55 protein-coding genes (1 of these 55 cut by a window edge) are annotated in these 55,867 nt (G+C 71.2%); 26 read left to right on the forward strand and 29 right to left on the reverse strand.

Annotated elements, in window-relative coordinates:
* The first annotated feature begins 104 nt into the window (after positions 1-104).
* Complete coding sequence (locus tag ABZX22_RS25860) at positions 105-404, forward strand: hypothetical protein (protein WP_354913502.1); 300 nt, start codon at positions 105-107, stop codon at positions 402-404.
* Here ABZX22_RS25860 and ABZX22_RS25865 read toward each other — a convergent pair whose 3' ends face one another.
* A complete protein-coding gene (locus ABZX22_RS25865) occupies positions 405-1,034 on the reverse strand; it encodes a hypothetical protein (protein WP_354913829.1) in 630 nt (209 codons plus the stop codon).
* Between the two features lie 20 nt (positions 1,035-1,054).
* Between ABZX22_RS25865 and ABZX22_RS25870 the strand changes: the two genes are divergently transcribed.
* Entirely contained in the window at positions 1,055-1,219 is a 165-nt protein-coding gene (locus ABZX22_RS25870; RefSeq protein ID WP_354913835.1) for a hypothetical protein, read from the forward strand.
* Positions 1,220-1,221: 2 nt separating this feature from the next.
* Here ABZX22_RS25870 and ABZX22_RS25875 read toward each other — a convergent pair whose 3' ends face one another.
* Positions 1,222-2,790, reverse strand: a complete 1,569-nt coding sequence (locus ABZX22_RS25875; RefSeq protein ID WP_354913504.1) for an ABC transporter substrate-binding protein — start codon at positions 2,788-2,790, stop codon at positions 1,222-1,224.
* Positions 2,791-2,953: 163 nt separating this feature from the next.
* Between ABZX22_RS25875 and ABZX22_RS25880 the strand changes: the two genes are divergently transcribed.
* Both ABZX22_RS25880 and ABZX22_RS25885 read left to right on the forward strand, forming a co-directional pair.
* On the forward strand, positions 2,954-4,846 hold the full coding sequence (locus tag ABZX22_RS25880) for a nitrate- and nitrite sensing domain-containing protein (protein ID WP_354913506.1): 1,893 nt from the start codon (positions 2,954-2,956) through the stop codon (positions 4,844-4,846).
* Positions 4,839-5,195 carry a DUF742 domain-containing protein gene (locus ABZX22_RS25885; RefSeq protein WP_354913508.1) on the forward strand — a complete coding sequence of 119 codons (357 nt, stop codon included), beginning with the start codon at positions 4,839-4,841 and terminating at the stop codon, positions 5,193-5,195. Before ABZX22_RS25880 ends, ABZX22_RS25885 begins: the two co-directional genes overlap by 8 nt.
* Here ABZX22_RS25885 and ABZX22_RS25890 read toward each other — a convergent pair whose 3' ends face one another.
* From ABZX22_RS25890 to ABZX22_RS25915, 6 genes are all read right to left on the reverse strand, one after another.
* Positions 5,196-6,071 carry an ABC transporter ATP-binding protein gene (locus ABZX22_RS25890; protein WP_354913510.1) on the reverse strand — a complete coding sequence of 292 codons (876 nt, stop codon included), beginning with the start codon at positions 6,069-6,071 and terminating at the stop codon, positions 5,196-5,198. It lies immediately after the preceding gene.
* Positions 6,068-6,916 carry an ABC transporter ATP-binding protein gene (locus tag ABZX22_RS25895; protein WP_354913511.1) on the reverse strand — a complete coding sequence of 283 codons (849 nt, stop codon included), beginning with the start codon at positions 6,914-6,916 and terminating at the stop codon, positions 6,068-6,070. The genes ABZX22_RS25890 and ABZX22_RS25895 overlap by 4 nt, the downstream gene beginning before the upstream one ends.
* The gene (locus tag ABZX22_RS25900; RefSeq protein WP_354913512.1) at positions 6,913-7,758 is read right to left on the reverse strand and encodes an ABC transporter permease; all 846 of its coding nucleotides are present in this window, start codon (positions 7,756-7,758) and stop codon (positions 6,913-6,915) included. The genes ABZX22_RS25895 and ABZX22_RS25900 overlap by 4 nt, the downstream gene beginning before the upstream one ends.
* Positions 7,755-8,771 carry an ABC transporter permease gene (locus tag ABZX22_RS25905; protein WP_354913514.1) on the reverse strand — a complete coding sequence of 339 codons (1,017 nt, stop codon included), beginning with the start codon at positions 8,769-8,771 and terminating at the stop codon, positions 7,755-7,757. The genes ABZX22_RS25900 and ABZX22_RS25905 overlap by 4 nt, the downstream gene beginning before the upstream one ends.
* Positions 8,768-10,393 (reverse strand): ABC transporter substrate-binding protein, encoded by a 1,626-nt coding sequence (locus ABZX22_RS25910; RefSeq protein ID WP_354913516.1) that lies wholly within the window; start codon positions 10,391-10,393, stop codon positions 8,768-8,770. Before ABZX22_RS25910 ends, ABZX22_RS25905 begins: the two co-directional genes overlap by 4 nt.
* 105 nt (positions 10,394-10,498) lie before the next feature.
* The gene (locus ABZX22_RS25915; protein WP_354913518.1) at positions 10,499-10,978 is read right to left on the reverse strand and encodes an anthrone oxygenase family protein; all 480 of its coding nucleotides are present in this window, start codon (positions 10,976-10,978) and stop codon (positions 10,499-10,501) included.
* An 82-nt stretch (positions 10,979-11,060) separates the two neighbouring features.
* On the opposite strand from ABZX22_RS25915, the gene ABZX22_RS25920 reads away from it, so the two are divergent.
* Together ABZX22_RS25920 and ABZX22_RS25925 are read left to right on the forward strand one after the other, a co-directional pair.
* The gene (locus tag ABZX22_RS25920; protein ID WP_354913519.1) at positions 11,061-11,990 is read left to right on the forward strand and encodes an AraC family transcriptional regulator; all 930 of its coding nucleotides are present in this window, start codon (positions 11,061-11,063) and stop codon (positions 11,988-11,990) included.
* Between the two features lie 55 nt (positions 11,991-12,045).
* Positions 12,046-12,399: a BBE domain-containing protein gene (locus ABZX22_RS25925; RefSeq protein ID WP_354913521.1), complete on the forward strand. Its 354-nt coding sequence runs from the start codon at positions 12,046-12,048 to the stop codon at positions 12,397-12,399.
* A 107-nt stretch (positions 12,400-12,506) separates the two neighbouring features.
* On the opposite strand, the gene ABZX22_RS25930 is transcribed toward ABZX22_RS25925, so the two are convergent.
* From ABZX22_RS25930 to ABZX22_RS25940, 3 genes are all read right to left on the reverse strand, one after another.
* Positions 12,507-13,031 (reverse strand): hypothetical protein, encoded by a 525-nt coding sequence (locus ABZX22_RS25930; protein WP_354913523.1) that lies wholly within the window; start codon positions 13,029-13,031, stop codon positions 12,507-12,509.
* Between the two features lie 261 nt (positions 13,032-13,292).
* Positions 13,293-13,706: a hypothetical protein gene (locus ABZX22_RS25935; protein ID WP_354913524.1), complete on the reverse strand. Its 414-nt coding sequence runs from the start codon at positions 13,704-13,706 to the stop codon at positions 13,293-13,295.
* A gap of 348 nt (positions 13,707-14,054) precedes the next feature.
* A complete protein-coding gene (locus ABZX22_RS25940; protein ID WP_354913526.1) occupies positions 14,055-14,366 on the reverse strand; it encodes a hypothetical protein in 312 nt (103 codons plus the stop codon).
* Between ABZX22_RS25940 and ABZX22_RS25945 the strand changes: the two genes are divergently transcribed.
* From ABZX22_RS25945 to ABZX22_RS25955, 3 genes are all read left to right on the forward strand, one after another.
* Complete coding sequence (locus tag ABZX22_RS25945; protein ID WP_354913528.1) at positions 14,359-14,622, forward strand: hypothetical protein; 264 nt, start codon at positions 14,359-14,361, stop codon at positions 14,620-14,622. The genes ABZX22_RS25940 and ABZX22_RS25945 overlap by 8 nt on opposite strands.
* A gap of 775 nt (positions 14,623-15,397) precedes the next feature.
* A complete protein-coding gene (locus tag ABZX22_RS25950; protein ID WP_354913530.1) occupies positions 15,398-17,881 on the forward strand; it encodes a Tex family protein in 2,484 nt (827 codons plus the stop codon).
* Positions 17,882-17,993: 112 nt separating this feature from the next.
* Positions 17,994-19,283 (forward strand): hypothetical protein, encoded by a 1,290-nt coding sequence (locus tag ABZX22_RS25955; protein WP_354913532.1) that lies wholly within the window; start codon positions 17,994-17,996, stop codon positions 19,281-19,283.
* A gap of 357 nt (positions 19,284-19,640) precedes the next feature.
* Here the strand turns inward: ABZX22_RS25955 and ABZX22_RS25960 are convergent, their stop codons facing one another.
* The 6 genes from ABZX22_RS25960 to ABZX22_RS25985 all read right to left on the reverse strand — a co-directional run bounded on the left by ABZX22_RS25960 (position 19,641) and on the right by ABZX22_RS25985 (position 24,618).
* Positions 19,641-20,522, reverse strand: coding sequence for a sigma-70 family RNA polymerase sigma factor (locus ABZX22_RS25960; protein WP_354913534.1), 882 nt, complete (start codon positions 20,520-20,522; stop codon positions 19,641-19,643).
* A 9-nt stretch (positions 20,523-20,531) separates the two neighbouring features.
* Positions 20,532-20,918 (reverse strand): STAS domain-containing protein, encoded by a 387-nt coding sequence (locus tag ABZX22_RS25965; protein WP_354913536.1) that lies wholly within the window; start codon positions 20,916-20,918, stop codon positions 20,532-20,534.
* A 111-nt stretch (positions 20,919-21,029) separates the two neighbouring features.
* The gene (locus ABZX22_RS25970) at positions 21,030-22,007 is read right to left on the reverse strand and encodes a phosphotriesterase-related protein (protein ID WP_354913538.1); all 978 of its coding nucleotides are present in this window, start codon (positions 22,005-22,007) and stop codon (positions 21,030-21,032) included.
* A gap of 72 nt (positions 22,008-22,079) precedes the next feature.
* Positions 22,080-22,544: a TrmH family RNA methyltransferase gene (locus ABZX22_RS25975; protein ID WP_354913539.1), complete on the reverse strand. Its 465-nt coding sequence runs from the start codon at positions 22,542-22,544 to the stop codon at positions 22,080-22,082.
* Positions 22,545-22,699: 155 nt separating this feature from the next.
* Positions 22,700-23,938, reverse strand: coding sequence for an APC family permease (locus ABZX22_RS25980; protein WP_354913541.1), 1,239 nt, complete (start codon positions 23,936-23,938; stop codon positions 22,700-22,702).
* Positions 23,939-24,033: 95 nt separating this feature from the next.
* On the reverse strand, positions 24,034-24,618 hold the full coding sequence (locus ABZX22_RS25985) for a universal stress protein (RefSeq protein ID WP_354913543.1): 585 nt from the start codon (positions 24,616-24,618) through the stop codon (positions 24,034-24,036).
* Between the two features lie 107 nt (positions 24,619-24,725).
* Here ABZX22_RS25985 and ABZX22_RS25990 point away from each other — a divergent pair, with 107 nt between their 5' ends.
* A complete protein-coding gene (locus ABZX22_RS25990) occupies positions 24,726-25,091 on the forward strand; it encodes a hypothetical protein (protein ID WP_354913545.1) in 366 nt (121 codons plus the stop codon).
* Between the two features lie 4 nt (positions 25,092-25,095).
* Here ABZX22_RS25990 and ABZX22_RS25995 read toward each other — a convergent pair whose 3' ends face one another.
* Positions 25,096-25,782: a DUF998 domain-containing protein gene (locus ABZX22_RS25995; RefSeq protein ID WP_354913547.1), complete on the reverse strand. Its 687-nt coding sequence runs from the start codon at positions 25,780-25,782 to the stop codon at positions 25,096-25,098.
* A 179-nt stretch (positions 25,783-25,961) separates the two neighbouring features.
* On the opposite strand from ABZX22_RS25995, the gene ABZX22_RS26000 reads away from it, so the two are divergent.
* The 3 genes from ABZX22_RS26000 to ABZX22_RS26010 are packed head-to-tail and all read left to right on the forward strand — an operon-like array spanning position 25,962 to position 28,190.
* The gene (locus tag ABZX22_RS26000) at positions 25,962-26,087 is read left to right on the forward strand and encodes a hypothetical protein (protein ID WP_354913549.1); all 126 of its coding nucleotides are present in this window, start codon (positions 25,962-25,964) and stop codon (positions 26,085-26,087) included.
* Positions 26,084-27,019, forward strand: a complete 936-nt coding sequence (locus ABZX22_RS26005) for an aldo/keto reductase (RefSeq protein WP_354913551.1) — start codon at positions 26,084-26,086, stop codon at positions 27,017-27,019. The genes ABZX22_RS26000 and ABZX22_RS26005 overlap by 4 nt, the downstream gene beginning before the upstream one ends.
* Positions 27,020-27,074: 55 nt before the next feature.
* Complete coding sequence (locus tag ABZX22_RS26010; RefSeq protein WP_354913553.1) at positions 27,075-28,190, forward strand: sensor histidine kinase; 1,116 nt, start codon at positions 27,075-27,077, stop codon at positions 28,188-28,190.
* Here the strand turns inward: ABZX22_RS26010 and ABZX22_RS26015 are convergent.
* Complete coding sequence (locus ABZX22_RS26015; RefSeq protein WP_354913555.1) at positions 28,162-29,313, reverse strand: low temperature requirement protein A; 1,152 nt, start codon at positions 29,311-29,313, stop codon at positions 28,162-28,164. The two genes, ABZX22_RS26010 and ABZX22_RS26015, sit on opposite strands and share 29 nt — an antisense overlap.
* A 17-nt stretch (positions 29,314-29,330) precedes the next feature.
* A complete protein-coding gene (locus tag ABZX22_RS26020; protein WP_354913557.1) occupies positions 29,331-30,245 on the reverse strand; it encodes a sensor histidine kinase in 915 nt (304 codons plus the stop codon).
* A 436-nt stretch (positions 30,246-30,681) separates the two neighbouring features.
* Here ABZX22_RS26020 and ABZX22_RS26025 point away from each other — a divergent pair, with 436 nt between their 5' ends.
* The gene (locus tag ABZX22_RS26025) at positions 30,682-31,056 is read left to right on the forward strand and encodes a hypothetical protein (protein ID WP_354913559.1); all 375 of its coding nucleotides are present in this window, start codon (positions 30,682-30,684) and stop codon (positions 31,054-31,056) included.
* Between the two features lie 88 nt (positions 31,057-31,144).
* The gene (locus ABZX22_RS26030; RefSeq protein WP_354913561.1) at positions 31,145-32,596 is read left to right on the forward strand and encodes a DUF2079 domain-containing protein; all 1,452 of its coding nucleotides are present in this window, start codon (positions 31,145-31,147) and stop codon (positions 32,594-32,596) included.
* Here the strand turns inward: ABZX22_RS26030 and ABZX22_RS26035 are convergent.
* Complete coding sequence (locus ABZX22_RS26035) at positions 32,575-33,669, reverse strand: glycosyltransferase family 4 protein (RefSeq protein WP_354913563.1); 1,095 nt, start codon at positions 33,667-33,669, stop codon at positions 32,575-32,577. The genes ABZX22_RS26030 and ABZX22_RS26035 overlap by 22 nt on opposite strands.
* A gap of 23 nt (positions 33,670-33,692) precedes the next feature.
* Between ABZX22_RS26035 and ABZX22_RS26040 the strand changes: the two genes are divergently transcribed.
* From ABZX22_RS26040 to ABZX22_RS26050, 3 genes are all read left to right on the forward strand, one after another.
* Entirely contained in the window at positions 33,693-34,508 is an 816-nt protein-coding gene (locus tag ABZX22_RS26040) for a PIG-L family deacetylase (protein WP_354913565.1), read from the forward strand.
* 81 nt (positions 34,509-34,589) lie between these two features.
* Positions 34,590-35,645 carry a lysylphosphatidylglycerol synthase domain-containing protein gene (locus ABZX22_RS26045; RefSeq protein ID WP_354913567.1) on the forward strand — a complete coding sequence of 352 codons (1,056 nt, stop codon included), beginning with the start codon at positions 34,590-34,592 and terminating at the stop codon, positions 35,643-35,645.
* Between the two features lie 51 nt (positions 35,646-35,696).
* Complete coding sequence (locus ABZX22_RS26050; protein WP_354913569.1) at positions 35,697-39,086, forward strand: BTAD domain-containing putative transcriptional regulator; 3,390 nt, start codon at positions 35,697-35,699, stop codon at positions 39,084-39,086.
* On the opposite strand, the gene ABZX22_RS26055 is transcribed toward ABZX22_RS26050, so the two are convergent.
* Positions 39,055-39,561, reverse strand: coding sequence for a hypothetical protein (locus ABZX22_RS26055; protein ID WP_354913571.1), 507 nt, complete (start codon positions 39,559-39,561; stop codon positions 39,055-39,057). The two genes, ABZX22_RS26050 and ABZX22_RS26055, sit on opposite strands and share 32 nt — an antisense overlap.
* A gap of 202 nt (positions 39,562-39,763) precedes the next feature.
* Here ABZX22_RS26055 and ABZX22_RS26060 point away from each other — a divergent pair, with 202 nt between their 5' ends.
* Entirely contained in the window at positions 39,764-40,282 is a 519-nt protein-coding gene (locus ABZX22_RS26060; RefSeq protein ID WP_354913573.1) for a VTT domain-containing protein, read from the forward strand.
* Positions 40,283-40,296: 14 nt separating this feature from the next.
* Here the strand turns inward: ABZX22_RS26060 and ABZX22_RS26065 are convergent, their stop codons facing one another.
* On the reverse strand, positions 40,297-40,488 hold the full coding sequence (locus ABZX22_RS26065; protein ID WP_354913575.1) for a YegP family protein: 192 nt from the start codon (positions 40,486-40,488) through the stop codon (positions 40,297-40,299).
* A gap of 119 nt (positions 40,489-40,607) precedes the next feature.
* On the opposite strand from ABZX22_RS26065, the gene ABZX22_RS26070 reads away from it, so the two are divergent.
* Entirely contained in the window at positions 40,608-41,471 is an 864-nt protein-coding gene (locus ABZX22_RS26070) for a serine hydrolase (protein WP_354913577.1), read from the forward strand.
* A 67-nt stretch (positions 41,472-41,538) separates the two neighbouring features.
* The gene (locus ABZX22_RS26075) at positions 41,539-42,543 is read left to right on the forward strand and encodes a hypothetical protein (RefSeq protein WP_354913579.1); all 1,005 of its coding nucleotides are present in this window, start codon (positions 41,539-41,541) and stop codon (positions 42,541-42,543) included.
* Between the two features lie 43 nt (positions 42,544-42,586).
* Here the strand turns inward: ABZX22_RS26075 and ABZX22_RS26080 are convergent, their stop codons facing one another.
* From ABZX22_RS26080 to ABZX22_RS26105, 6 genes are all read right to left on the reverse strand, one after another.
* On the reverse strand, positions 42,587-44,659 hold the full coding sequence (locus ABZX22_RS26080) for a phosphocholine-specific phospholipase C (protein ID WP_354913581.1): 2,073 nt from the start codon (positions 44,657-44,659) through the stop codon (positions 42,587-42,589).
* Positions 44,660-44,673: 14 nt separating this feature from the next.
* The gene (locus ABZX22_RS26085) at positions 44,674-46,545 is read right to left on the reverse strand and encodes a cellulase family glycosylhydrolase (RefSeq protein WP_354913583.1); all 1,872 of its coding nucleotides are present in this window, start codon (positions 46,543-46,545) and stop codon (positions 44,674-44,676) included.
* Positions 46,546-46,680: 135 nt separating this feature from the next.
* Complete coding sequence (locus tag ABZX22_RS26090; protein ID WP_354913585.1) at positions 46,681-47,004, reverse strand: hypothetical protein; 324 nt, start codon at positions 47,002-47,004, stop codon at positions 46,681-46,683.
* A gap of 149 nt (positions 47,005-47,153) precedes the next feature.
* On the reverse strand, positions 47,154-48,359 hold the full coding sequence (locus tag ABZX22_RS26095; RefSeq protein WP_354913587.1) for an ROK family transcriptional regulator: 1,206 nt from the start codon (positions 48,357-48,359) through the stop codon (positions 47,154-47,156).
* A 129-nt stretch (positions 48,360-48,488) separates the two neighbouring features.
* Complete coding sequence (locus tag ABZX22_RS26100; protein WP_354913589.1) at positions 48,489-49,367, reverse strand: RNA methyltransferase; 879 nt, start codon at positions 49,365-49,367, stop codon at positions 48,489-48,491.
* Positions 49,315-50,067, reverse strand: coding sequence for a DUF4184 family protein (locus tag ABZX22_RS26105; RefSeq protein WP_354913591.1), 753 nt, complete (start codon positions 50,065-50,067; stop codon positions 49,315-49,317). Before ABZX22_RS26105 ends, ABZX22_RS26100 begins: the two co-directional genes overlap by 53 nt.
* Before the next feature lie 108 nt (positions 50,068-50,175).
* On the opposite strand from ABZX22_RS26105, the gene ABZX22_RS26110 reads away from it, so the two are divergent.
* The 5 genes from ABZX22_RS26110 to ABZX22_RS26130 form a co-directional block, all read left to right on the forward strand.
* Positions 50,176-50,811 carry a cation transporter gene (locus ABZX22_RS26110; RefSeq protein WP_354913593.1) on the forward strand — a complete coding sequence of 212 codons (636 nt, stop codon included), beginning with the start codon at positions 50,176-50,178 and terminating at the stop codon, positions 50,809-50,811.
* 132 nt (positions 50,812-50,943) lie between these two features.
* Complete coding sequence (locus tag ABZX22_RS26115; RefSeq protein ID WP_354913595.1) at positions 50,944-52,701, forward strand: substrate-binding domain-containing protein; 1,758 nt, start codon at positions 50,944-50,946, stop codon at positions 52,699-52,701.
* A 108-nt stretch (positions 52,702-52,809) separates the two neighbouring features.
* Positions 52,810-54,402 carry a sigma-70 family RNA polymerase sigma factor gene (locus tag ABZX22_RS26120; protein ID WP_354913597.1) on the forward strand — a complete coding sequence of 531 codons (1,593 nt, stop codon included), beginning with the start codon at positions 52,810-52,812 and terminating at the stop codon, positions 54,400-54,402.
* 261 nt (positions 54,403-54,663) lie between these two features.
* Positions 54,664-55,032, forward strand: a complete 369-nt coding sequence (locus ABZX22_RS26125; protein WP_354913599.1) for a hypothetical protein — start codon at positions 54,664-54,666, stop codon at positions 55,030-55,032.
* Positions 55,029-55,867 carry the 5' portion of a GNAT family N-acetyltransferase gene (locus ABZX22_RS26130; protein WP_354913600.1) on the forward strand. 292 nt of this gene lie beyond the right edge of the window, so only the first 839 of its 1,131 coding nucleotides appear in the window; it begins with the start codon at positions 55,029-55,031; its stop codon lies off the right edge, out of view. The genes ABZX22_RS26125 and ABZX22_RS26130 overlap by 4 nt, the downstream gene beginning before the upstream one ends.

The following is a 55,867-nucleotide window of genomic DNA, read 5'->3' on the forward strand; positions in this document are numbered from 1 at the left end:
CCTGCACATGCTCCAGGTGCTGTTAGCCACCTGGAGCGGCCGATGCCCCACCTGCCATCAACGACCACCATGACGAACTAACAAAGTACTACTAGAGTGGGCGCGTGCTTCCAGATCTACGTGAGCCCGTCATCAGGCAGCTCGCCGAGTCCGACCTGGCCCGCCACCACTGGCGGGCCGACGACGGCGACGGCGGCGTGTGGCTGTTCGAGAGCGTCGAGGGCGCCGGCGAGCACTGGGCGATCAGGCAGATCGAGATCCGCGCCGACCGCTCCGTCCACCGCTACTGGTGGCGCCACCTGCAGGACGAGCACGGTTTCCTCACCGACCAGCCGCTGGAGATCTGGGAGCTGGCCGAGATCAGCCAGGAGGCGTTCGCGTCGGTGTGGGAGCTGGCGGGCTGATCAGCTCTCGCCGGGCGGCACCGCGACGGAGATCTCGCCGCCCAGCTTGTGACCCAGCAGCAGGTCGAGGTCGTCGCCGCTCCAGAACCGTCCGGGGTCGTACCAGTTGGGCCTGCGGCCGACCGGCAGCAGGCCCATCTCCTCGTAGGTGACGGCGACGACCTCGGCGCAGTAGGCGCGCTCCAGCGTCCGCTCCCCCACCTCGCGCCGCAGCCGGGGGATCCTGCCGCGCAGCCATCGCCCCGCCAGGCGCGCGGTCGAGGGGAACGGCGTGCCGTCGAGCCTGGCGACCGTGCGCAGCGCCGCGTCCTCCATCTCGGCGGTGGCCTGCGGTTCGAGCTGGCGCAACCAGCCGCGCTGGCCGTACCGCCGGCCCCAGACGGTGACCGCCTCGCGCAGGTCGTGCAGCTGCACCCCGCGCTGGTGGGTGCCCGACCACAGGTCGAGCAGCGACTTGCCGAGCTCGGCGTGCCACATCATGGGTGGCATGTCCTCGATGACGATCGACATGCCCACGTGGTTGACCGGGCTGTTGGTCACTGTCTGGATCGCCCGGTCCGGCACCGAGCGTCCCCTGAACACCCAGAGGTCCCCGGTACGGGTGAGATCTACGGCCTCGTCGAGAGTCAGCACGCCACTACCCTAGGCACATGCGGACGAAATGGTGGAAGATTCTCGGCCTGGCAGGCGTGGCAGGAGTCGCCGCGACCGGCGTGGTCATGGCCCGCGCCGAACGGCGGCGCCGCGCCTACACGCCGGAGGAGATCAGGTCACGGCTCCGCGAGCGTGTCGAGGCCGAGGTCGAGCAGGGCTGACCTCAGCCGACCGGCCGCAGTTCGTGGACGAAGACCACGTCCGGATAGGCCGGGTTGTCGTTGTAGCCCTGGATGCCGCTCAGGTAGGCCCGCTGGTAGTTGACCACCCACGGCACCGCGGCCGCCGCCTGGACGTCGAGCAGCCTCCTGTCGAGCTTGGCGTAGGCCTCCTGCGCCGCCGCGCGGTTGGTGACGGTGAGCTCGGGCAGCGTGTCGATCAGCGCGTCGGCCTCGCGGTCCTTGAGGTAGGTCAGGTTGAACTGAACGCCTTCCGCGCTCCTGAAGACGTTGGTGAACCACGAGTAGGCGTCGGCGTAGTCGGGCCACCAGTACATGAGGAAGATGTCCTGACCACGCCGCTTGCCGCGGGCCCACTGCTCCTCCCACGGCAGCGCCTTGGCCACCAGCGTGATGTTGAGCGGTTCGAGGGTGGCGGCCAGGCGCCGGACGAAGACCCGCTGGTCCTCGTCGCCCTGGGCGTAGGTGAGGGTGAGGCGCAGCGGCAGGCGGCCGGGGCCGTAGCCCGCCCTGGCCAGCAGGTCCGCCGCGCCCTGGAGGTCCTGCCTGGGCGTACGGCCGGCCGAGTGGCCGAACAGCCCTTCGGGGATCACGCCCGTCGAGGGAGAGGCCGCGCCCCGCAACACGCGCAGCGTGCCCGAGTAGTCGATCGTCTTGCGCAGCGCCCTGCGGATCCGCACGTCCGCCAGCGGTCCGGCGGAGGTGTTGAAGAGCAGCATCGCGGTCTGGAACGACGGCATGGCGGCGGTCCGCACGCCCGCCGTCCTGCTCGCCCTGCGGTAGAGGGACGGGTTGAGCCGGTGCACGAAGCTGACCTCGCCGCGCATGAGGCGCCGCCAGGCCTCCTCGATGTCGGGCTCGACCACGTACTTGACCGTGGTGTAGTGGGGCCGGTCCCAGCCGCCCCAGTAGCCCTGGTAGGCCTTGAGCGTGAGCTCGTCGCTCTTGCCCTTCCGCCAGCCGGCGACGGTGTACGGGCCGGTGCCGGCGTCCTGGCCGGCGGCGAACCACGCCTTGAGGTCGGGCGCGGCCGCCGTGTCGTAGATGTAGGCGGCGTACCCGGAGGAGGCGACGAGGTCGAGCGGCACGGCGTACTTCAGCGTGAACGTCACCGTGAGCGGGTCGTCGGCCCTGATGGACTCGACCGCGCCCCAGATGTAGGAGGGCCCGCTCTTGGAGCGCATGGTGCGCTCGATCGACGCCTTGACCGCGGCGGCGTCCATGGGCCTGCCGGTGTGGAAGGTGACGCCGGAGCGCAGGGTGAAGGTCCAGGTCCGGCCGTCCGCGGAGGCGCGCCAGGAGGTGGCCAGGCGCGGGCTCGCCTTCTTGGTGACCGGGTTGTAGATCGTCAGCGACTCGTAGATGTTCTGCATCGCGATGATCTCGTTGGAGTAGGAGCTGGCCGGGTCCCAGTCGGTGACCACGCCGAGGTTCTCCACGTAGACGAACGTGGAGTCCTTCGCGGGTGGCCGCTGCTCCTGCCGTGCCTGCGGGGCGGTCGAGCAGCCCGCGAGGAGGAGCGCGAGCGCGGCCGCGATCAGCCGACGGCGCATCTGCCTCCCTCTACTCCCCGATCGTCCTGGGAAACCTACTGCAAGATCACGAAATGATGCTCAAAATCCCGAAAAATCGGGAAATTGCGAGGTGCAGTTGCTAGGCTCTCACCTGTCCCAAATCCGGGGTTCCGATGCTAGGGACCGACCGGAGTGAGGTGCCATGGGCCGAAGCCGCACGATCAGAGTGAAGATCGTCGGCCTGCTGCTAGTTCCGCTGGTGTCGATGATGACCCTGTGGGGTGTCATCGTCGCGGTGACCGCGGGCGAGAGCCTGGAGCTGCGCTCCTACAAGGAGCGCTGGACCAATCTACGCCAGCCCGCGAGCAAACTGATCGGCGAGTTGCAGCGCGAGCGCCTGTCCTCGGCCCGGCTGGTGGTCCACCGGCACGCTCCGGCCGACCAGAGCGCCGCCTACGAGCAGCGGGCCAGGACCGACGCGGCCAGGGAGCTCTTCCGCCAGCTGTCGGACCGCTCGCGCGGCTCGACCACCGAGGCGGTGCGCCGCCAGATCGACGCGGTCCTCACCCAGCTGGTGCACCTCGAGGCCATCAGGGGCGAGGTCGACGCCGGCCTGTCGCCCCGGCTGCCCACCATCGAGGCCTACAACGCGATCTCCGACGCGCTGTTCGGCCTGCAGCGCAGCGTCGCGCTGATCGACGACATCCCGATCTACGAGCAGTCGCGCCTGGTCATCAACCTCGGCTACGCCAAGGAGTTGCTGACCAGGGAGCAGGCCATCGCCGTCGGCAACCCGGGCGACGAGGAGCGCAAGCTCTTCACCCAGCTCGTCGGCAACCGCCGCTTCCTCATCGACCAGGCGCTCGCCGAGCTGGACGCGCCGCTGCGCGAGATCCAGGTCGGCATCATCACCACCCCCGCCTACCAGCGGCTGCGGATCATGGAGGAGCAGATCATCGCGGGCCGTGCGCCCGCCGACTGGCCCTCCACCTCCACGGCGCTGGCCAACGCCATCCAGAACGCGCAGAACGAGGCGGGCGTCATGCTCACCGAGCGCGCCGAGCCCGTGGCCGACGCGGTGCTCGTGCGCGCCCTCGTGCTGGCGGGCACCGGCCTGCTCGTCGTGGTCGTCTCCCTCATGATCTCCCTGCGGATGGGCAACCGGCTGTCCAAGGAGCTGGCCACGCTGCGCGAGGCCGCACTCGAGGTGGCCGAGACCCGCCTGCCGCAGGTCGTCCGCAAGCTGCGCCAGGGCGAGGAGGTCGAGGTGCCCGAGCTGTCCGTGCCGGGCAGGACGACCGAGATCGCCGATGTCGGCAAGGCCTTCGCCACCGTCCAGCAGACCGCCGTCGAGGCGGCCGTCGGCGAGGCGAAGCTGCGCGCGGGCGTCGGCCAGGTCTTCCGCAACCTGGCCCGGCGCAGCCAGACGCTGCTGCACCGCCAGCGCATCCAGCTGGACGGCATGCAGCGCACCGCCACCGACCCGCAGGCCCTGGACGACCTGTTCCGCCTCGACCACCTGACCACCCGCATGCGCCGCCACGCCGAGGGCCTGATCATCCTGTCGGGCGCCACTCCCGGACGTGGCTGGCGCAAGCCGGTGCCGCTGCACGACGTGGTGCGCGGCGCCGCGGCCGAGGTGGAGGACTACACCAGGGTGACCGTCTCGCCCATGCCCGCCCACTCGCTGGCCGGGCCCGTGGTCGGCGACGTCATCCACCTGATCGCCGAACTGATCGAGAACGCCACCGTCTTCTCCCCTCCGCACACCACGGTGACCGTGCGGGGCGAGCTCGCCGCGCACGGTTTCGTCGTGGAGGTGGAGGACAGGGGACTCGGACTCAGCGAAGAGGAGCTGGCCGAGCTCAACGAACGGCTGGCCAACCCGCCCGAGTTCGATCTCGCAGACAGCGACAGGCTCGGCCTGTTCGTCGTCGCCCGCCTGGCCGCCAGGCATGACATCCGCGTGACGTTGCGCGGTTCGCCATATGGAGGGACCACCGCCATCGTGCTGATCCCCGCAGAGCTCGTCGTCGCACCCGAGGAGCAGGAGCAGGAACCCGTGAGGAAGATGCGGGTGGTGACCAGTGAGTGAGGAGCGCTGGCTGGACGAGGACGCAGGTCCGATCGTTCCCGCCTACCTGCTGACCCGCGGTCGCACCGTGCCCGCCAGCGAGGCCATCGACCTCATCGCCGTGATCATCACGGCGGGCGGTCTCGCCATGCCCGTGGGCCTCGGCCCCGAACACCTGATCATCCTTCAGCAGTGCACCAAACCCACCCGTCTGGTGGACGTGGCCGCCGAGCTGAACCTGCCGATCGGCGTGGTGCGCGTGCTGGTCGGTGACCTGCACGCGCAGAAGCTGGTGGAGGTCGAGAAGCCGCCGCCCGCGCCCGACGCCAAGGTGATGCTCGAGGTGATCAACGGGCTGCGCGCCCTGTGATCACCGCGCGGCCAGCCCCGTGAGCACCAGCTCGGCCCGGTGGCAGGCGACCGTCCTGCCCGCCACCTCGCGCGGCTGCGGGGCGGTCTCGCACTCCGGTACGGCCAGCGGGCACCGCAGCCGGAACGGGCATCCGGTGTCCGCGGGCGCCGACTCGGTTCCGCCCCTGGCCACCGGCGGCCGGCCGCCCAGCTTGGGCACGGCGTCACGCAGCGCCAGCGTGTAGGGGTGGGCGGGCCGCCGCAGCAGGTCCTCCGTCGGCCCCGACTCGACGATCCGCCCGGCGAACAGCACGTGAGAGGTACGGCACAGCCGCCCCACGACGGCCAGGTTGTGGGTGATGAGCAGCCGCTCGGTCCCCAGGCCCGCCAGCAGGTCGAGGATCCTGGCCTGCACGGTCACGTCGAGCGCGCTCGTCGGCTCGTCGAGGACGAGCAGCCTGGGACGCACGGCCAGGGCCCTGGCGATGACCACCCGCTGGCGCTGCCCGCCGGAGAGCTGGTGCGGCTTGCGTCCGGCCAGCGCCGGGTCCAGGCCGACCTGCTCCATCAGCGCGGGCACCGCCGCCCTGTCACGGCTGCCCTCGGCGATCGAGCGGCCGACCGACATCCTGGGGTCGAGCGACTCGGCCTGGAACACCGGCTGGACGGCCTTCCTGAAGACCTTCCTGTCGACCTTGGACAGGTCCTGCCCGCCGTAGGTGACGCGGCCCTTGACGGGGCGGAGCAGGCCCAGGAAGGCGCGGGCGAGCGTGGTCTTGCCCGAGCCCGACTCGCCGATGAGGCCGACGCCGCCTTCGGTGATGTCGAGGGTGACGTCGTGGACGACGGGCGTCCTGCCGTAGGCGAGGGTGACGCCGTCGGCGCGCATGATCATGGGAGCGCCTCCAGCAGCTCGCGGGTGTAGGGGTGGCCGGGACTGGACAGCACCTGGTGTGCCGGGCCCGACTCCACGACCTCGCCGTCCTTCATGACCAGCACGCGGTCGGCGATGGTGGAGACCAGGGGGAGGTCGTGGGAGACGATCAGCAGGGCGAGCCCCCGCTCCTCGCGCAGCCTGCGCAGCACGCCGACCACCTCGGCCTGGACGGTGACGTCGAGGGCGCTGGTGGGCTCGTCGGCCAGGATCACCTCGGCGCCGAGCGCGATGGCCAGGGCGATGGCGAACCGCTGGGCCTGGCCGCCGGAGATCTCGTGCGGGTAGCGGCGCAGGATGGCCGGGTCGAGCATCACGGCCTCGCACGCCCGCGCCATCACCGCCTCGATCCCGCCCCGCCGCGGAGCGTCCACGCGCCCGGCGCCGCCCGCGGGTTCCCCGTCGGGGAGCACCCCGGCGTTCCCGTCGGGCAGGGCGGCGGACGGCCCGGAGGAGGGGGTGCCGGTGATGCCGTGGCGCTTGAGTGCCCTGCGCATGAGGACGCCGAGCCGCGTCGTCGGCGACAGCGCCGCCTGCGGCGACTGGATGACCAGCGCCGCCTTCGCCCCCCTGATCGCGCGCAGCGCGCGGGGCCTGGCCCGCAGCACGTCCACCCCGCACACGCTCACCTCCCCCGACACCGTGGCCCCCTCGGTGAGCCCCAGCGCGGCCAGCAGCGTCGTGGACTTGCCCGAGCCGCTCTCCCCGACGACGGCCACGCACTCCCCCGCCGCCACGTCGAGGACGGGCACGTGCGCCACCACCCTGGACCCGTAGGCGACCCGCAGGTCCCTGATGCTGATCACCGGACCGTCCTCCGCGGGTCGAGCGCGCCGCGCAACCCCTCGCCGAGCACGTTGAACGCGAACGCCGTCAGCAGGATCGCCAGCCCGGGGAAGGTGACCACCCACCAGTTCGTGGTGAAGAGCGTCTGCCCCTGGTACACCATCAACCCCCATTCGGCGGTCGGCTCCTGCGCGCCGAGCCCCAGGTAGGACAGGGCCGCCGCGGTCAGGATGACGCCGCCCGCGTCCAGCGAGAGCTGCACCAGGACGGGCGTGAGCGAGTTCGGCAGCACGTGCCGCAGCACGATCAGCGGGGCCGGCACGCCCAGGCAGCGGGCCGCGTCCACGTAGCTCCTGGTGGAGACGGAGGCGGCCACCGAGGCCGACAGGCGCGCGTACCAGGGCCACCAGGTCACCGCGATCGACAGGATCACCGTGGTCACGCTCGGCCGCAGCACCACGGCGAGCGCCAGGGCGAGCAGCAGGGCGGGGAAGGCGAGGAAGACGTCGGTGATCCGCATGATCACGTCGCGGGCCCAGCCGCCCGCGTAGCCCGCGACGAGGCCGAGCGTGACCCCGGCCGTCGCCGACACCGCCAGCACGGCGACGGCGATCGCCAGCGAGGTGCGCCCGCCGTACAGGACCTGGGTGAGGATGTCGCGGCCGACCTGGTCGGTGCCGAACCAGTGCGCGGCACCGGGCGGCAGCAGCGCGCGCAGCGGCTGCGTGTCGTTCTCCGGGTACGGCGCCAGCCACGGCGCGCAGATCGCCGACAGCACGATGAGCACGAGCAGCACCGCACCGAAGGCCGCGAAGCGGTCAGGGACGCGGGGCAGCCGCCGGCGCGGCTCGACGGTGGTCATCGCGCCCTCGCTCTCGGGTCGACGACGCCCTGGAGCAGGTCGACGACCAGGTTGGCCAGCACGTAGACCACGGCGACCAGCACGGTGACGCCCGCGATGCCCGGCGTGTCCGCCGAGGTGATCGCGTTGAACGCGTAGCGGCCGAGGCCGGGCCAGTTGAAGACCGCCTCGACCAGGAAGCCGTTGACCAGGGAGTAGGCGAAGACGAGCGCGATCAGCGACAGCACGGGGTTGAGCGCGGGCCGCAGCGCGAAGCGCGTCAGGATGGCGGTCTCGCCGAAGCCCATGGCCCGTTCGAGCCGCACGTGGTCCTGCCCCGACTCCTCGATGAGCGCGGCGCGGGTGAGCTGGGCGATCACGCCCGCGGGGTAGGCGGCCACGACGAGCGCGGGCAGCACGAGGTGCTCGGCCGTGCTGGTGAAGATCGGCCAGTTGCCCGTGATGAGCGCGTCCACGATCGTGATGTTGGTCCACAGGGTGAGCGGGCTGGTGGTGTCGAGCGTGGTGTCGTACTCGCCCGCCACGGGGAACCAGCCGAGATGGGTGGCGAAGACCAGCTGGAGGGTGAGCGCCAGCCAGAACACCGGGACCGAGACGGCCAGCATGGAGCCCAGCCGTACCGAGAGGTCCGGCAGTCTCCTCTTGTGGCGGGCGGCGAGCACGCCGACCGGCACCCCCACCAGGATCGCGACGACCAGGGCCGCGCCCACCAGTTCCAGCGTCGCGGGGAAGGCGTTGGCCAGGTCCTCCATGACCGGTCTGCGGGTGCGCAGGCTGACACCCCAGTCGCCGGTGACCAGGTCCCTGGCGTAGTTCCAGAGCTGGACGTGGAGCGGCCGCTCCAGCCCGAACTGCTCGCGCGCCGCGGCGAGCTGCTCGGGCGTCGCCTTCGGCCCCGCGTACGCCACGGCGGGATCGCCAGGCACCAGCCGCATGATGACGAACGTGAGCGTGACCACGCCGGCCACGACCAGGAGAGCCTGGCCGAGCCGGCGAGCCAGGTAACGCGTCACCCGGTGGGCTTCAGGTCGTAGAAGGAGACCACGTTCGGGTAGGCGGGGTTGTCGACGTAGCCCTCCACGCCCGCCGACAGCGCCCGCTGGTAGGTCTGCACGAACGGCACCGCCACCGCGGCCTTCTCCTCGATGATCTTCCGCTGCAGCTCCGCGTAGGACCGCTCGGCGGCCGTCCTGTCGGTCGCGGTCAGCTCGGGCAGCGCGTCGATCTCCTTGTCGATGGCCTCGTCCTTCAGGTACGACAGGTTGAAGGAGACGGGGTCGGCGCTGCGGAAGACGTTGACGAACCACGAGTACGGGTCGGCGTAGTCCGGGAACCAGTACATGACGAAGATGTCCTGGCCCTTCTTCTTGCCGAGGTCCCACTGCGGGTTCCACTGCATCGGCTTGGCCTGTAGGGAGACGTTGAGCTTCTTCAGCTCCGCCGTCAGCAGCGTGACCAGCAGCTGCTGGTCGGCGTCGCCCTGGGCGTAGGTCAGGCTGAGCTTCAGCTCGTTGAGGTCGGGCCCGTAGTCGGCGGCGGCCAGCAGCTCGGCGGCCTCGGCGAGGTCCTGCTTGGGCTCCAGGCCGGGCGTGAAGCCGAGCAGGCCCTGCGGCACCAGGCCCGAGCCCTTCTGCCCCGCGCCCTTCAGCGCGGCGACCAGGCCGTCGTAGTCGAGGACCTTCTGCAGCGCCTGCCGTACGCGGACGTCCTTGAGCGGGCCGCTCTCGGTGTTGAACAGCAGCATCAGGTTCTGGAAGGACGCCGTCTGCGACGCTTGCACGCCGGCGGTGCCGCCGGCCTGCGCGAACAGCTGCGGGTTCAGCCGCTGGACGAAGTTGACCTCACCCTTCTGCAGCAGCTGCCACGCCGTGTTCAGCTCGGGCGTGACGCGGAAGGCGACCTTCTTGTACTGCTCGGGCTTCCAGCCGCCCCAGTAGCCGTCGAAGGCCTTGAGCGTGAGCTCGGTCTCCTTGCCCTTCTCCCACGTGTCGACCGTGTACGGGCCGGTGCCCGCGTCGGCCTTGCCGTCCTTGACCTGCTCGACCACGCTGGTGTCGTAGATGTAGGAGGCGTAGCCCGAGGAGGCCACCAGGTCGAGCGGGCTGGCGTAGGACAGGGTGAACTTCAGCGTGTGCTCGTCGGGGGTCTCGATCTTCTTGACCGCGTCCCAGACGTAGGCGGCGCCGCCCTTCAGCTTCATCGTGCGCTCGATCGCCTTCTTGGCGGCCTCGGCGGTCACGGGGTTGCCGCTGTGGAACTTCACGTTCTCGCGGAGCTTGAACGTCCACTCCTTGCCGCCGGCCGCCGAGCTCCACTCGGTGGCCAGGCGCGGCTCCGGCTTCTGGGTCGCGACGTTGTAGCGGGTCAGCGACTCGTAGATGTTCTGCATCGCGATGTTCTCGTTGGAGTACGAGGTCGCGGGGTCCCAGTCGGTCACCACGTCGAGGTTGGGCGCGTAGACGAACGTCTTGTCGTTCTCCGTCGCCGCGTTCGCCGTCGGGGAGGCGGTGGATCCGGTGGCGGGCGCTGAGGGGGGCTGGCTGGCACCGCGCACCTGTCCGCCCGCGCACGCGGATGCGGTCATGGTCACGGCCCCGACGACCCCTGCGGCGAGCAGACGCTTGTGCCAGCGCATGGGGAGTTCCTTTCGTAAGCCACTCTGACGGGATCCGCGCCTTTCGCCCGGCTTTCGCCCCGCCGGGCAAGATCGTAGCGACTTACGCCTCTCCCTTCCCCGGCATCACCACAACAACAGGCCCACCCCCGCGATGGCGAGAGACGCGAAGCTCACCAGCCCCCTCAGCGTGTTCCACCGCCGCCAGCGGGTGGAGTAGGCGGCCCACAGCCGCTCCGGCTCCCCCCGGCCCGCCTCCAGCGCGTTGTTCATCGGCACGTTGACCGCCGCGGTGACCGCGAACGCGCCGAGGACGTACAGGCCGCCCGCGCCGAGGAAGGCGGTCCCCGCCGCCGGCACGTCCTGGACGAGGAGCAGCACGCCCGCCGCGACCGGGGCGACAGGCGCCGCCAGGTACATCAGCAGGAAGACCGGGTTCAGGATCTTCCTGTTCGCGCTGCGCATCGCCGCCACCGCCTGGTCGGGCCTGATCGCGTCGAGCCCGGGCATGACCGAGATCGTGAACCCGTAGAACAGGCCGGCCATCGCGCCCAGCAGAACCAGGCTGAGCACCGCGAGCACCTGGGTCACCGTCGTCATCGTCATGCCCTCAGCCTGGCCGCGACCCCCGGACGGCGGCCATCGTCGAGAAGCTCGCCCGCATCATCCAGCGTCTAGGCTTCGTCGCATGGACGCTCTCGCAGGACTCCTCGACGGGCCGCGAGCCCGTGGCGCCTTCCTGCTCCGCTCGATCATGACGCCCCCATGGTCGGTGCGCATCCTCGACCGGGCCCCGCTGACGCTCGTCTCGATGCTGCGCGGTGAGGCGTGGGTGATCCCCGACGGCGGCGCCCCCGTACGGCTGACGCCCGGCGACGTGGCGATCATGCGCGGCCCCGAGGCGTACAACGTGGCCGACGACCCCGCCACCGAGCCCACCATCCTCATCCACCCGGGCGAGCGCAGCACCACCGTCGACGGCGTGGAGCTGTGCGCGTCGATGGACCTGGGCGTGCGCACCTGGGGCGACAGCCTGGACGGCCCCGCCGTCATGCTCAGCGGCACCTACCAGCTGCGCGGCGAGATCAGCAGGCGGCTGCTGAACGCCCTGCCGTCCGCGCTGGTGGTTCCCTCACTCGACACGCCCCTGCTCGCCCTGCTCGGCGACGAGATCGCCAAAGACCAGCCGGGCCAGGAGGTCTTCCTCGACCGGCTGCTCGACCTGCTGCTCATCGCCACGCTGCGCGCCTGGTTCTCCCGGCCCGAAGCCGGGGCGCCCGCCTGGTACCAGGCGCACAGCGACCCCGTCGTCGGCCGCGCGCTACGCGTCCTGCACAACGAGCCCGCCAGTCCGTGGACGGTCTCCGCGCTGGCCGACCGCGTGGGAGTCTCCCGCGCCGCCCTGGCGCGCCGCTTCACCGAACTGGTGGGCGAGCCGCCGATGTCCTACCTGACCAGCTGGCGGCTCACCATGGCCGCCGACCTGCTGCGCGAACCCGAGGCGACCGTGGCCTCCGTGGCACACAAGGTGGGGTACGGCAGCGCGTTCGCGTTGAGCACGGCGTTCAAGCGGGAGCGCGGGCTCAGCCCCCAGGAACACCGCATGGCCCCCGCCTGACCCGATCCTGCCGCGCCGCCGGGCCGGCTCCTGGCCCTCCAGCGTGCGGTCGCGGATGTCGGCCAAGCCGGTCGAACCGCTCATCAACCTGCAGATCAGGCACCTGGGCGGGGCGCTCGCCGAGCCGGGCGGCGGGGCCGGTGCGAGCGGCGCGGTGGCTGAGCCGTACCTGCTCGGCCTGGTGGGTCTCGGCCTGCCGCACGCGGCCGATGCGACGCGTGCCAAGCAGGCCGAGGTCGTGGCCGACCTGGAGGCCTACATCAGCGGCCGCAAGCCGTACACCGTGCTGTCCCCCGGTGACACGGCGGCGAAGTCCTTCTCCGGCAGCACGCTCGCGCGGCTGCGAGAGATCAAGCGGGCCCGTGACCCGCACAACGTGTTCCGCGCGAACTACCCGGTGCTCGGATAGATCGGTGCAGGTTTCCAGCCTGCACACGCGAAAGGGGCCCTGCCACCATGATCGGTGAGGCCGGGCCCCTTATGCGCTGCAGCAGCTGGGTGTCGGCCCCTCAGGGATCAGGAGCAGACGCGCTTCAGGCTGGCGTACTTGCCCCAGCCGAGCGTGTATCCCTTCGGCCCTCTGTCCCAGAACTTGATGGAGGTGACGCGGTCGCCGGTGTAGATGGTGTACCAGCCCTCCTTGTCGATCTCGTTGATCCCCGCGTTGGTGCCCCAGGTTCCGTGACCCTCGTTGGTGATCCCCTCCACCCAGAAGTCGATGTAGCCCGTGGCCTGCCTGTCGGGCACGTAGAACTGGTAGGCGCAGTTCGCGGCGGTGAACGCCACCTTGTACTGGACCTCGATGCAGGCGTGGTCGCCGTTGGTGTAGGTCCACTCGATGGGCCGCTGCGTGTCCCAGCCGCTGAAGTACTGGTCGTTGCCGGGGCAGGCGGTGGTGTTGCGCTCCAGCGTGGTGACGTAGGGGGTGAACGTCTCCTCGGCGGGATCGGCGACGGCGGGCGAGCCGGTCAAGGCGAGCGCGGGCAGGACGAGGGCCGCTGCTGCGACGGCCCGGGCGGCGATGCGCTGAACAGATCTCACTGCGTGACTCCTGTCGGGTCGAGATGGTGTGCCGTGATGGCACAAGATCACTTTCGGAAAACCGGTGGCGTGTCCACGCCCGTGGACAGCGCATGCCGGCGACGAGCGGACACCTGCCAGGTCTGGACGGCGGCTGACCGAGCGAGGAGATGATCCGATCGCCGAGGATGGACGTGGACACCGGCGAGGCCCTGGGGAGGACCCGGTGGCCGCGTTCATCGCACAGTTACGGGCGCTGCATCAGTGGCAAGGGGGCGCTCGTCACTGTCCGGACCTTGCGCACTTTCTGACCTGCTTGCGGATGTCGTCGCCGGTGTTGACCCACGCGTCGGTCAGCACCGTTTGCGTGCCGTAACCGCTGGAGCTGTAACCGCCGCCCAGGGAGATCCAGGCGGTGGTCGAACCGTACGGGCCGGTGACCTTCGGGCCCTCCAGCCAGCACACCGGATGGACCGTGGCCCCGTACTCGTACCACCGCACGGGGCGCTTGTTGAATTCGATCCGGTACGCCTCTCCATCTGCGGTCCCGCCGATGAGGGTCGCCTCGAACGTGGCGAGCCCCGCCGTGTTGACCACCTTTCCGGTGAGTGCCTGCTCGGTCGCGGCCGCACCCGGCAGGGCCGTCATCCCTACCGCCAGGAGCCCGCCCGCCACCAGCCCGCCGATCTTCTTCATCGTCTGTTCCCTTCGTCGTCTTGAGCACTGCGAGATCACTTTCGGCAGGCCGGCACGGTGTCCACCACCTGTGGACAGCACCTGCGGACGACGACCGGACACCCGCCCGGCCTGGACAGCGGCTGACCAGCGAGGAAACGAGGCCGAAGGCGCGTGCCCGTTCGTGATGACCCGGTGTCCGAGCGTGGATGAGGACACCAGCTGGGGAGCAGACGCGCGGCGAGATGACGCCGGCGGATGGGCGGCTTCCGCCGGACATGAGACCGGCCCCCGCGTCGAGGTGATGCGAGGGCCGGTGTGATGATCAAAAGGTGTGTCGGGAGCTGCTGCGGGCAGCCCCGGGCACGCTCACAGCGGCTCGATGCGGCCGCCGGTCAGCCGGTTGCGGGCGTCGATGGTGTGGCCGTCGCAGACCAGCGCCTGGGTTCCTTCGGCGTCGTCTTCGAGGGAGATCAGCAGTTCCTTGACCGAGCGGGCGATGCGGTCGGACTTGTAGATGATCAGGGTGTCGCCGGGGTGGCATCCGTTCGACGGTGGCGGGCGGGCGAATATTACGCTCCGTTGCGATTCTCGACTCTGGGTGCCGGAGATATTACGATGCGTGATCGCCGCTGCGCCCCGCCTGTCCCCTGGGGCAAGGGCATGGCTGTGGGTGCTCATCGCCGCACTCGCCTGGACCATGCAGGTCCTCGGCACCAGCACCTACAACGAGGCGCTCACCGCCGACCGCGAGGTGGTCGCCACCGATCGGGGTACACCCGCCGAGGAGGTCTCCCGGAGGGCCGAACCGCTCCTCCGCCGCTCCGCCCATCACCCCGTGCCGAGCCGTCGCGCCCGGACCACCCTCCCGCCCGCCCCGCGCCCGTGCGCGCGAGCGGCCGAGCTCCAGACGCTCCTCTGCGTGTGGCGTACGTGACAGGGCCCTGTGCCCGCCGTACTTCCACCCTGATCGGAGCCCGACATGAAGGACTTGTACGTCGTTCTGGAGACATGGACCCATCACTGCCCGCAATGCCGTAAGGAGTGGCGCTACACCTACGAGGCGTGGCACGTCGACAACGGGTGCGGGAGATGCGCCGTCACGTGGCGCCACCGCGGCCAACTCGTGCCCGCGCCGTGGTCGGGGCCCGCGTGCCCCGACTGCTCGACACCGGCGAGAGCGACCGTGCCTCACTGAGCCGGCGTGCCGCCGTCGTTCTGCCCGAACGGCGGCGGCACCCCGCCCCCGACCCGCGCACGAGCACCTGACCGTCCCTTCCAACTGCCACCGCGACCCGCGCATGAGCACCTGACCGTCCCTCCGATCACCACCGTGACCCGCGCACGAGCTTCCCCCTTCCCCTCCGATCACCGCCGCGCGCGACCCCCAGATCTTCCCCCGACCACCACTGCGCGCATGACCGCCCGCCCTCTCCTCGAACCGCCGCGGCGCGTCCCACCGTCGGCGGCCGGGCGAGCGGAAAATGTCGGTGCGGGGGTCTAGGGTTTCGGGTTCAGGCTCGCCGTGACGGCGGGGACCGAAGTCCTGCTGGGCGCGCGCCCTCGGCGGACGGGACCATGCGGGGACGGAGGTGCCAGGCCGGCTTGCCGTACGGGAGAAACCTCTCCTGAGCGGGAAAGACGCAGCCGGCGAGCGCACCCGCCCCGCGGGTCCGGCACAATTGGGCGGCGGACCATCGAAAGGCGAATCAGTGCTCTCTATTCACCAGCGCATCGCGGAAGAGCTGGGCGTACGCGAGGGGCAGGTGCAAGCGGCGGTCGACTTGCTCGACGGCGGCGCCACCGTGCCGTTCATCGCGCGTTACCGCAAGGAGGTCACCGGCGCGCTCGACGACGCGCAGCTGCGCACGCTGGAGGAGCGGCTGCGCTACCTGCGTGAGCTCGAGGAGCGGCGCGCGGCGATCCTGGAGTCGATCGAGACGCAGGGCAAGCTCACCGACGAGCTGAGGGAGCAGATCCTCGCGGCCGACACCAAGGCCCGTCTCGAGGACATCTACCTCCCCTACAAGCCGAAGCGCCGCACCAAGGCCATGATCGCCCGAGAGCTCGGGCTGGAGCCGCTGGCCGACGCGCTGCTGGGCGACCCGACGCTCGACCCGCTCGCCACCGCCGAGCCGTACGTCGTGGAGGGGCTGGCCGACTCGGCCGCCGCCCTGGAGGGCGCCCGCGCCATCCTGATCGAGCGTTTCGCCGAGGACGCCGACCTGATCGGCACGCTGCGCGAGCGCATGTGGTCGCACGGCAGGGCGGTCTCGGCCGTGCGCGAGGGCAAGGAGGAAGCGGGGGCCAAGTTCTCCGACTACTTCGGCTTCAGCGAGCCGTTCACCAAGCTGCCCTCCCACCGGATCCTCGCGATGTTCCGCGGCGAGAAGGAGGAGATCCTCTCGGTGACGCTCGAGCCCGAGGAGGGGCCCGAGTACGAGATGCGCATCGCCGCCCGCTTCGGCGTCTCCGACCAGGGCAGGCCGGCCGACAAGTGGCTCGCCGACACGGTTCGCTGGGCGTGGCGCACGCGCATCCTCGTCCATCTCGGCCTCGACCTGCGCATGCGGTTGTGGCAGGCGGCCGAGGACGAGGCGGTGCGGGTGTTCGCCGCCAACCTGCGCGACCTGCTGCTGGCCGCGCCCGCCGGCACGCGCGCCACGATGGGTCTCGACCCTGGCCTGCGCACCGGCGTCAAGGTGGCCGTGGTCGACGCGACGGGCAAGGTCGTCGAAACCGCGACCATCTACCCGCACGAGCCCAAGCGCCAGTGGGACCAGTCGCTCGCCGTGCTCGGCGCGCTCGCCCAGAAGCACGGCGTCGAGCTGATCGCGATCGGCAACGGCACCGCCTCCCGCGAGACCGACAAGCTCGCCGGCGAACTGGTCAAGCACATGCCGGGGCTGACCAAGATCGTGGTGTCGGAGGCCGGCGCGTCGGTCTACTCCGCCTCCGCCTACGCCTCGCAGGAGCTTCCCGGCCTCGATGTCTCGCTGCGCGGCGCCGTCTCCATCGCCCGCCGCCTGCAGGACCCGCTGGCCGAGCTGGTCAAGATCGACCCGAAGTCCATCGGCGTCGGCCAGTACCAGCACGACCTGGCCGAGACCAAGCTGTCGCGCTCGCTCGACGCGGTGGTCGAAGACTGCGTCAACGCGGTCGGCGTCGACGTCAACACCGCCTCCGCGCCGCTGCTGACCCGCGTGTCCGGCATCGGGGCGACGCTGGCCGACAACATCGTCCAGCACCGCGACACCCACGGGCCGTTCAGGTCGCGCAGCGCGCTGAAGGAGGTGGCGCGCCTCGGGCCCAAGGCGTTCGAGCAGTGCGCGGGCTTCCTGCGCATCCCCGGCGGCGACGACCCGCTCGACGCCTCCAGCGTGCACCCCGAGGCCTACCCCGTGGTGCGGCGCATCCTGAGCGCGGTCGGCGCCGACCTCAAGTCGCTCATCGGCAACACCGCGACGCTGCGCTCCCTCAAGCCCGCCGAGTTCGTCGACGACACCTTCGGCCTGCCGACGGTCACCGACATCCTGGGCGAGCTGGAGAAGCCGGGTCGTGACCCGCGTCCGGCGTTCAAGACGGCGACCTTCAAGGAAGGCGTGGAGAAGCTCTCCGACCTCGCGTCCGGGATGATCCTCGAAGGGGTCGTCACGAACGTCGCGGCGTTCGGGGCGTTCGTCGACATCGGCGTGCACCAGGACGGGCTGGTCCACGTGTCGGCGATGTCGCGCACGTTCGTCAAGGATCCGCGCGACGTGGTGAAGCCCGGCGACATCGTCAAGGTGAAGGTGCTCGAGGTCGACATCCCGCGCAAGCGCATCTCGCTCACGCTCCGGTTGGAGGACGAGAGCGCGGCGGGCGCCCGGCAGGGGCGTGGACGCTCGGCCGAGGGCCGCGGCGCAGACGGCCAGCCGGGTGGCGGACGCTCCGGAGAAGGGCGCGGCGGCGGCCGTTCGGGTGGCCGCGGGGAAGGCCGCGCCGACGGCGGCCGCGGTGGCAACACGCGTGACGGCGGCCGGGGGAACGGCGGCGGCAACGGGCGTGACGGTGGCCGTGGCCGTGACGGCGGCAACGGGCGTGAGGGTGGCAACGGGCGTGAGGGTGGCCGCCAGGGCGGGCAGCGCCGTCCCGCGCCGACCGGCGCCCTCGCCGAGGCCCTGCGCAAGGCCGGCCTGGCGGGCGACGACTACTGATCGCTCACGGGGTGCGGGGTCCCGGTGGGCCCCGCACCCCGCACGGTTCAGCGCCGAGCGGACGGGCGCCTGCCGCACCCCTCCGACTGGGTACGGTCATGGGGTGGGTGCCATGGACGAGACCAGTGACCTCTACCGCGACGCCGTACGGCAGGCTCGCGACCTGCTCCGGTGGCGGTCGCCGTTGCGAGCCGAACTGTGGGCGAGCAGGCTGGCCGCCAGCTGGCGGGACGACGAGGAGGCGGCCGGATCGTTCCTGGCGCGCGTCGCCCGGGACGACACCCCCGAGGCGCGCCTCGTCCTGACCGCCCTCGCCTCGCTCTCCCAACTCCCGGACGCCGACGAGCCGCCCACCGCCCACGGCGCGGACACCGGCGAACCCACCGTCCGCGGAGAGGGCGCCGGCCAGCCCGCCGCCCACCGTGGGGACGCCGGTGTAACTCCCACCGCCCACGGCGCGGACATCAGCGAGCCCACCGTGCACCGTGGGGACGCCACTGTGACGCCCGGCGCCTACGCGTCGACGCGCGATGTCGCCGCGGCCGGGGTTCCGCGCTGGATGGAGCTCATGGGGCGGGCCCGACCCGAATCCGCATGGTACGGCACCGCCGACCCCTACGGCGAGCAGGCCCTGGCGGTCATCTCCTTCGTCTATCCCAACGAGAAGGAACCCCACCTGGCCGTCGTCGCCATCGACCAGGCCAACGGCGGCTTCGCGGTCGACGCGGTCATCGAGGAGCCGAAGTTCCTGGAGGACCTCGACGTCCGCCCCGCCGATCCGGTGCGGGTGGCGGGCCGGATCATCGACGCGTTCGACCTCACCGACGCGGTGCTGGGCGCCCCGGTCGCCGAGACGCTCCCGCAGGCCCGCGCGATCGTCCTGGCCCGCGCCCACGCCACCGAGAACCCCGTCCTCGGCGCGAAGAGCCCCGCGGGCAGCGCGGAGAGCCCAGCACGCGCCCCCGAGAGCTCCGCGCCCACCGCCGAGGTCCCTGCAGTCAGCGCGGAGAGCGCCTCGGAGGGTGTCGGGGGTGGGCGGCGGTCGCCGGATGACACCGTGGACCGCTTCGACGATCTCCCGGACGTGCCGGGCGCGGATGAGGCGTTCGCCACTCTTGTGGAGTTCTTGGGTGATCGTCCGTCGTGGTGGAGCCCGGCGCGCGTCACTCAGTTCCTGACCTCGTGGCTGCCGAGGGAAGCGATCATGAGCGAGGCCGCCGTCGCCGCGATGCCCCAGGTTCTACGGGCTTGGACACGTCACCTGGGAGATCATCCCGAGGTGGTCGAGCGGGTCGAGACCGACTCTCGCGACCTGCCGTTGCTCATGGCCGACGGGTTGCGCTTCAGTCTCGGCAAGCGGTTGAGGCTCGCCGAGAGGGAGCACCGGGGGACGGACCGCTGACCACTGCGGCTATGCTGCGCAGTGACCTTTTCTGCGGCCCATTGAGGGAGAGCAACAGCATGTACAAGGAGTTCGCGGCCGAGGCTGTCGTCTGGGTGGTCCCGATCGTGGTCCTCATCGGCCTCGCCCTCATGATCACCGCCTGATCTCCGGGCGTTCATGATCTCAGCCCGCGAGACGGCCCTTCCCGCAGGAGCCGTCCGTGGGCTTTCGCGCGTTCCCCCGCTGCCGAGCACGCGGGGGTTCCTGGCCGGTCAGCGGCAGGGGAAGTGGCGGACGGAGGTGCGCGCCGAGACGTACCAGCGCCCGACCGCGCCATGAGATCAGCACACCGCGGCCGCCGCTGTCGACACGTGATCAGGAAGCCCAGGCCGGCAACGGCCCGCCCTCGCGCAGCCTCCGCAACGCCTGCCGCTCCAACTGCCTGATCCGTTCCCTGGTGAGTCCGAGCCGGTCGGCGATCTCCTGGTAGGTGAGCACCTTGCCGCCCGCCAGGCCGTACCGGCGTCTGATGATGAACGCCTCGCGCACCGGCAGTTCCCGCACCTGCCCGCGGATCTCGGCCGCCAGCGCGCGCAGTTCCATCAGCTCGGCCACCTGCGGGGCGTCGTCGTCGGCGATCAGGTCGCCGAGGCTGGCCTCGCCGTTCTCGCCGACGGGCGTGTCGAGGCTGATCGTCTCCCGCGCGATCCTGCGCAGGCCCTTGATCTGCTCGACGGTACGGCCGGCCGCCGTGGCCAGTTCGGCCTCGCCGGGTTCCCTGCCCAGGTCGGCGGCCAGCCGCAGGGTGATGCGTGACAGGCGGGTGACCTCCTCGGCCATGTGGGCGGGCAGCCGCACGGTTCTGCTCTTGTCGTTGATGCCGCGCTCGATCGCCTGCCTGATCCACCACATGCCGTAGGTGGAGAACTTGTATCCGCGCTTGTAGTCGAACTTCTCCACCGCTCGGATCAACCCCAGGTTGCCTTCCTGGATGACGTCGAGCAGGGGGAGCCCGCGGTGGGCGTAGCGTCTGGCGGCGGCGACGACCAGGCGCAGGTTGGCCCTGATCAGCCGATCTCTGGCCTGTCCGCCGTCCCGCACGAGCGCCGGCAGTTCGGGCCGGTCGTCGCCGTGGGCCAGGAGGTGCGCGGCGTAGAGTCCCGCCTCCATCCGACGGGCGAGGTCGACCTCATCCTCGGCGGTGAGCAGCGGGATCCCGCCGATCTCCTTGAGGTAGTCGCCTAACAGGTCCGCCATGCCGCCCGACTACCCGGCGAACGGCGGAGAATGCCCGGATTCGGAGAGTTCGGCGATGGCGAGTTCGGCGGTGGGCCTGATGTCGAAGAACTTGTCGAGCGCGGTGATCGCGAACAGGTGCTTGCAGCGCCCGTTGAGCCCGGACAGGAGCAGCCGCCCGCCGGAGGCGGTGACTGCCTTGTGGAGGTAGACCAGCACGGACAACCCCGAGGAGTCGCAGACCTCGACGGCCTGCATGTCGATGACGATCATCGGAGGCTGGCTGAGATCGAGTGCCTTGGTGACCCGATCACGGACCTCCGCCGCCGATCCGAAGTCGAAGTCGCCTGTCAGCCTCGCGATGACACACGGACCTTGTAGTCCGAGGCTGATTGACAAGGCCTGCTCCGCAGTCACCCAGCTCCACCTACCCGTGTAGCACGCTTCGATCCCGCTACCATACCGAAGATCGCGGGCAACGCCTCGCCCACCCGGCGGGGGCGAGTGGGGCGAGCCGCGGAGAGCGGGTCAGGAGAAGTAGCGCGCGGGCGTGCCGACCAGCATCTGGTCGATCTGCTCCTGGGTCACGCCGCTCGAGCGCAGCGCGGGCAGCACGTCGTCGTGGATGTGGTCGTAGCGCCAGTTCGGCGCCACCAGCGGCACGCCTTCGTCCCAGTCGCCGGCGAAGTGGTCCATGAAGCAGGCGGCGTCGTGACTGAGCACCATGCGGTCGGCGTACCCCTGCTCGCACAGCGCGGCGATGGTGGCCACGCGCTGCTCGGTCGGGTTGTAGATGTCGAGCCCGAACCTGTCCATGCCCAGGATGGCCCCCGTGTCGGCGAGCCTGCGCAGGTAGTCGAGGTCGTTGCTGTCCCCCGCGTGCCCGACGACCACCTTGCGCAGGTCGACCCCCTCCTTGGCGAACAGGTCGAGCGCGAGCAGTCCCGACCGGGTGGCCGCGTCGGTGTGGACGGTGATGGGCGCGCCGGTGCGCACGTGTGCCTGGGCGGCGGCGCGGCACATGCGCTCGACCCCCTCGGTCAGGCCCCGCCTGTCGACCACGCACTTGACGAACGCGGCCTGGACCCCGGTGTCGGCGATGCCCTCGGTGAGGTCGCGGACCATGTCGTCGATCATCGGGTCCGGCATGTCCATGAGCAGCCCCGGCCCGCGGTGCTCGTAGGGGTGCGGCGGCAGGTCGTGGAAGTAGAGGCCGGTGGCGACGATGATGGTGAGCTCGGGCACCTGCGCGGCGATGCGCTGGATGCGCGGGATGTAGCGGCCGAGCCCCCACACGGTCGGGTCGGCGATCGTCCGGACGCCCTTGGCCGCCACCGCCTTCAGCTTGCCGATCGCGTCGGCCACCCTGAACTCCTCGTCCCACCAGCCGCCCACGCCGTAGTTGTCCTTGTGCTCGGTCGACAGGGCGAAGATGTGCTCGTGCATCAGGGTCTGGCCGAGCTCGGCGACGTCGACCTGGCCGCGGACGGTGGGAACGGTGGGCATGCGGAGCCTCCCATACCGACTGGTCTGTCCGCGCCAACGTACGTCAAAGGGTCCGGGGGAACAACGCCGGCATCATGCCAGCCCGGCCAGCTTGTACAGCACCAGCGAACCGGCCACGGCCACGTTGAGGCTGGTGCCCCTGCCGACCATGGGGATCTCGACCACGGCGTCCATGAGGTCGAGCGCCTCCTCGGGGACTCCGTCCGACTCGTGGCCGAGGACCACCACCGTGGGCCGCCGCGCGGCCGGCAGGTCGGCCAGGCGGATCGCCCGGTCCGCCAGTTCGACGGCGATCACGTCGTCTCCGTCGCTCTTCCTTTCCGTCAGCCAGCGCATCGGCCGTACCCAGTGGACGCAGGTACGGCTGCGCAGCGTGTTGCCTTTGGCGAGGGCGTCGGGCACCCACGGCAGCCGCGGTACGGCCATGCACGCGCCGACGGCGTCGCAGGTGCGCAGGAGGGTTCCGAGGTTGACACCGTGCAGGGGCCACAGCGGCGCGACGGTGAGATGGCCGAAACAGCGGGGACGCTTGTTCATGCGAAGGCGCTTCAGCGGTGCGCCCGGACCATCGACGGGGATTCCACCCCTATCGTGCCCTGCGGGCCCGGCAGCGCGCCAGGTGGCCCCGGCAGCGCACCAGATCGTCCCGGCAGCGCACCGGACGGTCCCGGCAGCGCGCCAGGAGGTGCCGCTCACGGGCGGCGGCGCAGCACCCACCACAGGCCGCCCGCCGCGAACACCGCCAGCCCGGCCGCCACCGACGCGGCCGGCAAGGTGACCGCCAGCACCACGCACAGCGCCAGCCCCACCACCGGTACCGCCCGCGGCGGCGCGCCCTCGTCGCGGGCCAGGGTGAGCGCCGCCGCGTTGGCCACCGCGTAGTAGACGAGCACCCCGAACGACGAGAACCCGATGGCTCCCCGCAGGTCGACCGCCAGCACCAGCACGATCACCGCCACGGCCACCGCGAGCTCCGCCCGGTACGGCACCTGCCGCACGGGGTGCACGGCGTCGAGGAATCCGGGCAGGTCACGCTCCCTCGCCATCGCGAAGGTGGTCCGCGACACCCCGAGGATCAGCGCGAGCAGCGCGCCGAGGGCCGCCACCGCCGCGCCGGCCCTGACCACCGGCGCGAGCCATCCGGCGCCCGCCCCGATCACCGTGTCGACCAGCGGGGCGTGGGACGTGCCGAGCCTGGCAGGACCGAGCACGCGCAACGTGGCCAGCGCGACGAGCGTGTAGACGACGAGGGTGATGCCGAGGGCGATCGGGACGGCCCTGGGAATGGTCCGCTCGGGATCGCGCACCTCCTCGCCCAGCGTGGCGATGCGGGCGTAGCCGGCGAAGGCGAAGAACAGCAGCCCGGCGGCCTGCAGCACCTCCCAGGGGGCCACGGGGGCCTGCGGGACGGCATGCCACGGGGTCGACGGCGCCTTGCCGCCGGTCAGGCCGGCGACCACCACGGCCGCCAGCACGGCCAGGACCAGCGCCACCATGATCCGTGCCGCCATGGCCGAGCGCTGGACGCCGAGGAGGTTGAGCGCCGTCAATGCCACCACCGCGCCGACCGCCAGCGGGACGGCCAGGCCGGGCGCGACGTACGCGCCGAAGGTCAGCGCCATCGCCGCGCACGACGCCGTCTTGCCGACCACGAAGCCCCACCCGGCCAGGTATCCCCAGAACGGGCCGAGCCGCCGCCTGCCGTACACGTAGGTGCCGCCGGACTCGGGGTGGCGGGCGGCGAGCCTGGCCGAGGAGGTCGCGTTGCAGTAGGCGACGACGGCGGCGAGCGCGAGCGCGAGCAGCAGCAGGGGGCCCGCGGCGGAGGCGGCGGGCGCGAAGGCGGCGAAGACCCCCGCGCCGATCATGGCGCTGAGCCCCACGACGACCGCGTCGCCGGTGCCCAGCCGCCGCGCCAGTCCTGACGTCATCCGCCGTCCCTTCCGCAGAGCCCGCGACAGCACCCGAGGTCCGGGCGGGAACCACTGTGCCTCATCGCCTCTCACCGCCCCGAAGGGGGGCAGGGTCAGGCCGTGGTCCCCGGCGGCTCTGCCGACGACACGCCGGACTTCGGCGACTCCTTCGACGGCACACCACTCTCCGGGGATTCCGCCGACGGCACGCCGATCTCCCGGGACTCCTCCGACGGCACGCCGCTCTCCGCGCCCTCCGGGGACGGAACGATCAACACGGGCCGTCCGGCGTGGTGCAGCACCCGGTCGGAGGTGCTGCCCAGCAGCAGCGACCGCACCCCGCCCAGCCCCCTGGTCCCGGTCACGATCAACATGGCGTCCAGTTCCTGCGCCACGTCCACGATCGTCGACCACACCGCCGGCGAGTCGGGCTCGCAGCGCGCGGTGGCCTCCAGCCCCGCCTGCCTGGCCAGTTGCGCCCCCTGCTCGGCCAGTTCCCTGGTGGCCTCCTGGATCGCCGCGTCCTCGGCCGTGGTGTCGATCGGCACCATCATCCCCGCCGAACCCCTCATCGAGGCGAGCGCCAGCCGTTCCCACACGCTGAGCACGACGACTCGCTGCCCCTTCAGCAGGCTGCCCGCGTAGGCGATGGCCGCCTTGGCGTCGTCCGAACCGTCGTAGGCCACCAGAATGGTCATGTCCGTCTCCTCCCCATGTGGATCTCCACTCCTCCTATCCCGCGCTCCCCCTTTCACGCGCACGGCGGGCGTTCGTTTCAGGCGTGGTCGGGGGGTAGGCGACCTCCATGACCGTGACACAGTTCCGCGACCTCCCCCTCGCCGACCGCGACCGGGAATGGGACGCCGACGAGGCCGACAAGCGCGTCCGCGCCTGGGCGAAGGCCGAGGACGAGCCGAACGCGCAGTACCGCCAGGCCTTCGTCTGGTACGACGGGGACAACGCCGACGAGTTCGGCGCCTACAAGCTGCCCGTCGCCGACGTCATCGGCGGTTCGCTGAAGGCCGTCCCCAGGGCGGTCATGGCGGCCGGCGCCGTCGTCCAGGGTGCCAGGGGCGGGGTGAAGATACCGAAGGGCGAGGTGGACCGGGTCAAGTCACACCTCGCCAAGTACTACGCCTCGATGGGGGAGACACCCCCGTGGGAGCGCTGACCACCTACGCGGCCAGCGACCGCGACGTCTGGACGGGAGCCGGCGCCGCCGGAGCGGCGTGCTGGACGGACACCAGCCGGTGAGCGCGGTGGCCGGTCGCGTGCGGCAGCCGTACCAGGTGGAGGCTCAGGAGCAGCAGCAGGCCGACCTCGGAGACCACCACGAGCCGCTGGGTGAGCCCGGCGGGGATCTCGGCGTTGCTCAGCGGGATCCCGAGCGTCCTGACCACGTAGGGGATGACGACCAGCACCAGCGCGGCCAGCGCGACGCCGCTGAGCGCCTTCATCGCCCGCGGGTAGCACACCTTGGCCCTGGCCAGCAGCAGGCCCGCCGCCGGCATCACGAGGAAGGCGACGAATCCCGCGTAGCGGTGGATCCCGCCGGACAGGGACAGCGGCAGTCCCGGCCGGTCGGTCGGGAAGACCCCGATGAGGAACATGCACACGCCCCATGCCGCCACCAGGGCCACGACCCTGCGGTCGGCGCCCGACCTGCGCAGCGCGGCGGCGACGAAGGCCGCCCCCACGGCGAACAGCGTCAGCGACGCGGGGAGCAGCCACCCGATCGGATGGAAGGCGTACTCGCTGATCAAGGTGTGCATCGGGTCGAGCCCGGCCTCGGTCTGCAGCGTGAGCATCGCGCCGGCGCCCGTGCCGAGCGCCGCGAATCCACCGATGAGCAATCCCTTCATGCCCTTTACGCTCGCGGAACACGGCTCCGCCGAGTATCGGAGATCGGCCCCACGCGGCCCCTGAACCGACCCTTACGACCGAGGGAGGATCATTTCCCGCATCACCCCGATGACCTGGTGCGAGGCGACCCTGGGTAGGGTCCGCCCCCTCAGGGTGGGTACAGCCCGCCACCGGCGGTTTGACTTCGAGCGCACTCCAAGGGCGACCCTGGAGTCATGACGGCGTCGACTCCCGGATCGCCGAGCTGACCCAGGGCCTCAAGGTCCTGGACTACAAGATCAACCTCTACCAGGAGATGACATGACCTCCAGGATCGGGCTCGGCTGCATGGGCATGTCCGAGTTCTACGGCACGGCCGACGACGACGAGTCGATCGCCGTCATCCACCGCGCCCTCGACCTTGACGTGAACTTTCTCGACACCGCCGACATGTACGGCACGGGGCACAACGAGGAGCTCGTCGGCCGAGCCATCAAAGGCCGCCGCGACGAGGTGTTCCTCGGCACCAAGTTCGGCGTCAGGCGCGAGGGCGGCACACGCAGCATCGACAACACCCCCGCCTACATCCGCCAGGCCTGCGACGCGTCGCTGCGGCGTCTCGGAGTCGACCACATCGACCTCTACTACATGCACCGCCGTCACCCGGACGTCCCGATCGAGGAGTCGGTCGGCGCCATGGCGGAGCTGGTCGAGCAGGGCAAGGTGCGCCGTCTGGGCCTGTCGGAGGTGACGGCCGACACCCTGCGCAGGGCGCACGCCACGCACCCGATCCACGCCCTGCAGAGCGAGTACTCCCTGTTCACCAGGGGCATCGAGGCGGAGATCCTGCCCACCGCGCGCGAGCTGGGCGTCAAGCTGGTGGCCTACTCCCCCATCAGCCGCGGCCTGCTGAGCGGCGCGCTGCCGCCCGCCGACCAGCTCGCCGCCGACGACTTCCGCAGGGTCAACCCCAGGACCTCGGGCGAGGCCGCCGCGCACAACGCGCGGCTGGTCGAGCGCGTCGCCGCGGTCGCCGCCGAGGTGGGCTGCACGCCCGCGCAGCTCTCGCTCGCCTGGCTGCTGGCCCAGGGCGAGGACGTCATCCCCATCCCCGGCACCAAGCGGCTGAGGTATCTGGAGGAGAACGCCGCGGCGGCGGCCGTCACGCTCACCGCCGGCCAGATCGACGCGCTGTCCGGTCTGGCGGAGGCCGTCGAGGGCGCCCGTTATGCCGATATGTCATCGGTAGAGAACTAATGTCCGTCTAGCGGGTGATGTCGGCCCCTTGAGCAGCGCCTTACAGTCGGGACCCATGAGGCTCGACTGGGCGATCGCCGCCATTGTGGCCGTGTTCTCGCTGGCCGAGGAGATCGGCGGCCGTACCGGCGAGCCCGACCGCACCCACCCGGCGCTGTGGATCGGGCTCGCCCTCGCGAGCGCGGTCCTGGTGGCCGTACGGCGCCGCATCCCGTTCACCTCGCTGGCCGTCTACAGCGTGGCCGGCGGCCTGGCCATCCCGCTGTCACAGGAGATGCTCGGCGCCTGGCAGTTCTACGTGGAGCTGGTGCTGCTCTTCACCGTGATGGCGGAGGTCCCGCGCGCGAACTGGCGCGCGCCCGCGGCGCTCGCGCTGGCGCTCGGCTTCCTCAGCCTCATGGTCTTCGCCGACACCGCGCCCGTCGGTCCAGGCGATGTGGCCATCGCCCTGGTGATGACCGGCGTGGCGGCGGGAGCGGGCGTGGCGGTCCAGCGTTACCGGGAGGTCGCCGCCCAGGCACAGGAGCGCGGGGCCCTGCTGGCCAGGGAGGCGGTCAACGAGGAGCGCAACAGGATCGCCCGCGAGCTGCACGACATCGTCGCCCACAGCGTCAGCGTCATGGTGATGCAGTCGGGTGCGGTACGCCGCCGCCTGCTCGAGGAGCAGGCGCGCGAGCGGGAGGCGCTGACGGCCGTCGAGGAGGCCGGTCGCGAGGCCGTCCACGAACTGCGACGCATGCTGGACGTGCTGCGGTCGGGCCCCGAGAGCGCGGTCAACGTCCCGCAGCCCAGCCTCGCCCGGCTGGAGGAGCTGGTGGAGCAGGTTCGCGTGGCGGGCCTCGACGTGAAGCTCGACGTGCGCGGCGCGCAGGTGCCGCTGTCGGCGGGGCTCGAGCTGTCGGCCTACCGGATCATCCAGGAGGCGCTGACCAACACGCTCAAGCACGCCGGACCGACCAGGGTGCTGGTCGCGGTCGCGCACCGGCGCGGGGAGCTGGCCATCGAGGTCACCGACGAGGGGCCGGCGCCGGGTCACGAGCCGCCCGAGCGGCGCGGGCCCGGCCAGGGGCTCATCGGCATGCGGGAGCGGGTGGCGCTGTTCGACGGGCGGCTGGAGGCTCGTCCGGTGCCCGGCGGCGGGTTCACCGTCCGGGCCACGCTGCCCGCCTGATCAGGCTCGTCGCCGCCACCAGCCCGGCCGTGACGGCCGCGATCAGCGGCACGGCGACGGGGGTGGCCGCGGCCAGGAGCACCAGGACCGCGGCCAGGAGGAACGCGGCGCTGTCGGCGCGGCCGTAGCGGTGCGGGCGGATGTGCAGCGCCCACACCGCGATCAGGAAGATCGCGACGGGGACGGCCATCGCCAGGCCGGCCTGCGTGCGGGTCAGCGCGCTCTCGCCGGTGACGTAGGCGACCATCACCTCGATGCCCCCGCCGACGGCCCCCACCGAGGCGAAGATCACATAGTGGCCGTAGCCCCAGCGGAGCGCCGCCTTGCTGGAGGTGAGGATCTCGTGGGTCTCGGGCTCGAAGTAGATCCACCACAGCGAGAAGACGATCACCAGCGCGGCGGCGGCCACCACGATCAGCGACGGCTTGGCGCCCTCGTGGGACAGCGCGTTCTGCACCGAGACGGTGGCACCCAGGACGTTCTCACCCATCATGATGATGGTGAACAGGCCGTAGCGCTCGGCGATGTGGTGCGGGTGCCAGGAGGTGCGGGTCCCCCGCTCGCCCCACACCGGTACGGCCAGCTCGATCACCACACCGAGCGCGAACACCGGCAGCACCAGCGTCGCGGGCGTCACGAACAGGACGGCCCAGTAGACCATCGCCAGGCTGATGCCGAGCGCGTAGCGCCGCGCCGCCCGCCGGTGCGGACGGTCGCCGGCGGCCGCGCGCAGCCACTGGCAGGCCATGGCCGCCCGCATGATCAGATAGCCGAACCAGACGATCCGGTAGTCGTGCCGCTCGAAGGCCGCCGGTACACCGGCCGCCAGCACCAGCACGCCCGACATCTGCACCAGCGTCATGACGCGGTAGACCCAGTCGTCGGTGTCGTAGGCGGAGGCGAACCAGGTGAAGTTCATCCACGCCCACCAGATGGCGAAGAACGCCGTCACGTAGCCGGTGAGCGCCTCGCCCAGGTGCCCGGCCGACAGCGCGTGCGCCAGCTCGCTGACCGCGAAGGAGACCGCGACGACGAAGAACAGGTCGAAGAACAGCTCCAGCGGGGTGGCGACGCGGTGCGGCTCGTCGGTCGCGCGTCCTCGCATGGAGCGCAGCAGGATCATGCCGCCGCCCTACCAGGTCACCCCGGCCGGTCGAAATAGGCGCGTACCACGGTCGCGCCCTCGCGCGTGTGGATGCGGACCAGGTCGCTGAGCAGGTTGACGATCAGCAGGCCGCGCGAGCCGGGGGTGCGGGGATCCACGGGCCGCCGGCCGGCGAGCGGGTCGGTGATGTGCCCCGCGTCGCTGACCTCGCAGACCATGCGGCCCTCTTCGTGCCACAGCCGCAGCACGCCCGCGCCGCCCCCGTGGTCGAGACTGTTGGCGCCCAGCTCGGAGACCGTCAGCTGGACGTCGTCGAGGCGGGTGCCGGTCAGGCCGGCCGCCGTCGCCCACTCGTTGGCCAGGTGCCGTACCTGGCCCAGGTTGGTGCTGTCGAAGCTGAGCGCGACGGCGGCGGGCGGCTCGTAGAGCGGCACGTTGTAGCCCTCGATCACGCGCATGGGAGCGTAGGCGGTGCTCGCCCGCTCCCCCTCGGCGTCCTGGAGCAGGGGGTGGGTGAGCGCGGCGTCGTCGAGGATCTCGGGCTCGAGCCGCTTGGCGTCGTAGGGGCAGACGATGGTGGCGCGGCGCCCCTGGAAGGCCAGGTTGATCAGCGCCTCGTGCTGGGCGCAGGCGGGGTACTCGGTGCCGGTGCGGCCCGCCCAGATGGGCTCGCCGACGATCCGTACGTGCCGGTCCGGATAGTGGTCGGCGAACTCGCGCAGCACTCCGGGAATGATCCGGCCCGGATTGCGCCCCACGACGGTCATGTCCAGCATGCGCACCCGCTGCGCCTCGTCGCCCAGCTCGTCCCTGATCAGCTCGAGGTTGGGGCCCGGTACGGAGACCGCGACCGGCTCACCGGCCGCCAGCCCAGCGCGGATGAACGGTACGGTGCCCGAGAGGTACTCCCGGTCGTCCTCGTAGAAGAACGCCGGGTGCACGAACGCCATACCTGTGACGTTACCGCGAGAGGGTGAGTTACACCTGATCATCGGGTAATACAGTGGTACGTCCCACTGGAAGGATTCCACTAGGTGAAGAAGCTCCAGCTGGTCCCCCGGCCGCGGCCCCCACGCCGCCCCCTCCCCCTCGACCTGCGCACTCCCTCCGGCAGGCCCCTCCCCTTCTGACCCCCCGTCTCTGACCCCCCGTGCGATCCGATGACCGATCGACGGATGCGCGCGCCCGACGCCGATCGCGAGCGGGTCGCGCGTGGCGGTCGCGGTCAGCGCGGCCGGCACGAGGGCGAGGGGGAATGACCGCCATGTCACGGCGTCCAGCCATGGTGGTAAGTCGGTGTGACGGGTGATGTAAGCGCGATGTAAGTGAATATCAAGTCTGCCCCCATAATGTCCCTTCTGCTGGTCATCCAACGAAGGGCACAGAATGCGTTTCCTCAAGCGGGCCATCACCGTTTCCGCGGCCACGCTGACCCTCGCGGGGCTCACCGCCTGCGGCGCCGTGGGCACCGCCGTGGACTGCACCACGGCGTCGAACGAGGCCACCAAGATCATGAACGAGTGGTCCGGCAGCCTCGCCAAGGCCGTCACCGACCCGGCCGCCATGGAGAAGGCGTCCACCGAGGCCGCCGACAAGACCAAGGCGCTCGCGGCCAAGTACGACGGCGAACTCGCGTCGGCCCTCAACGACCTGGCCTCCAGCTTCGACAGCATCAAGGGGCTCCAGGACGCCTCGAAGCTCACCGAGTTCACCACCAAGATCAACGGCTTCAGCACCAAGATCCAGAGCGCCTGCTCCTGATGAAACTCCCGGCCGCCGCACCGCCTGCGGGGGGCAGTGCGGCGCGGCGGCCGCGGTCCGGTGCCCTGCTTGTCTACCCTTGTCCGCTGTGCTGTCCCTTGTGCGCCTGACGACCTCTCCCCGCCTGTGGCTGTCCCTGCTCTGCGCTGCCGCGGCCGCCGCCTACTCCCTGCTCGGACTGGTCAGGCTCGCCACCTTCCACGCCACCACGTTCGACCTGGTCATCGTGGACCAGGCGGTGCGCGGCTACTCCCGTCTCGGCCCGCCGTACATCCCCGCGGTGGGCAGCTTCCACGGCCGCGGCCTCGACTACCTGCAGCTCGCCGACCACTTCTCGCCGATCTACGCGCTGCTGGCGCCGCTGTACTGGATCCATGACGGCCCGGCCACGCTGATCGTCGCCCAGGCCGTCCTGTTCGCCGCCGCCATCCCCTTCCTGTGGATGTTCACCCGCAGGGTCCTCGGGACGGTTCCCGCCTACCTCGTCGCCTTCGCCTACGCCGTGTCGTGGCCGATCGCCCAGGCCGCCGCGTTCGACGCGCACGAGGTGATGTTCGTCCCGCTGCTGACCGCGATCATGATCGAGCGCTACCACGCGGGCCGGCCGCTGCCCGCGTTCCTGGCGCTGCTCGCCCTCCTGCTGGTCAAGGAGGACATGGGCCTGGTGGCCATCGGCGCCGGCCTGTGCCTGGTGGTGCTCGGCGACCGGCTGCGCGGCCTGCTGTGCGTCACGGTCGGCCTGGCCTGGACCGTGCTGGTGCGCGGCGTGCTGATCCGGCTGGTCGGCGGCGACACCGGCGACTTCTGGGCCTACGGGCACCTGGGGCCCGACGTGCCGAGCGCCCTGCTGCACATGCTGGGCGACCCGCTCGGCACGCTGGCTCTGCCGTTCAGCGAGGAGGCCAAGGTCGACACGCTCCTCCTGCTGGCCTGGCCGACGCTCATGCTGTGCCTGCTGTCGCCGATCTCGCTCATGGCGCTGCCGCACATCCTCGAACGCATGCTGTCCGACAGGTCGCCGTGGTGGCAGGCCGACTTCCAGTACAGCGCCTTCACCGTGATCATCCTCTTCTGCGCCGGCGTCGACGGGCTCTCCCGGCTGCTGCGCTGGATCAAGGGCCCGGACGCGCTGAAACTCGCGTGGTCGGTCGGCGTCGCCGCCGTCGCTCTCACCCTGGTCCCCCGCTTCGCCCTGGACCAGCTCGCCCGTCCGGCCTTCTACCGCGCCGACCCCGAACACGTGCGGGCCGCCGCCGAGGCCGTCTCCCGGGTGCCCTCGGGCGTGGTCGTCGAGGCCGCCAACTCGCTCGGCCCCGCCCTGACCTCGCGGGCCACCGTCCTGCTGTGGGACCACCAGCCCCGCTGGGCGCCGTGGGTGGTGGCCGACGTGGCCCGCTGGGAGTATCCCCACGGCTCCCCCGCCGCCCAGGCCGAGCGCGTCGCGCTGCTGCTGTCGTCGGGCTACGAGAAGGTCTTCGAGCGCAACGGCTTCGTCGTACTGCGCAAGACGGACGGCACTCAGCCGATGGCCGACGAGTAGCAGCGCTCGAAACCCTCCAGGATCAGCGGCCACGATCCGGCCGTGGGCGGCGTGGAGCGGTTGTGCTCGGCGATGGACTCGCGCAGCGAGGTGTCGGTCGACAGGCGGACCACGGCCGACACCAGGTCGTCGAAGGAGCGGCCGAGCAGCCCTTCCTTGCCGTGCTTGACGAAGTCGGCCACGCCGCTCTGGCTGCGCGCCACCACGGGCAGGCCCGCCGCCCGCGCCTCCAGGGCGGCGATCCCGAACGACTCGCGGGGCGCGGGGGCGATGAACAGGTCGGCCGAGGCGAGCACCTTGGCGATCTGCGCGCGGGTGTGGCGACCGGGCAGCGAGACCCAGGTGTTCATGCCGTTCGCGGCGAGGAAACGCTCCATGGAGCCGCGCGCCGGGCCCTCGCCGATGACCGTGGCCCGCATCGGGACGTGGGCGGGCACCCTGGCGCGCGCCTCCCGCAGCAGCCTCAGCAGGCGGACGGGCTGCTTGCGGGGCGCGAACCTGCCGACCGCCACGATGTGCACCTCGCCGTCCTGCGGCGGGCCGGCGCCCACGGGGCGCCAGCCCGAGACGTCGAGCCCGTTGGAGACGACGTGGACCGGCGTGCCCCACCCCGCGACCGCGCGGATCGGGGCGGCTGCGGCGTTGCTGACGGTGGTGGCGACCAGCCCCCACCGGTGCCACTCGAAGACGAACCTGAGCGCGGTGTAGAGGGCGCGCGTGGCCGGGTCCCACATGCTGTGCACCGTCACCACGACGGGCAGCCCCGCCCTGACGGCCGCGCGCACCCCCATCCACGCGAACGGCGAGACGGCGCCGGCGTGCACGTGCACCACGTCCGGCCGGCTCGCCGTCATGAGCCTGGTGAGCTTGCCCACACCTCGAGGGTGCACGGGCAGGTCGAACGGCATCCTCGCGACGATCCTGTGGACGCCGGGAAGCGCCTCCCCCCTGGTCGCGGTGGCCACCTCGACGGTGTCGCCGGCCTCGCGCTGCATCCTGACGAGGTCCGCGACCTGCACCTCGATGCCCCCGAGCCGTGGAAGGTAACAGTCGCTGACGTGAAGGATCCGCACCCGTCCCACACTAATCTGACCTTGTGCCACCACGTACCGCTGTGTTCTTCCACGCACACCCCGACGACGAGGCCCTCCTGACGGCGGGCACGATGGCGATGCTCGCGGCCGAGGGCCACCGGGTGGTGCTGGTCGTGGCCACCGCCGGAGAGCGCGGCCTGGCCGACACCGAGAAGGGCGAGGCGCTCGGCGAGAGGCGGATCAAGGAGCTGTACGAGTCCGCCGCGGTGCTCGGCTGCGCCCGCGTGGTGTGCCTCGGCTACGGCGACTCGGGGCTGAGCCCCACGGGCGGCATCGCCGAGGAACGCCCTGACAACGCCTTCATCGACGCCGACTCCGAGGCGGCCGCCGAGGCACTGGCCGCCGTGCTGGAGGAGGAGAAGGCCGACCTGCTGTCGATCTACGACCCGGCCGGCGGCTACGGCCATCCCGACCACGTGCAGGTGCACCGGGTGGGCAGGCGGGCCGCGCAGATCGCGGGCACGCCCATCGTGCTGGAGGCCACCGTCAACAGGGACCCGCTCCTTCGGGCGCTGCGGCTGGCCGGCAAGGTCTACACCTTCCCTCCCGAGTTCGACCTCAGGACCTTCGAGAGCGCCTACACCGCGGGCGACCAGATCACCCACCGGGTCAACGTCAGGAAGTTCGCCCGGCAGAAGAGGGCCAGCATGACCGCCCACGCCTCGCAGGCCAGCGGCGGCGACGGCGACAGGACGCTGGCCGTCCTGCTGAAGATCCCCGGGCCGCTCTACCGGCTGGTCTTCGGCACCGAGTGGTTCGTCCGCCGCGACCTGCCTCCGGGCACCCGGCTCAAGCACCCCTTCGACGAGGCACCGTGAGAGACGAAGCATCGTGAGAATCGCCCGTTTCCTCCTTCAGGACGACGCTCAGCACCCGCGCGCCGGGGCAGGGTGGTGTCGATGAAGAACTCATGGCTCCGGATCACCCTGTCGGTCGTCTCGCTGGGACTGGCGGCGACGCTCGTCGTCTACCTGCCGCAGATCGTCCAGACGCTCACCGGCAAGAAGGTCTCGTGGGCGGAGATCGGCGCGATCTTCGCGGCGATGCACCCCGGCGTGATCGCGCTGATGGCCGCGGTGTGGCTGGCGAGCCTGTTCGCCTACACCTTCGTGCTGACGAACTCGCTGCCCGGCCTGAACAACCTGCAGGGCCTCACGCTCAACGCCGCGGGCAGCGCGGTCAGCAACCTGCTGCCCTTCGGCGGGGCCGCGGGGGTGGCGCTGACCTTCGCCATGGCCAGGAGCTGGGGGTTCGGCAACCGGGCCATCGTGGTGATGACGCTGGTCAGCGGCATCTGGAACACCATGTTCAGGTTCCTGCTGCCCGCCGTCGGCATCATCGCGCTGCTGATCGCGGGCGAGGCGCCCAACCCGACCGTGGCCAACGCCGGGTGGATCGGCGCCCTGTCGATCCTCTCCCTCGTCGCGGTCGTGGCGGCCGCGCTGTACTGGGATCGCGCCGCCGCGCTGCTCGGCCGCGCCCTCGACGCGCTGGTACGGCCGACCCACCTCAAGTTCTCGGCGTCCGCCGCGCTGGAGCGGCTCCGCAGGGACACCGCGGGCGTCGTCAGGACCCGGTGGGCGCGCCTGTCGGCCGGCATGACCGCCTTCCTGGTGCTGCAGTGGCTGATCATGATCTGCTGTATGCAGGCCACCGGCGCGTATCCTGGTCTTGCACAATCGATCGCAGTCTTCGCGTTGTCCCGGGTTCTCACCGCGGTCCTGGTCACACCCAGTGGCGCGGGGCTCATGGAGGGGGGTGTCGTGTTGCTGCTGACGACCGCCTTCGGCGTGGACGTCGCCGCCGCCACGGCCACCGCGCTGCTGTTCGGTTTCTGGACGTACACTGTCGAAATCCCTTTCGGCGGGCTGGCTCTCGGCGCATGGGCACTGCTGGGCAGGAACCGCAGGACTCGTCAGGAGAGCCGACACACGAACATGGAAACGCAGCCGTGACCATCGCGAACATGACAAAGACCTTGTGCGTGATTCGGAAGCACACATAGCGTGGCGGCTGACATGGTGGCGTTCCGGGTTCTGGGGCCAGTCGAGGCGTACGAAAGCACCAGCGACGACGAACTCGACCTCGGCGGGTTGCGGCAGCGGGCCGTACTCGCCCGCCTTCTCGTGGCCAGAGGGCAGGTCGTGCCTGTTGACACCCTGCTCTACGACCTGTGGGACGACGACGCGGCCAAGGGCGCGCAGTCGGGCCTGCAGGTCTACATCTCCCGCCTGCGCAGGGTGCTCGAGCCGGGCAGGCCGCGCGGCGGGCCCAACAGGCTGCTGGTGACCGTCGCCTCGGGCTACGCGCTGCGGGTGGCGCCCGAGCAGGTCGACGCGCTGCGCTTCGAGCAACTGGTCAGGGCGGCGGGCGAGTACCTCGACACCGACGACCCGCAGTCGGCCAGGGCCAGCCTCGGCAAGGCGCTCGGGCTGTGGCGCGGCACGCCGTACTCCGACTTCGCCGACCAGCCGTGGGCGGAGGCCGAGGTCAACAGGCTGACCGAGCTGCGGCTGGTGGCGCGCGAACGCTACGCCGACACGGGCCTGCGCCTGGGCATGCACGCCGAGACGGTGCCCGACCTGGAGGCGATGACCGGCGAGAACCCGCTGCGCGAGGAGGGCTGGCGGCTGCTCGCCCTCGGCCTCTACCGGTGCGGCCGGCAGGGTGACGCGCTGGCGGCGCTGCGCAGGGCGCGTGGCATCCTCGCCGACGAGCTGGGCATCGACCCGGGTCCCGCGCTGCGCAAGCTGGAGTCCGACATCCTGGCCCAGGCGCCCGACCTCGAACTGGCCGCCGTGCCGCGGCCCGCCAGGCAACCGGCGCCGGTCGCCGACACGTGGCCGCCGCGGGCGACCACGGCGGTCGAGCCGCCCCCGCTGGAGCCCGAGCCGTTCATCGGCCGTGACGCCGAGCTGTCCAGGCTGACCGGCGCGGCCGCCAGGACCGGGCGCTTCGAGGTGGCGATCGTCGCCGGCGACGCGGGCGCGGGCAAGACGACGCTGCTGCGCCAGCTGGAGAGCAAGCTCAAGGGCGACGGCTGGACCACCGCGTCGGGCGCCTGCCCCGACTCCAGCGCGACCCCGCCCGGCTGGGCGTGGGTGGAGATCCTGCGCAGCCTGGTCGAGGAGAACGGCGCCGGCGAGTACGGCCAGCTCCTCGCGCCGCTGCTCGACGACAGCGAGAGCGACCCCGACGAGGACGAGGCGTCGGGCGGGTTCCGGCTGCACCGCGCGGTCGGCGGCTACATCGCGGGCGTGGCTCGCCGCTCGCCCGTGCTGCTCACGGTGGAGGACCTCCACTGGGCCGACGACCAGACGCTCGCGCTGCTCAGGGCGCTGCCGAGCCTGCTGGCCACCAGCAGGGTGCTGCTGGTGGTGACCTGCCGCGACAGCGAGCTCGACGACCGGCAGTCCGACGTGCTGGCCGCGCTGGCCCGGCTGGGGCCGGTCAGGGTGAGCCTGTCGGGTCTCGACCCGAAGGCGGTGGCCGAGCTGGTGCGGGCCACCTGCATTCGCGAGGTCGACGAGGACGCCGTCGAGTCGATCGTCGAGCGCACCAGGGGCAACCCGTTCTTCGTGCGTGAGACCGTGCGGCTGCTCGACGCCGAGGCGGTCGGCGAGCGCGCGACCGCCGCCGAGGTGGCCTCCCAGGTTCCCTCGGGCGTGCGCGACGTGCTGCGGCGGCGCATCTCGCGGCTGCCGGAGCGGGCTCAGCAGATCCTGCTGCAGGCCGCGGTGATCGGCCGCGACGTGGACGTCGACGTGCTCGTGGAGGTGTCGGGCGACGAGGACGCGGTCGTCGACGCCGTCGAGGCGGCGCTGCTGGCCGGCCTGGTCACCGAGCCGGGCCCCGGGATGCTGCGCTTCGACCACGACCTGGTGCGCGACACCGTCTACTCCGACGCCTCCCGGCTGCGCCGCACCAGGTTGCACGCCGCCGTCGCCAACGTCATCGAGCAGCGCAGGCCCGCCGAGGTGGCGGCGCTGGCGCACCACTTCTTCGTCGCCGACGTCGCCGACAAGGCCGTCCACTACGCGGGGCTGGCCGCCGAGCAGGCGGAGCGGCGCTACGCCCACCGCGAGGCCGCGACGCTGTGGGAGCAGGCCATCGCCGCCTTCGACCGCACCGGCAGTCGCGACGCGGCCGAGCGGCTCAAGCTGATGCTCGCCCAGATCAAGGCGCTGGCGCTGTGCGGCGACATGACGGCGGCCAGGCTGAAGCGGCGTGAGGCGATGGACCTGGCGCTGCCGCTGAACAACCCGGTGCTGACGGCCAAGGTGGCCGCGGCGCTGGCCGTACCGCACAAGGGCATGGCCCGCGACTTCACCCGGACGGCGTGGGAGATCGTCGACGTCACCGAGCGGGCGCTGATCGAGCTGCCGGAGGGCGAGCAGACGCTGCGCGCCAGCCTGCTGACCACCCTCGCGCTGGAGCTCGAGGGATCGTCGGCGCCCGAGCGCGGCCGGCAGGCGTCGCTGGAGGCCCTGGAGCTGGCCAGGCAGAGCGGCGACCCGACGCTGCTGGCCGCGGCGCTGAGCGGCCGGCTGCGCCAGTCCTACGACATCCCCGCGGTCGACACCCGCGAGAGCATCGGCCGCGAGCTGCTGGAGGTCGCCCAGCGCTCGGGGCAGATGGCGGTGCAGGCGCTGGCCCACCTGGTGCTGCTGGAGTGCGCCGCGGCGCGCGGCGAGTTCTCGGTCTCCGACGAGCACGCGCGGGCCGCCGAACGGCTGGCCAAGCAGTACGACCTGTCCGCTCCGGCCGCGGTCGTGGCCTGGTACGAAGGGCAGCGGCTGATGATCGCCGGCGACTACGCCGGCGCCGAGCGGGCCTACCGCGAGGCGGCCAGGATGACGGCGCGGGCCGGCATGCTGGAGGGCCGCCAGGACCTGCCGCTGATCACCACGTTCTGCCTGCACCTGGTCGACGGCAGGGCCGCGGAGACGGTCGACCTCCTCGGCGAGGCCCACCAGCGCGGCGCCAAGTGGACCCTCGACGCCTACGCGCTGGCCCTGGCTTCGGCGGGCCATCTCAAGGACGCCAAGGCGGTGGCCGCGACCAGGCCGCCGGTGCGGCCCGACTTCCTGTACGAGCTGGCCATGACCTGGCGGGCGCTGGCGGGCATGCTGCTCGACGACCGCGAGCGGATGGTCGACTGCTACGACAAGCTGAAGCCGTTCGCCGACCGCATCGCGGGCGCCGGCACGGGCGTGGTGGCCCTGTGGCCGGTGGCGCTGACCCTCGGCGACCTGGCGGTCAGGCTCGACCATCCCGCCGCGGCCCGCGACCACTACCACAAGGCTCTGGAGGTGGCCAGGAGGGTCGGGGTGCAGCGGTGGGTGGAGGCGGCGCAGCGGGCCGTCAGCAACTCACCAGGATCCGGTCCGACCTGATCGGCCGTTCCGTGCCGGCGACGCGCAGCTCGACGCGGTACCAGCCCGGGTTGTCCTGGACGCTGAGCTGCCACTTGACGGTCCTGCGCGCGCCGGCGAAGCCGGCGTGCTCGGCCTGGTAGGTCCTCCACGACCTGGTGGCCGCGCTCCACCTGGTCAGCCGCCAGTGGTACATGAGGGTGCGGCCCGCCTCGGGGTTGATCACCACGGAGCGGGCCAGGAAGTCCCTGTCGCAGGCGGCGCCCCTGCCGCTGAGCGGGCTGACGGTGATGGTGCCGGCCTCGGGATCGGCCTGCTCGACGATCGGCAGGACGGTGGCCGAGAGGGCCACGGTGGTCGTGGGTCGCGGCGTGGAGTTCGCGATGCCGTAGGCCGACGCGCCGGCGTAGGCGGCGGTGAAGGCGAGCGCGCCCACCAGGAGCCTGGCCGCCGTGGAGGATCCGGTTCCCAGGACCGCCTTGCTTCGCGTCCCCATGATCGCACCTCTTCTCGTTCAACCCTTTTGTACGGGAGAAGGGTTGGGATCGACTTGATGGCGGCTTGCAGGTGTCTGGGCGCTTCCCCTCGGCAGGTCCAGGGCGCGATCCCGGGTAGCGTGGGAGGCGGGTGGCGCGGGTCGGCCAGATGACCTAAGGTTAGGCTGGCCTAAGAAATCTTTCGGGTGGTGGTGTCTGGTTATGCGGCAGATTGCGATCGCCATCCCCGACCCGACCCGCGCCTCGCTGTTCGGCCTGCCGTACTGGCTGATCGTGGTGGTCGGGGCGGTCGCGCTGTTCGGCGCGTTCCAGGCCTACTACTGGATCGGATTCAAGCTCGGCGACAAGCTGTACGAGTCGAGGTTCGGCGCGAAGCTTCCCCGTGAGCGCATCCGCGCCGTCGAGAGGGTCGTCGAGAAGTGGGGGGCGCTCGCCGTCTACGCATGCTTCTGGGTCCCCGTCCTGCGCCACACCCTGCCCTGGGTGGCGGGGGTGTTGCGCATCTCCTATCCCTGGTACGTCGTGGCCAGCGCGCTGGGCTGCCTGACCTGGGTGCCGGTGACCTCGTTCGCGCTCTACTCGGTGATCTGGGGCTGGCTGGAGCTGGCCACGCACTCCCCCCTTGCCGCCGCCGTCGCCGCGGTGATCGTGGTGAGCGCCGTCACGGCCTTCGTCATGTGGCGCAGGCGCCGCAGGAGCGAGAAGGCCCTCGCCGCCTGACGAGGGCCGGGCGCTCAGACCGTGGCGAGCGTCGTGTCGTCCACCGTCGCGTCGGGGGCGTTCTTGCGGACCGACTCGATGCCGTTGATGCAGGCCGCCTTGGTGGTGTAGCCCTCGCTGACCGCGATGGTCTGGCCGTTGCCCGCGACCAGCTTGAAGCGGAACTCCCCGCGCCCGTCCTTGGTGATGACGAACTTGCCTGCCATGGCGATCTCCCCCGATATGACGGTTCTAGGGGTCAATTACCCGCGTCTCCGACCGCGTTTTCCCGCCATAGGGTCAAGTTCCGCATATCAACCGGTGATCACCTGTCACGATGTCTGTCATGCGTATAGGGGGTATTCGACTACTGACCGCCGCCGCGGCGCTCACCCTGCTCGTGGGGTTCTCCCCGCCGACTCAGGCGGCGACACGTGCGGCCGGCGCGCCGCAGGTGAAGGCGCGGATCGGCTACGTCGTGGACTCGGCGGGGACCGTCCACGTCGCCAAGCGGGAGACCCGCAGGGTGCCCGTCGCCAGCCTGGTCAAGGTCATGACCGCCTACGTCGTCCTGCGCGAGGGCGACCTGGGCGACGTGGTCACCATCACCAAGGCCGACGTACGGCACGCCGCCGACAACGGCGCCACCAGCGCGAGGCTGCGCACCGGCGAGAAGGTGACGGTCAGGGACCTGCTCTACGGGTTGATGCTGCCCTCGGGGGCCGACGCCGCCAACGCGCTCGCCCGCACCTACGGCCCCGGCACGGCCGCCTTCGTCGCCAAGATGAACGCCGCCGCCCGCGGCCTGGGCCTGGCCGACACCCTCTACACCAACGCCGACGGCCTGCCGGCGCCCAGGAACGGCGGCTACTCCACCGCCGTCGACCAGGCCAGGCTCGCGAAGGTCGCGCTGGAGAACGCGACGTTCAGGACCGTCGTGTCCCAGAAGACCTACAAGCTCGCCAAGACCGCCGTCCACCGCGCCCACACCTGGACGAACACCAACAAGCTGCTGGGTGAGAGCGAGGGTGTGATCGGCGTGAAGACCGGCTACACCGCCAAGGCCGGCTTCTGCCTGCTGTTCGCCGCCGAACGCCAGGGCCGGCGCGTCATCGGCGTGCTCCTGGGCGACCAGGACTCCCGACGCTTCGCCACGGCGGCCTCGCTGCTCGACTACGCGAGCGAGCAGATCGCCACCACCAGCCCCTGACGGATGACGGCGCGGCGGCGGCACCGAGCGGGTCGCCGCCGCGCCGGGAACTCCACGGGCGATCGTCATGCCGAGCGACCGCCGCGACGGCACCCGGCGCCATAGTCTGGAGACAGCTCAAGCGCACGCCATCGGGATCCTGGAGACGCGGCCGGAGGAAGACGTGCCATTGGGAGCGCGGAAGCAGTCGTCGAGGAGCTCGGGATGGAGCGCTCCCCGCAGGCAGTGGCCGGACCGGGTGGCCGCTGTCGTGATCTCGCCCTTCAGCGTCATCTGGATCTCACGGGGCCCGTCACGGCGGGTGCGGCTGGGGCGCTTCCTCGTCGTCCTCTACATCACCAACGTGATGTGGAAGGTCTGGGAGATCTACCAGAGCAACCCGGCGGGGTTCATGCCGTACGTGCGGGGAGAGAAGGACGTGCTGCCGCTCCTCTATCTCCCGCCGCCGCTGGTCACGAAGTCAAACTTATCGCCCTGGATCGACCGGCCGCTGCTGGCGATCATGCTCGTGGTCCTCTTCTGGGCGGTCGGTCCGCACAACGTGCTGAAGGTGGCCCTCTACCTGCTGATCGTGCTCGGCATCGCGATGGCCGCGCCGATCAGCCGCGTGTCGGTCAACGCCGCCGTCGAGTCGGCGATGGCGTGGTGGCTCCAGACCGCGTGGCCGTGGCTCGCGCAGGCCGCCGCGAGTTCCTGGACGGCGCTCGCCCTCGGCCTGCTGCTGGCGGCCGCCTGCCTGGTGGGCTTCACCGCCACCTGCCTCGCGGTCGTCCACCTGACCAGGGAGCTGATCGCGGACGAGATGCACCCGCGGGACGTGGCGCGGTGCTTCGGCGTCGTCGTCGCGGGCGCGATCGCCGCCGGTGTCATCGTCGAGCTGGCCGCCTGGTCGGTGCACCTCATGCGGCACGTCTACGCCTTTCCCGACTGGCTGCCCTTCCTCTGGACCGTCTTCCTGGCGGGCCTGGCCGCCACCACCGCCGTGACCGCGGACATGGTCGCCGGCCAGGGGCCCGGCGACGGCGACCGTTCCGCCGGCGCCGCGACCCCCGCCCGGCGGCGCCGCGCATGAGCCCGTGGCGGGGTGTCCGCCTTCCTGATCTCTTTCGACCGCGCTAGCCGGAAACGCCGGCCCGGCCGTTCTCGAGGTGACCCATCAGCCGGCGGTGAAAGGACGGGTCCTCGGCGACGGTCAGCCGCAGGTCGTACCAACCTGACGTGGTGTCCCAGGAGATGACCGCCCTGTCTCCCGGGGCGACCGCCGCGTCCCGCCGACCGGCGTCGTAGGCGAACGCTTCGAGGGTGAACGTCAGCGGGGCAGGTCCCGGGTTGTGGATCGTCATCGTGAGCCGGTGCCCGTCACCGCGGGAGGACACCGCCACGTCGGCGGCCGGGCCCGCGCCCGACCCGGCGAACTCGCGCCGGAACCCGTTCGGGCCGGTGAGAAGCAGCCGGTAGGCGCCGCTCTCGACGGGGACGGTGAGGGACAGCGTGCCGAGCACGTCGCAGTGGCGCGGGAACCGGAACTCCCCGGCGTACGGGTAGAGGGCGAAATGGCTGCCCCGCTCCCCGGCGTCGGTCATGGTGACGATCAGCTCGTCCCCCGCCAGGACGGCGGACGCCTCCGGCCGGTAGGGCAGTGGCCGGGCAGGCCGGGTGCCGGGCTCCTGCGTGGCGAGCCGTCCCACGGTGGGCGGCGTGGCAGGCCAGCGCACCCGGAACGGTGGCACGACGACTCCCGCACCCGCCTGCGGCGCTTCCCCGGCCACGCCGGCTTCCGGCAGGACGGCCTGCGGCGCCCCCGCGCCGGTGCCCGCGTCCGGTGTGGGGGGCGCGGGCGCGGGCGTGTCGAAGTCGAAGGCCGAGGTGAGGTCGCCGGCGACGCGGCGTCGCCACGAGGTGATGTTGGGCTCCGCGACGCCGAGCCAGCGTTCCACGAAACGGATCGTGGACGTGTGGTCGAACACCTCCGAGCAGACGTGCCCGCCGATCGTCCACGGTGACACGACCGTCATCGGCACCCGGTAGCCGAGCCCGATCGGAAGCCCGTCGACGAACTCGTCCTCGGTGCCCTCCGGGGGCAACGGTGGCGGCACGTGGTCGAAGAAGCCGTCGTTCTCGTCGAAGGTGAGGAAGAGCGCGGTCCGCTCCCACACCGAGGGATGCGAGGCGAGCGCGTCCAGGATGTCGTAGACGAGGTTGGCGCTGTGGGCCGGGCTGGACGGGTCCGGGTGCTCGGAGTACGCCTCCGGCGCGACGATGTAGGAGACCTGCGGGAGCCGTCCCTCGGCCACGTCCGCGCGGAAGGAGGCGGCGAGCCGCCCCGGCTCGACCCTGGACAGCCCCCGCTCGTAGGCGTCGAGGTCGGCAGGGGACAGCTCCGCGACCCCCTTCCGCAACGCCCCGAGCATCTCCTCCCGATCAGTCGCGGGGAGCCGGAGCAGGCAGGTGTAGAAGGAGTGCAGGCTCCGATGGGGTGTGTGCGCCAAGGCCCTGCGCGCGACCTCCTTGAAGGAGACGAAGTAGTCCAGCGAGTTGCACTGGTAGTTGTCCCACTCCTGGTAGACCCGCCAGGTACGGCCCGCCGCCGTCAGCCTCTCCGGGTAGGACGTGTGCGTGTAGCCGGGATGGGTGTCCTCCTCGCAGGCGTCGTTGCCGGTGGTGCGCCGCCCTGACGGCTCGATCCCCGCGGTGCCTGACCAGTGGTAGAGCCGGTTGGGGTTCGTCGGCCCGAACATCGAGCAGTGGTAGGCGTCGCACAGGGTGAAGGCGTCGGCCAACTCGAACTGGAACGGCAGATCGCCGCGGTCGAAGTGGACCATCGCGCCGGGCCCCTTGCCCGCGATCCAGCCGTCCTGCCAGCCGCCGCCGCGCGTCCGCTGCCCCGTGTCCCACTCGTGGTCGACGCCCTGCACGTACTGGAGGTCGCCCTCGGTCAGGTCCCGGCCGCCGGTCCCGGCGCGCACCGGGAAGGGCAGCACGCCGGACTGGTCGAACACCGGCCGGCCGTCCGGCAGCGTGATGGCGTTACGGTCACCGAACCCGCGCACTCCACGCAGTGTGCCGAAATAGTGGTCGAAGGAGCGGTTCTCCTGCATGAAGAACACGACGTGCTGGAGGGAGCCGAGCCCGCCGGGCGGCACCGGCCGGACCAGCGCCGCCCGCAGGGAGGGGGGAAGAGCGGACAAGGGACAGCGGCCTTTCAGAGTTTGCGGCAGTACAGGGCGTCCGGCGTGCCGTAGCGTCCGGCGCTGTAGGAGAATGCGATCCCGGCGGCGTACTCGTCGGAGGCGCACTGCGCCTTGCGGTAGCCGTAAGCGTAGTCGCCGCCCTCACCGGAGGCGGGACGGCTGTCGCCCCGGTCGTCCCACAGCGTCCGTCCTGCCCCGGCGAGCGGGACCCGCCCGGGAGCGCAGAGGACAGCCGAGACCCGGTCGCCGCGCAGGCTGTAACCGTTCATGAACTGGCCCGCGGGGCACTGGTACTTGGTGAACCCCGACGCCCAGTCGGTCGTGACGTTCTCACTGGTCACCACGGTCGCCGGGCCGGAGGCCCACAGGTCCGCCGCTCCGGCGTCGGTGCACAGGCCGCCCTGGCCCTTCTGGCTGACGCCGATCAGGCGCTGGTCGTCAGGGCATGACAGCTTGCGCGCGCCCGAGTCCCAGTCTCCCTGGGCCCGCATCCGCGCCGACTGGTTCGCGTCGTCGTGGATGGCCCGCAGCATCGACCAGGTGCGGACAGGGGCGACCGGCCCGGTGTGTCCTGCGGCGGCGATCAGGCGACGCCAGTGCGCGCCCCGCCAGTCGCCGGTGTCGAGCACGCTGCGCAGCCCGCCGTCGGCCGAGTAGCGGACGAGGCCCCAGGTGTTGCCCTGGTCGTTCTCCTGGAAGCCGACCATCGGCCAGTACGCGAACTCCACGTCGGCGTCGATGAGGAAGTCGACCATGGCGGCGAACCAGGCCTTGTCCTTGTCGGTGGCGGACTTGCCGACGCCGAACTCGCTGATCCACACGGGGGCGGTGAAATGCCGGTCCGGCGTGGTCGCCACGTAGGTGGCGGTGTCGCGCATGACGGCGAACAGGTCGGAGCGGCTCAGGTCGCGATAGCGGGGGTCGTGGGTCTCTCCGAGGCCTTCGGCGCCGGTGTGCTGTGGGCCGGTGTAGCCGTAGAAGTGCGCGGCGTAGACCAGTTTGTGCGAGCGGACGAGGGTCTGCGAGAGCGTGCCGACCGGCTTGAGGAGCGGTCTGTCGTGCCAGACCCCGTCGAGCGGGATCCCCGACCAGTTGATCCCTTCGATCATGATGAGCAGATCCGGGTTGGCCTCGGCGAGGATGCGATCACCGGCCCGCTGGGCGGCGGCGGCCCAGTCGTGGTCGTCGCCCGAGCCCCAGTTGGGATTGTCCCAGGTGTCCCGGCGCACCTCGTTGCGCAGGTCGGCGCCGACGACCCGGTTGTTGGCACGGTACCGCCTGGCCATGAACACCCAGTCGTCCAGCCACTTCTGGGTGCTCTGGCTGCTGTTCCACCGCTCGTTGCCGTCGACGCCGCAGCACCAGCGGGTGGTGGTCGTGTGGTTGTTGAGGATGACGGCGAGCCCGTCGGCGGTGAGCGCCTCGACGACCTTGTCGTAGACCTGGAGCGGGGTGAGGCCGCGCAGGTCCGGGTTGGCCGCCACGCCGGCGTCGGTGACGGGTCGCGCGTCGTTGATCATCGCGTTGGAGAACGGCAGGCGGACGCTGTTGACGCCGAGCGCCCGGAAGTCCGCGATCAGCCTGCTCATCGGGACGCGGTCCAGGCCGAGCGGGACCCGGTGGGAGGTCTCCGAGGCGTAGTTGTTGGCGGGGTCCTCGTCGTCGCCGCTGCCGGTCCAGGTGCCGCTGGCGCCGTGCCAGTTGCCGGACCGCAGCTTGAACCGCTTGCCCGTGGCGTCCACGATGTAGCGGCCCCGGGTGCTGAGCGGTCCCTCCCAGGACGCCGTGAGGGGAACCGGCTCGGCGGCGGACGCGGAGGAGGGGATCACGGCCAGGCCGCTGACAGCGGTGGCGAGGACGGCTAACAGTGCTCTGATTCTCATGAGGCACCTCGGAGGGGAGAGTGACGCGCGAGGACCGCGACGTCGCGGGGGGTGGAGGGAGGCTCGCTCAGTCCTTCATGCCGGTGGCGGCGATGCCCTGGACGATGTGACGTTGCGCGATCAGGAAGACCACGATCAGCGGGAGGATCGTGACGACGGCCCCGGCGAACAGCGCCGGCAGGTTGATCGTCTGCGAGGTGAGGAAGGTGGACAGCGCGATCTGGGCGGTCCACGACTCGGGGTCCTGGCCGATGACGAGCGGCCAGAGGAAGGCGTTCCAGCCTCCAGGAACGACAGCGCGCCCAGCGAGGCGAGCATGGCGCCCGAGTTGGGCAGCGCGACCCGCCAGTACACGCCCAGATGGCCCAGGCCGTCCAGGCGGCCCGCCTCCTCGATCTCCTGGGGGAACTTCAGGTAGAAGTTGCGGAAGGCGCGGCGGGAGGTGGTGAAGGTGTTCATCGGGGGGTTGGTTCCTTTCTGCAGGGCTGCAGGGGCGGAGGCGCCCTGTCGGCCACGGGGTGGGCCTTCTCTTGGCGGCCGCGGGGTGGGCCCTTCTCCGGGGACCGCGGTGTGGGCCTTTTCTGGGGTACGGCTTCTGGGGTACGGCGCTAGCCGGCGGGGGTGACGAGGGATTGGACGGCGACGGCCGCCGCGCCGCGTGCCCACTCCTCGAACGGCAGCGGGCGGATGATCAGGCCGCACCGCCCCGCGCTGCCGTAGGCCTGGGCCGCGAACGCCTCGCGGATCGACTCCTCGAGCAGGTCGTAGGCGTCGAGCCCTTCGCCGGAGACCACGAGACGTTCGGGGCCGAAGAGGTTGGCCACCACGGCCAGCCCGAGCCCGATGGCCTGGCCGACGGTGCCGAAGACCTTGCGGAGCACCTGGTCGCCGGAGCGGGCCCGCTCGACCGCCTGGCTGATCGTGAGGTCCTCGACGCCGGTGGCCCGGCGGGCTTCGGTGATCAGGGCCTGGGTGGAGGCCAGCGCCTCCAGGCAACCCATCGCGCCGCAGTGGCACTGCGGCCCCTCGATCCCGATCGGCACGTGACCGATCTCGCCGGACACGCCGAACGCGCCGGAGATGAGACCGCCGTTGGCGACGAACGCGCTGCCGATTCCGGTGCCGACGGTGACCAGGGCGAAGGAGGAGGCGCCGATGCCCTCACCGAACCACTGCTCGGCGACCGCGAGGGCCTTGACGTCGTTCTCCAGGGTCGTGGTGAGCCCGGTGGCCTCCTCGAGGAGGGCGGCGAGCGGAACGTCCCGCCAGCCGAGGAACGGTGAGTAGCGGACGGTGCCGGTGTCGCGGTCGGCGTCGCCGGGGATGGCGACGCCTAGCCTGCGGGCCCGCTGCCGGAAGTCGGGGTGCTGGTCCAGCAGCTCCGTGACGAGCGCGGCGATGGCCGCGACGACGTCGGCGGGTTCCATGGGGGCGCCGGGGGCGTCGGTCCGCACGTCGAAGCCGGGGACGGGGTGGTGACGGGCGGCCACGACCCGGGCGCCGAGGTCGGTGACCACGCCGATGAGATCGTCACCGGTGATCTTGATGCCGACGAAGTACTCGCGTTCCGGCACGATCGCCAGAGGGCTGGCGGGCCTGCCCGCCCCGGGGGCGGTCCGCTCGACGGGCGCCAGTTCCTTCAGGTATCCCGCGTCGATCAGCGGCCGCGCGGTCTTGGTCACCGCGGCCGGTGACAGGCCGGCCAGCCGGGCGAGGTCCACCCTGCTCACCGGGCCGAGGGTGAGGACCATGGTGAAGATCGCGGCGGCGGTGGGGCCAGTGATGGGCGTCCCGGGGTCCTGGCTTCTCGGCATGCCGGTCACCGTAGAGTCAACTAATTAATGTCGTCAAGAATTTAATTCCGAGCGTTCACGCCCTACACTTTCCGCATCGTCGCCGATCTTGCGAGGAACGCCCCGTCATGCCCGAGTTCGCCGCCCGGGTTACGGTTGTTGCCCACCTGGACGGATGGAGGTGCCGCGCATGAGGCCGTGGCAGGCGATCGCGGCGGCGGCCACCACGTTCAGCGAGTCCACCCCCGCCTCCATCGCGGCCGGGCTCATCGGGATGCACACCTGCTCGTCGGCCTCCCGCAGCCAGCGCGAGGACAGCCCGTCCCCCTCCGACCCGAGCAGCAGCGCCACCCGATCACCCATCTCCACAGCATCTATAGGCGTGACGCTCTGATCAGGGGTCAACGCCAGCGTCTGGAAGCCCGCCGCGCGGATCTCCTCCAACCCCTCGTACCAGTTGTCCATCCGCGCGTAGGGGATCGCGAAGACCGCTCCCATCGACACCTTGACCGATCTTCTATAGAGAGGGTCAGCACAACGGGGCGAGAGGATGATCGCGTCTACCCCCAGAGCGGCGGCGCACCGGAAGATGGCCCCGACGTTTCCGTGGTCGACCAGATCCTCCAGGACCACGATCCGCGACGCGCCCGTGAGCGTCTCGGCCACCGGCGCCACGGGCAGCCGCTCCATCGAGGCCAGCGCTCCCCTGTGCACCTGGAAACCGGCCACGCCCTGCATGACCCCCTCGGAGACCACGTAGACGGTCGCGCCGCCGAGCACGTCGGCCAGCGACTCGAGCCAGCGTTCGGTGGTGAGGACGGCGCGCACGGGATAGCCCGCGCCGATCGCCCTCCTGATCACCTTCTCCCCTTCGGCGACGAACAGGCCCTGCTCGGCCTCCAGGCTCTTGCGCAGTTCCACGTCGCGCAGGCCGGTGAAGTCGGACAGGCGGGGGTCGTGGGCGTCGGATACGTACTCAGGCACCGTCGAATACTGCCATGAGCCGCCTGAGCTGCCAGATCCCGGCATAGACGATGAGCACCAGGCACGACCCGACGAGCGTTCCCGCGCCGAGTCTGGTGACCAGGGAGGCCAGCCCGCCGTCCGGCGGGTTCAGCAGGGGCCAGCAGACCGCGCCCGCCACGGACCCGGCCACGCCCGCCCACAGCACCGCCCGCCGTACCCGCTCGGGCAGGACCAGCCCCTCGGGCGGGGGGACGTCGGCCATCCGCGACAGGCCGCGCCACGCCCACCAGGTCACGAAGGCCAGGCCGGCGACCGAGGAGATGTACTGCAGCAGCCGGAAGACGGTGACCACGCCCAGCACCTCGTGGTCGAGCCACGTCCACCCCCAGATCGCCGAGCTGTAGGAGTGGGTGAAGGAGTCCCAGAACACATGGGTCGCCGCCCCGGCCGCCGCGCCCGCCACGAGGGGCAGGGTCCGCGGGGCGGGGCGCAGCGAGGCGGCCCTGCCCACGAGGTCCGGAGGCAGCAGCGCGACGAGCGGCAGCCGGAACAGGCCCGCGAAGGCGGCCACCAGCACGCACACCACGAGCGGGTCGACCGTGACGACCCAGGCCGGGGAGTGCCAGAGCGAGTAGTCGGGAAGGAAGGGCAGGAAGATCGGCAGGTCGGGCACCATCGCGCCGAGCGCGAGCGCCCACGGATCGAGCCACCGCACCCTGAACAGCGGGACGACGGCGGCGACATGGCTCGGTGTGAACGGCACGGACACTCCCCTGTGATGTTTGACCGAGCTTTGCACAGAAACTCCACCATAACGGAGGGTAGTGAGTAGTGTACGGAGCGCTGTCATTGACCGCGTGATAGGGAGATCATGGTGCCTGACTGTCTGGTTTCCGCACCGGCCCCGTCAGCCGCCTGGCTCCGCGACGCGGCGCGGGCCCGCGTCCTGTCGGTCGTCACGCTGGTGTGGCTCGGCCTGGAGAGCACGCTCGGCCTGGCGGCCGGGCTGTCCGCGCACTCCGTCGCGCTGATCGGATGGGGGCTGTCCTCCCTCGTCGAGGCGCTGGCCAGCCTGATCGTGGTGTGGCGTTTCACCGGCTCGCGGACGCTGTCGCCCCATGCGGAGGAGCGGGCCAGGCGCGCGGTGGCGGTGAGCTTCTGGCTGCTGGCGCCGTACCTGGTCGCGCACGTGCTGTACGACCTCGACGCGGGCCACCGCGCGGCGCCGACGGTGCTCGGCGTCGTGGTCACGTCGGTGAGCCTGGTGAGCATGCCCGTGCTGGGGCTGGCCAAGCGACGGCTGGGCGCCCGGCTGCGTTCGCCGGCCACCCGCGGGGAGGGCGCCCAGAACCTCATCTGCGCGGCGATGGCCGCCGGTGTCCTGGCGGGTCTGTGGCTCAACACCTTCGGCGTCTGGTGGGCCGATCCCGCGGTGGCGACGGCTCTCGCGGTGGTCGCGGTGCGCGAGGGAACGCGCGCGTGGCGTGGTCACGACTGCTGCCACTGACCGGCACGCTGGGTAATCGATGCACCACATCACTGGTTTTGCCACACCAAGCGCACCGAGTATCGTTCGGTCAGCGCCGCGGAGTTTCTCCCGGTATGGTGACCCGAACTTATCGACACCAAAGAGGGCAACGTGGGGCGACACCGTACAGACGAGCTCGATGACGGCTACACCTCCCCGCGCCGGCGCCCCAGCAGAGGGCGCGGCAGAGTACTGGTCCCCCTGGCGGGTGCCGTGGCGCTCGCCGTCCTGCTGGGTGTCGCCGCCTTCGTCCTGTTCACCAGGGAGCGCGGCTGTTCGGGCGATCCGCTCGCGCTGCGCGTCGTGGCCACCCCTGACATCGCGCCCGCCCTGAACAAGATCGCCGGTTCGTTCAACGAGACGGGCAAGGCCGTGGACGGCAAGTGCGTCGGCGTGACCGTCGTCAAGGAGTCGGCCGCCAAGTCGGCCAACAGCTTCGCCAACGGCAAGTTCGACGCCGACATGTGGATCGCCGACTCCAGCCTGCTGGTCGACATGCTGCGCGAGGCCGAGTCGGGCGTCACGCTGCCCGCGCCCACCGGATCGGTCGCCAGTTCCCCCATCGTGCTGGTCGCCGCCAAGAGCGCCGCCGCCAACCTGACCAAGAGCCTGAAGCCGAGCTGGCAGAGCCTCATCAGCGTGACGAACGTGGCCAACGCCGACGGCGTCGCCAAGAAGATCCGTGTCCTGGCGCTCGATCCGGCCAAGAACTCGGCCGGGCTGGGCGCGCTCGTGGCCGCCGCGGGCGCGGCGAAGAAGGCGGGGCTGGGCGACGAGCAGCTCGTCGGCGCGCTGAAGAAGCTGTCGGAGCAGATCGCCGCCGACCCGAGCGCGCTGCTGGCCAGCCTGACCGTCAAGTCGGGCAGCCGGGTGCCGATCGGCGTCGCCTCCGAGCAGAGCATCTGGGCGCACAACAACAAGAAGTCCGCCTCACCCGTCGTCCCGCTCTATCCCGAGGACGGCACGCTGAGCCTCGACTACCCCGTCGTCGTCACCGCGAAGGACGCCGCCACGCAGAAGGCCGCCGCCGCCTTCACCCAGCAGCTCGCCACGGACCCCGCCAAGAAGACCCTGCGCGACCACGGCTTCCGCACGCCCGACGGCAAGGGCGGCGGCGCGCTGGCCGCCGACAAGGGCTTCGAGCAGGCCGCCCCCCAGGCGCTGCCCTCGCCCGACACCAGGAACGTGGCGAGCATGCGGCAGACCTGGTCGCGCCTCAACCTGGGCACCAGGATGCTGGCGCTGCTCGACGTCTCCGGCACCATGGCGCTGCCCATCCCGGGCGCGGGCATGACCCGCATGCAGGCGATCACCAAGATCGCCGGCGAGGGTCTCGCGCTGTTCCCCGCCGACAGCGAGATCGGCGTCTGGAGCTTCTCGACGCTGCTCGACGGCCAGAAGGACTACAAGGAGCTGGTGTCGGTCGGACCGCTGAGCGAGATGGTCGACGGCGTGCCCCGCAAGCAGATCCTCGGCCAGCAGCTGGCCACGGTGCAGGCCAAGGCCACCGGCGACACCGGCCTCAACGACACGCTGATGGCCGCCTACCAGGAGATGAAGGACACCTACGAGCGCGACAAGATCAACACGATCCTGGTCCTGACCGACGGCGCCGGCAACGACGACCCGACGGGCAAGGTCACCAACGCGCAGATGGTGGAGTTCCTGGAGAAGGAGTACGACCCCAAGCGCCCGGTCAACCTGCTGATCATCGCCTTCGGGCCGGACGCGCCCAAGGGCAGGAAGCAGATGGACGCGCTGGCCGCGGCCAGCGGCGGCGAGGCCTACATCGCGGAGAACATCCTCGATGTCCGCAAGTTCTTCGTGCAGGGCATGAAGCGGCGCCTGTGCGCGCCCGACTGCCGCTGACACAGGCACCGATACCCGGTCGTTATGCCAGGGCAACCCCTCTCCAGAAGGGGACGTCCTACCCGCGTGGGGCTGTGAGAAGGAGCTCGCCCGCGGGGAGGAAGATCCGTGCCCGGATGGCCTACTGTCGACCGCGCCGACGATCACCGGCTGGTGATGGCGCTGCGCCGGGCCGACCCCGACGCTCCCGCCCACCTCTACGACGCCTACGCCGAGCGGCTCCACGACTACGCCTGCTCGCTGACCGGCGACCGCGCCGCCGCCGCCGACGCCGTGCACGACGCGCTGGTGACCGCGCAGGGCCGTACCGACCAGCTGAAGGAGAGCGGCAGGCTGCGGGCATGGCTGTACGCCCTGACCCGCTTCCAGAGCGTGGCCAAGACCCCCCGGACGCCTGGCACCCCGCCCCCCGTGCTCGACGACCCGGAGGACCCCGAGCTGGCCGAACTGGTGCACGAGGCGCTCGGCGAGCTGAGCAGGGGCGAGCGTGAGGTCCTCGAGCTCTCGTTGCGGCACGGGCTGACCCCATCGGAGGTGGGGGCGGTGCTCGGGCTGACCTCCAGGCAGGCCGCGACCAGGCTGGGCAGGGCGCGCGACCATCTGGAGAACGCGGCCGCGGCGGTCGTGCTGGCCAGGACGGGACGCGCCCACTGCCCCGACCTGTCGGCGATGGTCGACTCGTGGGAGGGGCCGCTCACGCCGATCCTGCGCCGCCGCCTGTCGGGGCACATCGGCGGCTGCGAGGTCTGCACCGAGGGCAGGCACCGGCACGTCTCGGCGGGCAGGCTCCTCGACATGGTGCCCGTCGCCTTCCCGCCGATCTCGCTGCGCCGCAGGGTGATCGAGACCTGCACCAGCCCGGAGCGCGACCAGACCCGCACGTTGATCACCGAGCGCGGCGACAGCTTCGACAGGACGGGTTTCCCCGTGATGGCCGAGCGCCGCTCCCGCCGCAGGCCGCGCCGCCTGGCGCCGGTCCTGACCGTCGGGGCGTGCGTGCTGGCCGCCACCGGGGCGATGATCGTGATGAACGGCCAGGCCGAGCCCGCCGCGCTGCGCATCGCGCCCACCACCGCTCTTTCCGCCGATCCCTCTGCCGATCCCTCCGCCGACGAGCCCGCGCCCGCCGACCCCTCGGCTGAGCCGCCGGCCGAACCCGAAGCGCTGGGCGACGGCGAGGAGACGGTCGAGCCGACGCCCTCGGCGGGCCGTACGGAGGAGCGGGCGCCCCGGTCGCGGACGGCGGCCAGGCCGGTGCGGACCCCCGCCGCCCTGCCGTCGACCCGGCGCCCGGCTCCGTCGATCACCCGCACCAGGCCGCCCGCGCCCGCGGCCAGGCTGTCGGTCACCTGCCCGGGAACGGTCGCGGGAGCGGGCACGGTACGGCTGGCCGCACGCGACGCCACCGTCACCTGGACCGCGGGCGCGTCGGACGGGCTCGACGTCTTCCCCTCCGGCGGGTCGATCAAGGCGGGCCGGTCGGTGTCGATCTGGGTGACGGTCAACGATCCCGGCTCCGGCGGCGCGGGCACCGTCACGATCAGGTCCAACGGCGGCGGTGGTTCCTGCGCCGTCTCCTGGAGCGGGCAGGACGGCCATGTCCCCGAGCCGACCGACGATCCGACCTCTTCTGTACCGTCCGAAACACCGGACCCAGGTGTGGCGCACAGCACGGCGACGCATGAGGCGCAAGGTGATTAAGAGCTCAATTTGGCGACAATGACCAACAAACCCGACTTCACGCGATGATGATCTCCCGCGATAGGGCAAGCTAGTGGGCCTGGGGGCCACGCAGTGTGGGACGCTCTTGACAGTGTGTTGAACAACACATTGGAATCTTGGCATGTCCGGTAAACCTGGAGCTGCCGCCAGACGTCGGCATTGACGAGCCCGATACATGGTTGATCCCATGAACTATGTGATCAGTCACGTCTACGCCAGCTAGCAACCGGGAGTGGGGAGATGATCAGCAAGTGGAGGGCGCTCACGTGGGTGCTCGCGGCCGCGTGCATCGCGGGGGCGGTGATCGCGCTCGCCGATATCCAGACGCCATTGCGTCCACTTCTGATCTCTTTGTTCCTCTTGGTCGTTCCTGGTGCTGCGGTAGTCGGACTGTTGCGTGATCGTGACCCTCTTGCCGCACTATCAGTAGGAGCCGCGGCGAGTCTCGTCCTTAACGTTCTCCTTGCCCAAGCCATGCTTCTGTTCGACGCATGGTCCCCACGGGCCGGCGTTGCGACAGTCGCCGTGCTCGCTGGGTTCATGTACGTACTGCGCGTGTTGTATCGGGGGAAGAACATGCAAAGCGATCTGGGGGCGAGGTCACGGTGAGAATCTCGATCGTTCGCCCCGGCGAACTCGGCGACCCCGAGCGGGTTCGATGGCGGGAGCTGCAGAAGGCGGACCCCTCGCTGGACAACCCCTTCCTGTCGATCGAGTTCGCGCTCGCCATGGATCGCCTGCGTGACTACGTGAGAGTGGCCGTCATCCACGACGGCGACTCGATCGCCGGTTTCTTCCCCTACGAACGGCACAGCTTCGGCATCGGCAAGCCGCTCGGCGGCTTCCTCACCACGTGTCATGGCCTGATCTCGGCCCCCGGGCTGAAGATGGACACGAAGGCCCTCCTGCGGGCCGCCAAGCTGAGCGTCTTCGACTTCGACCACATGGTCGCCGGTCAGCCGACGTTCGCGCCGTACGAGACCGATGTCCGGCCCGCTCCGATCATGGACTTCTCCGACGGCTTCGACGCCTGGATCGAGCAGGTCAAGAGCAACTCGCCGAAGAACCTGAAGACCGTGCGCTACAAGGAGCGCAAGCTCGGCAGGGAGCAGGGCGAGCTGCGCTTCGAGTACGGCACGGCCGATCCCGAGGTGCTGCGCGTGCTTCTGAACTGGAAGTCCGACCAGTACCGCAGGACCGGCAGGGTCGACAGGTTCGCCCAGCCGTGGATCGTGGAGCTCATCGACCTGATGCACGCCGAGCGTTCCGCCGACTTCTCCGGTGTCCTCACCATGCTCTACGCCGGTGACACTCCGGTGGCAGGCCATTTCGGACTGCGCACGGCGACCACCCTGGTCGGCTGGTTCCCCGCCTACGACACCGAGTTCGCCCGCTACTCCCCCGGCATCGTGCACCACCTGCAGATGGCCGAGCACGCGGCGCG

Source organism: Nonomuraea sp. NPDC003804, from assembly GCF_040610675.1.
GTDB lineage: Bacteria > Actinomycetota > Actinomycetes > Streptosporangiales > Streptosporangiaceae > Nonomuraea.

Coding starts and splice junctions, on each gene's coding strand:
- ABZX22_RS25990 (WP_354913545.1), top strand. CDS start 24,726: ATGACCGTGACACAGTTCCGCGACCTCCCCCTCGCCGACCGCGACCGG.
- ABZX22_RS26085 (WP_354913583.1), bottom strand. CDS start 46,545: ATGAGAATCAGAGCACTGTTAGCCGTCCTCGCCACCGCTGTCAGCGGC.
- ABZX22_RS26070 (WP_354913577.1), top strand. CDS start 40,608: ATGCGTATAGGGGGTATTCGACTACTGACCGCCGCCGCGGCGCTCACC.
- ABZX22_RS25960 (WP_354913534.1), bottom strand. CDS start 20,522: ATGGCGGACCTGTTAGGCGACTACCTCAAGGAGATCGGCGGGATCCCG.
- ABZX22_RS25910 (WP_354913516.1), bottom strand. CDS start 10,393: ATGCGCTGGCACAAGCGTCTGCTCGCCGCAGGGGTCGTCGGGGCCGTG.
- ABZX22_RS25870 (WP_354913835.1), top strand. CDS start 1,055: ATGCGGACGAAATGGTGGAAGATTCTCGGCCTGGCAGGCGTGGCAGGA.
- ABZX22_RS26075 (WP_354913579.1), top strand. CDS start 41,539: ATGCCGAGCGACCGCCGCGACGGCACCCGGCGCCATAGTCTGGAGACA.
- ABZX22_RS25875 (WP_354913504.1), bottom strand. CDS start 2,790: ATGCGCCGTCGGCTGATCGCGGCCGCGCTCGCGCTCCTCCTCGCGGGC.
- ABZX22_RS25915 (WP_354913518.1), bottom strand. CDS start 10,978: ATGACGATGACGACGGTGACCCAGGTGCTCGCGGTGCTCAGCCTGGTT.
- ABZX22_RS26100 (WP_354913589.1), bottom strand. CDS start 49,367: ATGCCGGGATCTGGCAGCTCAGGCGGCTCATGGCAGTATTCGACGGTG.
- ABZX22_RS25940 (WP_354913526.1), bottom strand. CDS start 14,366: ATGAGCACCCACAGCCATGCCCTTGCCCCAGGGGACAGGCGGGGCGCA.
- ABZX22_RS25925 (WP_354913521.1), top strand. CDS start 12,046: ATGTCGGCCAAGCCGGTCGAACCGCTCATCAACCTGCAGATCAGGCAC.
- ABZX22_RS25955 (WP_354913532.1), top strand. CDS start 17,994: ATGGACGAGACCAGTGACCTCTACCGCGACGCCGTACGGCAGGCTCGC.
- ABZX22_RS25970 (WP_354913538.1), bottom strand. CDS start 22,007: ATGCCCACCGTTCCCACCGTCCGCGGCCAGGTCGACGTCGCCGAGCTC.
- ABZX22_RS26005 (WP_354913551.1), top strand. CDS start 26,084: ATGACCTCCAGGATCGGGCTCGGCTGCATGGGCATGTCCGAGTTCTAC.
- ABZX22_RS26020 (WP_354913557.1), bottom strand. CDS start 30,245: ATGGCGTTCGTGCACCCGGCGTTCTTCTACGAGGACGACCGGGAGTAC.
- ABZX22_RS26045 (WP_354913567.1), top strand. CDS start 34,590: ATGAAGAACTCATGGCTCCGGATCACCCTGTCGGTCGTCTCGCTGGGA.
- ABZX22_RS26015 (WP_354913555.1), bottom strand. CDS start 29,313: ATGATCCTGCTGCGCTCCATGCGAGGACGCGCGACCGACGAGCCGCAC.
- ABZX22_RS26090 (WP_354913585.1), bottom strand. CDS start 47,004: ATGAACACCTTCACCACCTCCCGCCGCGCCTTCCGCAACTTCTACCTG.
- ABZX22_RS26065 (WP_354913575.1), bottom strand. CDS start 40,488: ATGGCAGGCAAGTTCGTCATCACCAAGGACGGGCGCGGGGAGTTCCGC.
- ABZX22_RS26060 (WP_354913573.1), top strand. CDS start 39,764: ATGCGGCAGATTGCGATCGCCATCCCCGACCCGACCCGCGCCTCGCTG.
- ABZX22_RS25995 (WP_354913547.1), bottom strand. CDS start 25,782: ATGAAGGGATTGCTCATCGGTGGATTCGCGGCGCTCGGCACGGGCGCC.
- ABZX22_RS25980 (WP_354913541.1), bottom strand. CDS start 23,938: ATGACGTCAGGACTGGCGCGGCGGCTGGGCACCGGCGACGCGGTCGTC.
- ABZX22_RS26010 (WP_354913553.1), top strand. CDS start 27,075: ATGAGGCTCGACTGGGCGATCGCCGCCATTGTGGCCGTGTTCTCGCTG.
- ABZX22_RS26025 (WP_354913559.1), top strand. CDS start 30,682: ATGCGTTTCCTCAAGCGGGCCATCACCGTTTCCGCGGCCACGCTGACC.
- ABZX22_RS25920 (WP_354913519.1), top strand. CDS start 11,061: ATGGACGCTCTCGCAGGACTCCTCGACGGGCCGCGAGCCCGTGGCGCC.
- ABZX22_RS25900 (WP_354913512.1), bottom strand. CDS start 7,758: ATGACCACCGTCGAGCCGCGCCGGCGGCTGCCCCGCGTCCCTGACCGC.
- ABZX22_RS25890 (WP_354913510.1), bottom strand. CDS start 6,071: ATGATCATGCGCGCCGACGGCGTCACCCTCGCCTACGGCAGGACGCCC.
- ABZX22_RS25880 (WP_354913506.1), top strand. CDS start 2,954: ATGGGCCGAAGCCGCACGATCAGAGTGAAGATCGTCGGCCTGCTGCTA.
- ABZX22_RS26055 (WP_354913571.1), bottom strand. CDS start 39,561: ATGGGGACGCGAAGCAAGGCGGTCCTGGGAACCGGATCCTCCACGGCG.
- ABZX22_RS25975 (WP_354913539.1), bottom strand. CDS start 22,544: ATGAACAAGCGTCCCCGCTGTTTCGGCCATCTCACCGTCGCGCCGCTG.
- ABZX22_RS25985 (WP_354913543.1), bottom strand. CDS start 24,618: ATGACCATTCTGGTGGCCTACGACGGTTCGGACGACGCCAAGGCGGCC.
- ABZX22_RS26125 (WP_354913599.1), top strand. CDS start 54,664: ATGATCAGCAAGTGGAGGGCGCTCACGTGGGTGCTCGCGGCCGCGTGC.
- ABZX22_RS25935 (WP_354913524.1), bottom strand. CDS start 13,706: ATGAAGAAGATCGGCGGGCTGGTGGCGGGCGGGCTCCTGGCGGTAGGG.
- ABZX22_RS26095 (WP_354913587.1), bottom strand. CDS start 48,359: ATGCCGAGAAGCCAGGACCCCGGGACGCCCATCACTGGCCCCACCGCC.
- ABZX22_RS26110 (WP_354913593.1), top strand. CDS start 50,176: ATGGTGCCTGACTGTCTGGTTTCCGCACCGGCCCCGTCAGCCGCCTGG.